53 protein-coding genes (1 of these 53 running past the window's edge) are annotated in these 56,351 nt (G+C 63.3%); 30 read left to right on the top strand and 23 right to left on the bottom strand.

Translation table 11 applies throughout. The features are described 5' to 3' along the window. The 7 genes from FHW58_RS26515 to FHW58_RS26485 all read left to right on the top strand — a co-directional run. Positions 1-831, top strand: partial view of a molybdopterin cofactor-binding domain-containing protein gene (locus FHW58_RS26515; RefSeq protein ID WP_179676186.1) — the 3' end only. The gene continues 1,347 nt to the left of window position 1, outside the view; only the last 831 of its 2,178 coding nucleotides appear in the window; its start codon lies beyond the left edge, outside the window; it ends in the stop codon at positions 829-831. 1 nt (position 832) lies between these two features. After that, a complete protein-coding gene (gene soxX / locus FHW58_RS26510) occupies positions 833-1,426 on the top strand; it encodes a sulfur oxidation c-type cytochrome SoxX (RefSeq protein WP_179676185.1) in 594 nt (197 codons plus the stop codon). Continuing rightward, entirely contained in the window at positions 1,423-1,872 is a 450-nt protein-coding gene (locus FHW58_RS26505; protein ID WP_179676184.1) for a SoxY-related AACIE arm protein, read from the top strand. Before soxX ends, FHW58_RS26505 begins: the two co-directional genes overlap by 4 nt. Further along, positions 1,872-2,198 carry a thiosulfate oxidation carrier complex protein SoxZ gene (soxZ, locus tag FHW58_RS26500; protein ID WP_179676183.1) on the top strand — a complete coding sequence of 109 codons (327 nt, stop codon included), beginning with the start codon at positions 1,872-1,874 and terminating at the stop codon, positions 2,196-2,198. Before FHW58_RS26505 ends, soxZ begins: the two co-directional genes overlap by 1 nt. Continuing rightward, entirely contained in the window at positions 2,195-2,926 is a 732-nt protein-coding gene (gene soxA / locus FHW58_RS26495) for a sulfur oxidation c-type cytochrome SoxA (RefSeq protein WP_179676182.1), read from the top strand. Before soxZ ends, soxA begins: the two co-directional genes overlap by 4 nt. Before the next feature lie 107 nt (positions 2,927-3,033). Continuing rightward, a complete protein-coding gene (locus tag FHW58_RS26490; RefSeq protein WP_179676181.1) occupies positions 3,034-3,342 on the top strand; it encodes a c-type cytochrome in 309 nt (102 codons plus the stop codon). After that, the gene (locus tag FHW58_RS26485) at positions 3,339-4,607 is read left to right on the top strand and encodes an NAD(P)/FAD-dependent oxidoreductase (RefSeq protein WP_179676180.1); all 1,269 of its coding nucleotides are present in this window, start codon (positions 3,339-3,341) and stop codon (positions 4,605-4,607) included. Before FHW58_RS26490 ends, FHW58_RS26485 begins: the two co-directional genes overlap by 4 nt. 1 nt (position 4,608) lies before the next feature. Here FHW58_RS26485 and FHW58_RS26480 read toward each other — a convergent pair whose 3' ends face one another. After that, a complete protein-coding gene (locus tag FHW58_RS26480) occupies positions 4,609-6,066 on the bottom strand; it encodes an efflux transporter outer membrane subunit (protein WP_179676179.1) in 1,458 nt (485 codons plus the stop codon). 98 nt (positions 6,067-6,164) lie between these two features. Between FHW58_RS26480 and FHW58_RS26475 the strand changes: the two genes are divergently transcribed. From FHW58_RS26475 to FHW58_RS26465, 3 genes are read left to right on the top strand one after another with little or no spacing between them, the layout of a single operon-like run. Then, the gene (locus tag FHW58_RS26475) at positions 6,165-6,698 is read left to right on the top strand and encodes a helix-turn-helix domain-containing protein (protein WP_179676178.1); all 534 of its coding nucleotides are present in this window, start codon (positions 6,165-6,167) and stop codon (positions 6,696-6,698) included. Further along, positions 6,695-7,750 (top strand): HlyD family secretion protein, encoded by a 1,056-nt coding sequence (locus tag FHW58_RS26470; protein WP_179676177.1) that lies wholly within the window; start codon positions 6,695-6,697, stop codon positions 7,748-7,750. Before FHW58_RS26475 ends, FHW58_RS26470 begins: the two co-directional genes overlap by 4 nt. Continuing rightward, positions 7,747-9,417 (top strand): DHA2 family efflux MFS transporter permease subunit, encoded by a 1,671-nt coding sequence (locus tag FHW58_RS26465; protein WP_373996739.1) that lies wholly within the window; start codon positions 7,747-7,749, stop codon positions 9,415-9,417. Before FHW58_RS26470 ends, FHW58_RS26465 begins: the two co-directional genes overlap by 4 nt. 4 nt (positions 9,418-9,421) lie before the next feature. Here FHW58_RS26465 and FHW58_RS26460 read toward each other — a convergent pair whose 3' ends face one another. Beyond that, complete coding sequence (locus tag FHW58_RS26460) at positions 9,422-10,150, bottom strand: ABC transporter substrate-binding protein (RefSeq protein ID WP_179676176.1); 729 nt, start codon at positions 10,148-10,150, stop codon at positions 9,422-9,424. 98 nt (positions 10,151-10,248) lie between these two features. On the opposite strand from FHW58_RS26460, the gene FHW58_RS26455 reads away from it, so the two are divergent. From FHW58_RS26455 to FHW58_RS26410, 10 genes are all read left to right on the top strand, one after another. Further along, positions 10,249-10,794, top strand: a complete 546-nt coding sequence (locus FHW58_RS26455) for a type 1 glutamine amidotransferase domain-containing protein (protein WP_179676175.1) — start codon at positions 10,249-10,251, stop codon at positions 10,792-10,794. A 111-nt stretch (positions 10,795-10,905) separates the two neighbouring features. After that, a complete protein-coding gene (locus tag FHW58_RS26450; RefSeq protein ID WP_179676174.1) occupies positions 10,906-11,817 on the top strand; it encodes a hypothetical protein in 912 nt (303 codons plus the stop codon). A gap of 71 nt (positions 11,818-11,888) precedes the next feature. After that, complete coding sequence (gene tssF, locus FHW58_RS26445; RefSeq protein WP_179676173.1) at positions 11,889-13,721, top strand: type VI secretion system baseplate subunit TssF; 1,833 nt, start codon at positions 11,889-11,891, stop codon at positions 13,719-13,721. After that, entirely contained in the window at positions 13,685-14,623 is a 939-nt protein-coding gene (gene tssG / locus FHW58_RS26440; protein ID WP_179676172.1) for a type VI secretion system baseplate subunit TssG, read from the top strand. Before tssF ends, tssG begins: the two co-directional genes overlap by 37 nt. Positions 14,624-15,138: 515 nt before the next feature. After that, positions 15,139-15,576 (top strand): hypothetical protein, encoded by a 438-nt coding sequence (locus FHW58_RS26435; RefSeq protein ID WP_179676171.1) that lies wholly within the window; start codon positions 15,139-15,141, stop codon positions 15,574-15,576. Between the two features lie 122 nt (positions 15,577-15,698). Then, positions 15,699-18,488 carry a type VI secretion system Vgr family protein gene (locus tag FHW58_RS26430; RefSeq protein WP_373996738.1) on the top strand — a complete coding sequence of 930 codons (2,790 nt, stop codon included), beginning with the start codon at positions 15,699-15,701 and terminating at the stop codon, positions 18,486-18,488. Between the two features lie 6 nt (positions 18,489-18,494). Further along, entirely contained in the window at positions 18,495-20,744 is a 2,250-nt protein-coding gene (locus FHW58_RS26425) for a DUF3274 domain-containing protein (RefSeq protein WP_179676170.1), read from the top strand. 17 nt (positions 20,745-20,761) lie between these two features. Continuing rightward, positions 20,762-22,381: a DUF2875 family protein gene (locus FHW58_RS26420; RefSeq protein WP_179676169.1), complete on the top strand. Its 1,620-nt coding sequence runs from the start codon at positions 20,762-20,764 to the stop codon at positions 22,379-22,381. Between the two features lie 10 nt (positions 22,382-22,391). Further along, on the top strand, positions 22,392-22,661 hold the full coding sequence (locus FHW58_RS26415) for a PAAR domain-containing protein (RefSeq protein WP_179676168.1): 270 nt from the start codon (positions 22,392-22,394) through the stop codon (positions 22,659-22,661). A gap of 89 nt (positions 22,662-22,750) precedes the next feature. After that, positions 22,751-23,671, top strand: a complete 921-nt coding sequence (locus FHW58_RS26410; RefSeq protein ID WP_179676167.1) for an Eco29kI family restriction endonuclease — start codon at positions 22,751-22,753, stop codon at positions 23,669-23,671. On the opposite strand, the gene FHW58_RS26405 is transcribed toward FHW58_RS26410, so the two are convergent. Beyond that, on the bottom strand, positions 23,661-24,878 hold the full coding sequence (locus tag FHW58_RS26405; protein ID WP_229265505.1) for a DNA cytosine methyltransferase: 1,218 nt from the start codon (positions 24,876-24,878) through the stop codon (positions 23,661-23,663). The two genes, FHW58_RS26410 and FHW58_RS26405, sit on opposite strands and share 11 nt — an antisense overlap. A 255-nt stretch (positions 24,879-25,133) precedes the next feature. On the opposite strand from FHW58_RS26405, the gene FHW58_RS26400 reads away from it, so the two are divergent. Beyond that, on the top strand, positions 25,134-25,580 hold the full coding sequence (locus FHW58_RS26400) for a very short patch repair endonuclease (protein ID WP_308937286.1): 447 nt from the start codon (positions 25,134-25,136) through the stop codon (positions 25,578-25,580). Between the two features lie 58 nt (positions 25,581-25,638). Here FHW58_RS26400 and FHW58_RS26395 read toward each other — a convergent pair whose 3' ends face one another. Continuing rightward, positions 25,639-26,130, bottom strand: coding sequence for a hypothetical protein (locus tag FHW58_RS26395; protein WP_179676165.1), 492 nt, complete (start codon positions 26,128-26,130; stop codon positions 25,639-25,641). Here FHW58_RS26395 and FHW58_RS26390 point away from each other — a divergent pair. Beyond that, positions 26,086-27,138, top strand: a complete 1,053-nt coding sequence (locus tag FHW58_RS26390) for a DNA cytosine methyltransferase (RefSeq protein WP_179676204.1) — start codon at positions 26,086-26,088, stop codon at positions 27,136-27,138. The two genes, FHW58_RS26395 and FHW58_RS26390, sit on opposite strands and share 45 nt — an antisense overlap. A 57-nt stretch (positions 27,139-27,195) precedes the next feature. On the opposite strand, the gene gyrB is transcribed toward FHW58_RS26390, so the two are convergent. From gyrB to dnaA, 3 genes are all read right to left on the bottom strand, one after another. Next, a complete protein-coding gene (gyrB, locus tag FHW58_RS26385; RefSeq protein WP_179676164.1) occupies positions 27,196-29,688 on the bottom strand; it encodes a DNA topoisomerase (ATP-hydrolyzing) subunit B in 2,493 nt (830 codons plus the stop codon). A gap of 117 nt (positions 29,689-29,805) precedes the next feature. Continuing rightward, on the bottom strand, positions 29,806-30,912 hold the full coding sequence (gene dnaN, locus FHW58_RS26380; RefSeq protein WP_179676163.1) for a DNA polymerase III subunit beta: 1,107 nt from the start codon (positions 30,910-30,912) through the stop codon (positions 29,806-29,808). A gap of 113 nt (positions 30,913-31,025) precedes the next feature. Beyond that, positions 31,026-32,432 carry a chromosomal replication initiator protein DnaA gene (dnaA, locus tag FHW58_RS26375; protein ID WP_179676162.1) on the bottom strand — a complete coding sequence of 469 codons (1,407 nt, stop codon included), beginning with the start codon at positions 32,430-32,432 and terminating at the stop codon, positions 31,026-31,028. A 389-nt stretch (positions 32,433-32,821) separates the two neighbouring features. Here dnaA and rpmH point away from each other — a divergent pair, with 389 nt between their 5' ends. The 5 genes from rpmH to mnmE all read left to right on the top strand — a co-directional run bounded on the left by rpmH (position 32,822) and on the right by mnmE (position 36,880). Continuing rightward, positions 32,822-32,956 (top strand): 50S ribosomal protein L34, encoded by a 135-nt coding sequence (rpmH, locus tag FHW58_RS26370; RefSeq protein ID WP_040378179.1) that lies wholly within the window; start codon positions 32,822-32,824, stop codon positions 32,954-32,956. Positions 32,957-32,992: 36 nt separating this feature from the next. Continuing rightward, entirely contained in the window at positions 32,993-33,409 is a 417-nt protein-coding gene (gene rnpA / locus FHW58_RS26365) for a ribonuclease P protein component (protein ID WP_179676203.1), read from the top strand. Continuing rightward, a complete protein-coding gene (yidD, locus tag FHW58_RS26360; RefSeq protein ID WP_179676161.1) occupies positions 33,406-33,669 on the top strand; it encodes a membrane protein insertion efficiency factor YidD in 264 nt (87 codons plus the stop codon). The genes rnpA and yidD overlap by 4 nt, the downstream gene beginning before the upstream one ends. Positions 33,670-33,678: 9 nt before the next feature. Beyond that, entirely contained in the window at positions 33,679-35,430 is a 1,752-nt protein-coding gene (gene yidC / locus FHW58_RS26355) for a membrane protein insertase YidC (protein ID WP_179676160.1), read from the top strand. 70 nt (positions 35,431-35,500) lie between these two features. Beyond that, positions 35,501-36,880 carry a tRNA uridine-5-carboxymethylaminomethyl(34) synthesis GTPase MnmE gene (mnmE, locus tag FHW58_RS26350; RefSeq protein WP_179676159.1) on the top strand — a complete coding sequence of 460 codons (1,380 nt, stop codon included), beginning with the start codon at positions 35,501-35,503 and terminating at the stop codon, positions 36,878-36,880. 98 nt (positions 36,881-36,978) lie between these two features. On the opposite strand, the gene FHW58_RS26345 is transcribed toward mnmE, so the two are convergent. From FHW58_RS26345 to FHW58_RS26330, 4 genes are all read right to left on the bottom strand, one after another. After that, a complete protein-coding gene (locus tag FHW58_RS26345; protein ID WP_179676158.1) occupies positions 36,979-37,917 on the bottom strand; it encodes an SMP-30/gluconolactonase/LRE family protein in 939 nt (312 codons plus the stop codon). After that, complete coding sequence (locus FHW58_RS26340) at positions 37,914-39,254, bottom strand: TonB C-terminal domain-containing protein (protein ID WP_179676157.1); 1,341 nt, start codon at positions 39,252-39,254, stop codon at positions 37,914-37,916. The genes FHW58_RS26345 and FHW58_RS26340 overlap by 4 nt, the downstream gene beginning before the upstream one ends. Before the next feature lie 5 nt (positions 39,255-39,259). Next, positions 39,260-40,975, bottom strand: a complete 1,716-nt coding sequence (locus FHW58_RS26335) for an Hsp70 family protein (RefSeq protein WP_179676156.1) — start codon at positions 40,973-40,975, stop codon at positions 39,260-39,262. A gap of 88 nt (positions 40,976-41,063) precedes the next feature. After that, entirely contained in the window at positions 41,064-42,029 is a 966-nt protein-coding gene (locus FHW58_RS26330; protein WP_179676155.1) for a sensor domain-containing diguanylate cyclase, read from the bottom strand. A 258-nt stretch (positions 42,030-42,287) separates the two neighbouring features. Here FHW58_RS26330 and FHW58_RS26325 point away from each other — a divergent pair, with 258 nt between their 5' ends. Next, positions 42,288-42,494 carry a hypothetical protein gene (locus FHW58_RS26325; RefSeq protein ID WP_179676154.1) on the top strand — a complete coding sequence of 69 codons (207 nt, stop codon included), beginning with the start codon at positions 42,288-42,290 and terminating at the stop codon, positions 42,492-42,494. Here the strand turns inward: FHW58_RS26325 and FHW58_RS26320 are convergent. Then, on the bottom strand, positions 42,491-43,114 hold the full coding sequence (locus tag FHW58_RS26320; protein WP_179676153.1) for an Hpt domain-containing protein: 624 nt from the start codon (positions 43,112-43,114) through the stop codon (positions 42,491-42,493). The two genes, FHW58_RS26325 and FHW58_RS26320, sit on opposite strands and share 4 nt — an antisense overlap. An 88-nt stretch (positions 43,115-43,202) precedes the next feature. Then, a complete protein-coding gene (locus FHW58_RS26315) occupies positions 43,203-44,159 on the bottom strand; it encodes a CAP domain-containing protein (RefSeq protein WP_179676152.1) in 957 nt (318 codons plus the stop codon). A 149-nt stretch (positions 44,160-44,308) separates the two neighbouring features. Here FHW58_RS26315 and pssA point away from each other — a divergent pair, with 149 nt between their 5' ends. Then, complete coding sequence (pssA, locus tag FHW58_RS26310) at positions 44,309-45,067, top strand: CDP-diacylglycerol--serine O-phosphatidyltransferase (RefSeq protein WP_179676202.1); 759 nt, start codon at positions 44,309-44,311, stop codon at positions 45,065-45,067. A gap of 72 nt (positions 45,068-45,139) precedes the next feature. Here the strand turns inward: pssA and FHW58_RS26305 are convergent, their stop codons facing one another. Continuing rightward, positions 45,140-46,051, bottom strand: coding sequence for an aldo/keto reductase family oxidoreductase (locus tag FHW58_RS26305; RefSeq protein ID WP_179676151.1), 912 nt, complete (start codon positions 46,049-46,051; stop codon positions 45,140-45,142). Positions 46,052-46,132: 81 nt separating this feature from the next. On the opposite strand from FHW58_RS26305, the gene FHW58_RS26300 reads away from it, so the two are divergent. Next, positions 46,133-47,425: an EAL and HDOD domain-containing protein gene (locus FHW58_RS26300; RefSeq protein ID WP_373996737.1), complete on the top strand. Its 1,293-nt coding sequence runs from the start codon at positions 46,133-46,135 to the stop codon at positions 47,423-47,425. Positions 47,426-47,505: 80 nt separating this feature from the next. Here the strand turns inward: FHW58_RS26300 and FHW58_RS26295 are convergent, their stop codons facing one another. From FHW58_RS26295 to FHW58_RS26255, 9 genes are all read right to left on the bottom strand, one after another. After that, positions 47,506-48,651, bottom strand: coding sequence for a D-alanyl-D-alanine carboxypeptidase family protein (locus FHW58_RS26295; protein WP_179676150.1), 1,146 nt, complete (start codon positions 48,649-48,651; stop codon positions 47,506-47,508). Between the two features lie 46 nt (positions 48,652-48,697). Continuing rightward, a complete protein-coding gene (locus FHW58_RS26290) occupies positions 48,698-49,366 on the bottom strand; it encodes an alpha/beta hydrolase (protein WP_179676149.1) in 669 nt (222 codons plus the stop codon). Positions 49,367-49,368: 2 nt separating this feature from the next. Then, positions 49,369-49,686: a ferredoxin gene (locus FHW58_RS26285; protein WP_179676148.1), complete on the bottom strand. Its 318-nt coding sequence runs from the start codon at positions 49,684-49,686 to the stop codon at positions 49,369-49,371. Between the two features lie 27 nt (positions 49,687-49,713). Then, complete coding sequence (locus FHW58_RS26280) at positions 49,714-50,991, bottom strand: VanZ family protein (protein WP_179676147.1); 1,278 nt, start codon at positions 50,989-50,991, stop codon at positions 49,714-49,716. Beyond that, positions 50,988-51,608, bottom strand: a complete 621-nt coding sequence (locus FHW58_RS26275; protein ID WP_179676200.1) for an ABC-type transport auxiliary lipoprotein family protein — start codon at positions 51,606-51,608, stop codon at positions 50,988-50,990. Before FHW58_RS26275 ends, FHW58_RS26280 begins: the two co-directional genes overlap by 4 nt. Before the next feature lie 14 nt (positions 51,609-51,622). After that, on the bottom strand, positions 51,623-52,561 hold the full coding sequence (locus tag FHW58_RS26270) for an MlaD family protein (protein ID WP_179676146.1): 939 nt from the start codon (positions 52,559-52,561) through the stop codon (positions 51,623-51,625). After that, entirely contained in the window at positions 52,561-53,403 is an 843-nt protein-coding gene (locus FHW58_RS26265; protein ID WP_179676145.1) for an ABC transporter ATP-binding protein, read from the bottom strand. The genes FHW58_RS26270 and FHW58_RS26265 overlap by 1 nt, the downstream gene beginning before the upstream one ends. Next, positions 53,403-54,515 (bottom strand): ABC transporter permease, encoded by a 1,113-nt coding sequence (locus FHW58_RS26260; protein ID WP_179676144.1) that lies wholly within the window; start codon positions 54,513-54,515, stop codon positions 53,403-53,405. Before FHW58_RS26260 ends, FHW58_RS26265 begins: the two co-directional genes overlap by 1 nt. 166 nt (positions 54,516-54,681) lie before the next feature. Beyond that, on the bottom strand, positions 54,682-56,154 hold the full coding sequence (locus tag FHW58_RS26255) for a B12-binding domain-containing radical SAM protein (protein ID WP_179676143.1): 1,473 nt from the start codon (positions 56,152-56,154) through the stop codon (positions 54,682-54,684). Between the last annotated feature and the right edge of the window lie 197 nt (positions 56,155-56,351).

Raw genomic sequence — 56,351 nt, 5'->3', positions numbered from 1 at the left:
GGCAACGTCACGGCGCTGCACATGCGCATCGCCGGCCAGTCGATCCTGGCGTCGCTGGGCTCCACGCTCAAGGACGGCAAGGACCCGGTGGTGTTCCAGGGCCTGAACGCGCCGGGACCGGAAGCGTCGATTGGCTACAGCTTCCCGCATCTGCTGGTGGACCACGCGATGCGCAATCCGCCGGTGCCGGCCGGCTTCTGGCGCGGCGTCAACCTGAACCAGAACACCATCTACCTCGAATGCTTCATGGACGAACTGGCCCACGCGACCAAACAGGACCCGCTGGCCTTCCGCCGCAAGCTGATGGCGGATCATCCCAAGCACCTGGCGGTGCTGAACGCGGTGGCCGAAAAGGCTGGCTGGGGCAATCCGGCGCCCAAGGGCGTGTATCGCGGCCTGGCGCAGACCATGGGCTTTGGCAGCTACGTCGCCGCCTGCGCCGAGGTCTCGGTGGACCGCAAGACGGGCAAGGTCAAGATCCATCGCATCGTCGCCGCCACCGATCCGGGATATGCGGTGAATCCGCAGCAGATCGAGGCGCAGGTGGAAGGCTCGTTCGTGTATGGCCTGTCCGCCGCGCTGTATGGCGAGTGCACGCTGAAGGACGGGCAGATGGAACAGTCCAACTTCGACACTTACCAGGTGATGAAGCTGGAGGAGATGCCGAAGGTGGAGTCCATCATCATGCCATCCGGCGGTTTCTGGGGCGGCGTGGGCGAGCCGACCATCGCGGTGGCCGCGCCGGCGGTGCTCAACGCCATCTTCGCCGCCACCGGCCAGCGCGTGCGCGACCTGCCGCTGAAGAACCATAGCCTGGTGAAGAAGGCCTAGCATGAAGACGCGCGGCGGCAGCAGGGTAGCGCGGGCGCTGGCCCGCGCCGCGCTGCTGCCATGCGCTGCTGCCATCACGCCGGCGCTTGCCGCCGTGGCTTCCGCGCCGGCGCTTGCCGCCGCCATCGCCCCCGCGCTTGCCGCCGGGGCTCCCGGGCCGGCGCAGGCGCCGGACGTTAGCGCCTCGCGCAGCACCGCCGCTCCATTGGCCACCGTCCAGGTGGTGGGCGACGGCATTCCCTCGCCGCTGCCTGGCGCGGCGGCGGGCGATGCGGCGCGCGGCCGCGCTATCGTCGCCAATCGCCAGGCGGGCCTGTGCCTGCTGTGCCACACCGGTCCCATTCCTGAAGAACGCTTTCAGGGCAACCTCGCCCCCGGCCTGCAAGGCGCCGGCCAGCGCTGGAGTGCCGCCCAACTGCGCCTGCGCATCGTCGACGCCAGCCAGTTCAACCCCGCCACCATCATGCCCGCGTACTACAAAACCGACGGCCTGACCCGCGTGGCCGCACACTACAAGGACAAGACCATCCTCACCGCGCAGCAGATTGAAGACGTGGTGGCGTGGCTGCAAACGCTGAAGGAGCCCGCGCCATGAAACGCCGCGACCTGCTGGCCGCCGGCGCCGGCCTGACGATGCTGGCGCTGGTCCGCCCCGCATCCGCCACCCCCGCCGACATGGCCGCTGCCATCAACACCTTCACCGGCGGTGCCAGACCGCAAGCGGGCAAGGTCACATTCGACATCGCCCAACTGATCGACAACGGCAACGCCGTCCCCGTCACCATCTCGGTGGACAGCCCGATGAGCGCGGAGAACCACGTGCGCGCCATTGCCATCTTCACCGAGCGCAATCCGCAAACGGAAGTAGCGGTATTCACACTCGGCCCGCGCGCGGGCAAGGCACAGATCTCCACCCGCATCCGCCTCGCCACCTCGCAACGGCTGATGGCCGTGGCGCGGCTGAGTGACGGCAGCTACTGGTCGCATGGCGTGGACGTCATCGTCGCGCTGGCGGCCTGCGTCGAAGGCGAGGCGCCCTGATGGCCCGCGCCCTGATCCACATGCCGGCCAGCGCCAGGCCCGGCCAAATCATCGAAATCCGCGCACTGATCGGCCATCCGATGGAGACCGGCTACCGCGTCGGCGCGGACGGCAAGCTGCTGGCGCGCGACATCGTCCGTAGCTTTGTGTGTCGTTACAATGGCGAGCAGGTTTTTGGCGCGGAGCTGCATCAGGCCATATCGGCCAATCCGTATATCGCTTTCTTCACCGTGGCGACGGAGAGCGGAACGCTGGACTTCACGTGGCAGGGCGATAACGGCTTCACGCACACGGAGAAGATGACCCTGACGGTGAACGCATCATGAAATGGCTGCTGGCATTGGCGATGGTGGCCGCCTCCGCGCTGGCGGCGGACGAGCGACGTTCCGGTGCGGACTTCATGAGCGCCGCAACGCAGGCCATGCAGGGCGACGACGCGCAGAACCCCGGCATGTTGTGGGTGGCGAGCGGGGAGACGGAGTGGAACAAGTCGTGCGTCAAGTGCCATGGCGACGCGCGCGGCAGCATGCGCGGCGTGGCGGCGCGCTTTCCCGCGCTGGACGCGGACAGCGGCAAGGTGGTCAACCTGAACCAGCGCATCAACCTGTGCCGCGAGCGTAAGCTGCATGCCGCGCCGCTGGCGGCGGAGAGCGAGACGCTGCTGGCGCTGGAGGCCTATGTGGCCATACAGTCGCGCGGCATGCCGGTGACGCCGGCGCAGGATAGCGCCACCCGCGCGGCCGCCGCGCGCGGGCAGCGCTTGTACCAGCAGCGCATCGGGCAGTTGAATTTGTCGTGCGCGCAGTGTCATGACCAGCAGTGGGGGAAGAAGCTGGCCGGCAGCACGATACCGCAGGCGCATGCGAGCGCGTATCCGATCTACCGGCTGGAGTGGCAGGGGATGGGATCATTGCAGCGCAGGCTGCGCAACTGCATGAGCGGGGTGCGCGCCGAAGTACCCCCTTTCGGCGCGAAAGAGCTGACGGAACTGGAAGCGTGGCTCGCGGTACGCGACGCGGGGATGACGGTGGAATCGCCGGGTGTGCGGCCATAGCGCGCCGCTAACCCGCACGGCGGCAAAAAGGGGTCTGACCCCGTACGGGGTCAGACCCCAGGGGCCGGGTTGCGGGTCCACGTCTCAATCTTAAGGAGCAGAAGGCCATGTTCAGAACGACGCTTATCGCAATGCTCATCGCCGCGCCGGGGTTGGCGCGGGCCGAACCCTCCATCGGCGCGCGCCTCGCCGCCACTTGCGCCGCCTGTCACGGCACCGCCGGCGATACCCGTGGCAGCACGCTGCCCCGTCTCGCCGGCCAGCCGCGGCAAACCCTGCTCGCCTCCCTCAAAGCCTTCAAAACCGGCCAGCGCGAAGCCACCATCATGACCCAAATCGCTAAGGGCTACACCGACGAACAGCTCGACCTGCTCGCCGCCTACTTCGCGGCCCAACCGCCGGGAGGCGCCAAATGAAACGCCGCCAATTCCTGCACGCCGCCGGCGCCAGCGCGTTCCTCGCCGGCTGCGCATCCATCAGCACCCACGCCAGGCCGCACGTGATCGTCATCGGCGGCGGCTATGGCGGCGCCACGGCTGCGCGTTACCTCCGCCTGTGGAGCGACAACAGCATCGACGTCACGCTGATCGAGCAGAACGCCCAATTCATCTCCTGCCCGCTCTCCAACCTCGTGCTGGGCGGCTCGCGGCAGATCGCGGACCTGACCATGTCCATCGATACGCTGGCCAGCAATCACGGCGTACGCATCGTCCGCGACCTCGTCACCAGCATCAACGCGGAAAAGCACACCGTAACGCTGGCCACTGGGCAGACCCTTAACTACGACCGCTTGATCGTCTCTCCCGGCGTCGGCTTCCTGTGGGAACAACTGCCCGGCATGCGCAAGCCCGGCGCGCAGGACACCATCCTGCACGCCTGGAAGGCTGGCCCGCAAACCACCGCGCTGCGCGCGCAACTGGAAGCCATGCCGGACGGGGGCGTCTACGCCATGACCATCCCACCGGCGCCATACCGCTGTCCGCCCGGCCCGTACGAACGCGCCTCGCAGATCGCCTTCTATTTCAGCCGCCACAAACCGAAATCCAAGGTGCTGATCCTGGACGCCAACGACGACGTGGTGTCCAAAGGCCCGCTCTTCAAAAAGGTGTGGAAAGAGCGCTACGGCGGCATCATCGACTACCGCCCGTCCTTCCGCACCGCCGACGTGGACGCCGCCGCCCGTACCGCCATCTCTGAACTGGGCGACAAGGTGCGCGCCGATGTCCTCAACGTGATCCCGCCACAGCGCGCCGGCAGCATCGCCGTGCAGAGCGGCCTGGCCAACGTCAACGCGCGCTGGTGCGGCGTCGATTTCCTCACCTTCGAGTCGACGCAGGTGAAGAACATCCACGTGCTCGGCGACGCCATCGCCGTGGCGCCGCTGATGCCCAAGTCCGCGCACATGGCCAACCAGCACGCCAAGGTGTGCGCGGCGGCCGTGGTGGACCTGCTCAGCGGCCGTGCGCCGTATGCGCATCCCATGCTGACCAACACCTGCTACAGCTTCGTCTCCGACCACGACGTGATCCACGTGGCCTCGGTCCACGCCTACAACGCCGAGAAGAAAACGCTGCTGGTGGTATCCGGCTCGGGCGGCGTGTCGGCCGGCCCGAGCGCGCTGGAAGGCGAGTACGCGCTGAACTGGGCGCGCAACATCTGGGCCGACACGCTGGGCGGCTGAATCACCAGCCGCCGCCCGCCGCGCGGAAGGTGGCGACGGCGGCGCGGGCGTTGTCGGCGTTGACCCGCGCCAGCTGGTCGCGGGAGGTCAGCAGCTGGCGCTGTTCGTCCAGCACTTCGTACAGGCTGACGGCGCCGCCCTTGTAGGCCAGCTCGGAGGCGTCGCGCGCGCGGGTGTGGGCGTCCACTTCCTGCGCCAGTTCGGTGTGCTGCGCTTCCAGTTGCGTGAGGGTGACGACGGCGTTTTCCACGTCCTCCGCCGCGCGCAGCACGGCCTTGCGGTAGGCGGCCAGCGCTTCGGCGTTGGCGCCCTTGGCGCGGGCGACGTCGGCGTCGATGCGGCCAAAGTCGAACAGGCGCCAGCGCAGGCCGGCCGCCGCTTGCGGTTGCAGCGAGGCGGCGGTGAGCAGGCCGTTGGTGCCCAGGCTGCTCAGGCCCAGCAGGGCGGACAGCGTCACCTTTGGATAGTATTCGGCCATTGCCGCGCCGATCTGCGCGTTGGACGCGGCCAGGCGGCGTTCCGCCGCGATCACGTCCGGCCGCCGGCGCAGCAGGTCCGCCGGGCCTTGCGACAGCGAGATGGCCGGCACCCGCATCTCCGGCGCCAGGCCAGCCGCCATCGCCGCCCCCGGCACCGCGAGTTCCGCCGCGTAGGTGCCCGGCGCCGCGCCCATCAACACATCCAGCCGGTTCAGCTGCACCTCCAGTTCGATGCGCAGCGGCGGTACGGTGGCGCGGGCCTGGGACACCAGCGCCTCGGCCTGTGCCACCTCGCGGCTGGACGCCAGTCCGTCCGCCAGCCGCAGGCGCACCAGTTCCAGCAAGCGTTCGTTGGTGGCAATCTGTTCCCGCGCCAGCGCGATGCGCCGCTGCGCGCCGCGCACGCGGAAGTAGGCGTCCGCCGCTTCCGCCGTCACCGACACCCGCACGCCGAGACGATCCGCCTCCGCCGCCTGCGCCTCCGCGCCGGCAGCTTGCGCGCCGTCCCGCAGGCCGCCCGCCACATCCAGTTCCCAGCTCGCGCCCAGCCCGGCGTCGTACAGGGACTGCTCGCGGTTATAGCCGGGGAAGCTGCTGGCGATCTTGCCGATCGGGCTATTCACGGATTGCCGTTGATGCGCGGCGCTGGCCGTCAGCGCGCCTTCCGGCAGCAGGCGTGCGTCCGCCATGCGCGCCGCCGCCCGCGCCTGATCCACGCGCGCCATGGCCGCCGCCAGATCCAGGTTCTGCGCCAGCACCCGCGCCACGATGCGCTGCAGGGCCGGATCGTCAAAGCCGGTCCACCACGAATCCAGCGCCGGCGCCGGCAGTGCCGCCGCGCGGCCGGCCAGCGCGTCGGCCGAATGATAGGCCGGCGCCAGCGGCGCATCCGGACGCTGGTACGCCGGCACCGTCGCGCAGCCGGCCAGCGCGGTCAGGGCCAGCAGCGCGGCCGACACCAGCCGTTTTGTCTTGTCCATTTGGCACTCCTCAAAAAAGTTAGTTGCAAGTTGATACGGACAAGTATATGCTTGTTTTCATGATGACTGCAATCTATAAATTCTGAAGGACCCAAATCATGCTTAAAACAGATCTCAGCGCCATGCCGTGCCCGATCGCGCGTAGCCTGGACCGGGTGGGCGAGTGGTGGAGCATCATGATCCTGCGCGAATGCTTCTACGGCGAGACGCGCTTCGATGGCTTCAAGAAAAGCCTGGGCATCGCCCCCAACATGCTGACCCGCCGCCTGAACGACCTGGTGGAATCCGGCCTGCTGGAGCGCCACCGCTATTCCGACAAGCCGCCGCGCGACGAGTACCGGCTGACCGAGGCCGGCCGCGACTTCCGCCCGGTGATGCTGGCCATGCTCGCCTGGGGCAACAAGCACTTCGCGCCCGAGGGCAAGAGCGTCATCCTGCGCGACAGCGTGACCGGCGCGGAAGCCGATCCGGTGCTGGTGGACGCCAATACCGGCGTGCCGATCACGCTGGCGCGCCATTTCGCCGCCGCCGGCCCGGCCGCCACCGAGTCCACCCACCAGCGCATGCGCCGCGCGGCCGAACGCCGCGCCGGCGCCACGGACACCGCCACCTCGACCGGAGAACCAGCATGAGCACCGTCACCAATCGCAAACGCCTGATAACGCGCGTCGTGCTGGCCGCTGTCGTCATCGGCGCGGCGGGCTTCGGCTATCGCTGGTGGACCGAGGGCCGCTACGTGGAAGACACCGACGACGCCTACATCGGCGGCGACGTCACCGTCATCGCGCCCAAGGTGGCCGGCTACATCGCCCGGCTGGAAGTGCGCGACAACCAGCAGGTCCGCGCCGGCGACGTCATCGCCCGCCTGGATGACCGCGACTACCGCGCCGCGCTGGCCAAGGCGGAAGGGGTGGTGGCCGCCGCCCAGGCCACGCTGGCCAATCTGGACGCCACGCGCCAGCTGCAGGACGCGAAGATCGGCGAGGCCCGCGCCGGCGTCACCGCCAGCAGCGCTGAAACGGCGCGCGCGCGGGATGATCAGACGCGCTACCAGAACCTGTCCGCCAAGGCCGCCGTCTCGCTGCAAAGTTCGCAGAAGGCCGACGCCGAATACAAACAGGCGCTGGCCGGCGACCAGAAGGCGCAAGCGCAACTGGCCGCGGCCCAGCGCGAGCTGGACGTGATCGGCACGCGCAAGCAGCAGGCGCAGGCCGCGCTGGAACAGGCAGTGGCGGAGCGCGACCTGGCCAAACTGAATCTGGACTACACCGTGCTGCGCGCGCCCATCGATGGCGTGATCGGCAACCGTCGCGCGCGCGAAGGGGCGTATGCCACCGTGGGCAGCCAGTTGCTGTCCATTGTGCCGTCGCGCGGGCTGTGGGTGGATGCCAACTTCAAGGAAGGGCAGCTGGCGCGCTTCAAGCCGGGCCAGCGCGCCACCATCGTCGCCGATGTGATGCCGGGGCATGTCTTCCACGGCACCGTGGCCAGCCTGGCGCCGGCCACCGGCGCGCAATTCAGCGTGCTGCCGCCGGAGAACGCCACCGGCAACTTCACCAAGATCGTCCAGCGGGTGCCGGTGCGTATCCAGCTCGATGAAGCGGATGGCCGTCTGGGCACGTTGCGTCCCGGCCTGTCGGTCAACGCCGAAATCGACGTGCGCGGCGCGGGCGGCCAGCCATGAGCGCGGCCACGCCGGCCGCCGGCGGCGCGGCGATGACGCCGGGCATACCGGCCACTTCGGCCGCGCTCGCCACGCCCGCCGCGCCACCCGCGTCTGCGCCGGCGCCGTGGGCACCGCCGCAGCTCACCATGGCCCAGAAGGTGGCCGCCTTCGCCACCATGTGCGTCGGCATGTTCATCGCGCTGCTGGACATCCAGATCGTCTCCGCCTCGCTGCGCGACATCGGCGGTGGCCTCTCGGCCGGCGCCGACGAAACGGTGTGGATACAAACCAGCTACCTGATCGCCGAAATCATCGTCATCCCCATGTCCGGCTGGCTGTCGCGGGTGTTCTCCACGCGCTGGCTGTTCGCCGGCTCGGCGGCCGGCTTCACCATCGCCAGCATGTTGTGCGGACTGGCGTGGGACATCAACAGCATGATCGCCTTCCGCGCGCTGCAGGGCTTCATCGGCGGCTCGATGATCCCGATGGTATTCACCACCGCCTTCTACTTCTTCGCCGGCAAACAGCGCGTGATCGCCGCCGCCACCGTCGGCGCGCTGGCCTCGCTGGCGCCCACGCTCGGCCCCACCGTGGGCGGCTGGATCACTGACCATTTCAGCTGGCACTGGCTGTTCTTCATCAACCTGGTGCCGGGCGTATTCGTGGCCGTGGTGGTGCCGATACTGGTCAAGATCGACCGGCCCAACCTCAACCTGATCAAGGACGCCGACTACGTCGGCATCGCGCTGATGTCGCTGTTCCTCGGCTGCCTGGAATACACGCTGGAGGAAGGCCCGCGCCTCGACTGGTTTGGCGACCAGGTCATCCTGACCACCGCCTGGATCTCCGGCCTGGCCGGCGTCGGCTTCATCTGGCGCACGCTCACCTACGCCCATCCCATCGTCGACCTGCGCGCGCTCAAGGACCGCAATTTCGCGCTGGGCTGCTTCTTCTCCTTCGTCACCGGCATCGGCATCTTCGCCACCATCTATCTGACGCCGCTGTTCCTCGGCCGCGTGCGCGGCTTCAGCGCGCTGGAAATCGGGCTGGCGGTGTTTTCCACCGGCGTGTTCCAGATCATGTCCATCCCGATTTATTCGTGGCTGGCCAACCGCGTCGACCTGCGCTGGCTGATGATGGTGGGGCTGGCCATGTTTGCCGTCTCGATGTGGAACTTCGCGCCGATCACGCACGACTGGGGCGCGCAGCAACTGATGCTGCCGCAGGCGCTGCGCGGCATGGGCCAGCAGTTCGCGGTGGCGCCCACCGTCACGCTGACGCTGGGCGGGCTGGCGCCGGAACGCCTCAAGCTGGCCTCCGGCCTGTTCAACCTGATGCGCAACCTGGGCGGCGCCATCGGCATCGCCGCCTGCGCCACCATCATCAACGACCGCACCAACCTGCACTTCCAGCGCCTGGCCGAGCACCTCAACGCCGGCAACGAGGCGATGGGGCAGATGCTGTCCGGCGCCGGGAGCAGCCTGCTGGCGTGGGGGCTGGACAGCGGCAGCGCGCAGGCCGGCGCGCTGCGCCAGCTATGGACGCTGACCATGCGTGAGGCGCAGACGCAAACCTTTGGTGATGTGTTCCTGTGCGTGATGGCCTGCTTCGTGCTGGCCTTTGCGATGGTGCCGCTGATGCGCAAGGTGGCGCCCCCCAAGGCGCCGTCGGCCGACGCCCACTGACAGGCTAACGGTAGCGGGCCAGTATCTGATCGATGCTGCCATCCTTGATGAGCGCATCGATGGCCCGCGACACCTCGCTGAACGGCACCTCCGACTTCGGGGAGAACGCGCACTGCGCCTTGTAGGCCGAGAACACCAGGTCGGCGCGCACCTGCATGCCGGGATGGAGGCGATGCTGGTAATTCAGCGTGGCCTCGCTGATCATCGTGTACGGCACCTTGCCGCTGACCATCTGCTGGATGTTGGCCTCCATATTGGCCGCGTCCACGCGCCGGAAACGGCTGCCCAGCACCTGCTCCACGCGGTGGTAGCGGTAGCCGGCCACCGTGCCCACTGGCTTGTCGCGCAGGTCCTTGAGGGAGCGCAGGTGTGGCATGTCGTGGCGGGCCGCCAGCATCTCGGCATCCGGGAACAGCGGCGGGCTCCAGTGATAATCGCCGTCGATCCAGAACGGCAGCACGTAGCACATGCCGTCCGCGCGGCCGCTGCTGAGCGCCGGCGTCACGTCCGGAATATCGGCGTTCAGGTAGACCGCGCGGCGCCCCAGGCGCTGGGCCAGCGCGTCGCCGAAATCCTTGACGATGCCGCCCGCCACCGCGCCATTCTGGAAGCGCGCGATCGGCATCGCCTGATCCACCGGCGCCAGCATCACCAGCTCGCCGGGGCCGGCCAGCGCAGCGCCGGCGCACAGCAGCCATGGGGCGGATGAGAGAAGGCGGAGTCGTAAAGGCATGGCTTATTATAGCGGCTGTATGTTGGACCCCGCACATGCAAGCCCGTGCGCCTGTGGCACCCTGTGACTCCTCAAACACAAGCATGGAGGCAACCATCATGGCCAACGAATTGCAAGACAAGCGCATTGCCGTACTAATGACCGACGGCGTGGAACAGGTGGAGTACACCCAGCCGCGCGAGTTCCTCGAACAGCAGGGCGCCAAGGTCACGCTGATCTCGCCCAAGGCAAAGGGCGAACAGGTGCAGGCCTTCAACCACCTCGACGCCGGTGACAAATTCACCGTGGAGCTGGACGTGCGCGATGCCCGTCCGGCCGAATTCGACGCGCTGGTGCTGCCGGGCGGCGTGGCCAACCCGGACATGTTGCGCCTGCACACCGAAGCCATCACCTTCATCCGTGAATTCGGCCGCGAGAACAAGCCGATCGCCGCCATCTGCCACGGCCCGTGGACGCTGATCGACGCCGACCTGGTCAAGGGCAAGCAGATGACCAGCTGGCCAACGCTACAACTGGACCTGCAGAACGCCGGCGCCGCCTGGCGCGACGCCGAAGTGGTGGCCGATGGCAAGCTGATTACCAGCCGCAAGCCGGACGACATCCCGGCCTTCAACCAGGCCATCAAGCAGGCGCTGGCCGCCTGACCCCAGCAGAATTTCCGCGCGGCAAACGGGCGCTCCGCCGCGCGCAACTACCGTAGAGTAAGGGCGAAAGTCGAGCTCATGCGTCCAAGTCTAAAACACAAGGAGATCATCATGAACCACACCCTGGCAGCCGTCTTTGAAACCCGCGCCGAGGCCAACCTGGCGCGCGACGAACTGGTCAGCAACGGCTATGACCTGAACCGCATCCAGATCCACGATTCTGGCAGCGTGGCCGGCACCGCGCGCATCAACGACGACGAGTCCATCCTCGGCCAGGTCAAGCAGATGTTCAGCGACCTGGTGGGCCGTGAACACGCCGACCGCCACGTCTACGCCGAAGCGCTGAACCGCGGCCACACCGTGCTGGCGCTGCACGCCGCCACGCTGGAGGAGGCCGAGCGCGCCGCCGACATCATCGAGGACTTCAACCCGATCGACATCGACGAACACGAAACCATGTGGCGCGCCAGCGGCTGGGGCGCGGCCGACGTGCTGCGCAGCGCCACCGGGCCGCTGCAGACCAACGTCGGCGCGCAGCAGGCCGCGCCCGAGCAGCACGGCATCCGCCCGCGCGAGGACGCGGTGGTGTTCGCCCGCTCGGAACAGGTGATCATCGCGCCGGGCTCGATGCAACGCGGCAGCGTGGCCAGCGGCACCATGCCACCGGCCGCCGAGGCGGTGGCCGACATCCAGAACACCGTGCAGCGCAGCGGCATGCGCATCTACCCGCGCGACCCGGCGGCGGCGCAGGCCAGCCTGGACATCCTGCGCGGCGACGACAGCGCCGACGACGACTACTTCCGCTCGCACTGGGAGCAGACCTACAAGGGCGGCACCTTCCAGGAGTTCGACCCGGCCTACCGCTTTGGCCAGTCGATGGCCGGCAACCCCGGCTACCGTGACAAGGAATGGAACGACGTCGAACCGGAACTGCGCGCCGGCTGGGAAAGCACGCAGCCGCAGTCGAGCTGGGACAAGTTCAAGGACGCGGTGAAGCACGGCTGGGAGCGCATCACCAAGTAGTTGTGTTAAGTCAATAATCTGTGCCGCCATCGTGACATCCTTGGGGACTTGCGCCCCGGAGGATGTCCGCGATGGAAAAACTGCTGCCCTATTACGAACGCGAATTAAGCATGCTGCGGCGCGCCGGCGCCGACTTTGCCGGGCGCTATCCCAAGCTGGCCGGCCAGTTGCAGCTGCGCGGCGAAAGCTGCGCCGACCCGCACGTCGAACGGCTGATCCAGGCCGCCGCCTTCCTCAATGCCCGCGTCGCCAAGCTGCTGGACGACGGCTACGCCCACTTCACCGACGCGTTGCTCGGCATGCTGTACCCGCATTACCTGCGGCCGATTCCGTCCTGCTCCATCGCCCGCGTCGACTACAGCGGCGCCAGGGGCAACGACATCAGCGGCGTCAGCGTGCTGCCGCGCGGCGCCGCGCTCAAATCGCTGGGGCAGGGCGCCACGCTGTGCCGCTTCCGCACCGTCTATGACGTGACAGTGGCGCCGTTGAGCGTCAGCGCCGTCGCGCTGGAGCCGTATCCCCACCTGCCGGCCAATCTGCCGCTGCCACCAGGCGTCGGCTGCGCCATCCGCATCGACATCGCCAGTACGGCCGCCGGGCGCGCGTTGGCTGCGCTGGACCTGGCCACGCTGCGCGTCTTCATCGACGGCGAGGCCTCGTTGCGAGCCGCCCTGCGCGACGCCCTCTTCATGCACGCCGCCTGCGCCGTGGTGGAAGCGGACGGCGTCTGGCGCCTGCTGCAACGTGTGCCGCTCACGCCCGCCGGCCTGTCCGCCGAAGAAGCGCTGCTGCCGGCCGCGCCATCCGAACATGCCGCCTATCGCCTGCTGAGCGAATACTTCGCCTTCCCCGACAAGTTCGACTTCGCCGACATCGACCTCGCCGCGCTCACCGCCGGCGCACCGGAAGGCTGTACGCAACTGACCCTGCGCCTGCTGCTGCGCGACGTGCGTCCCGACGCGCCGATGGCCCGCATCCTGCGCGCGTTGAGCGCCGACAACCTGCTGCCCGGCTGCACGCCCATCATCAACCTGTTTCCGCATGCCGCCACGCCCATCCGCGTCAACCATGCGCGCAGCAGCTATCCGCTGATGGCCGACGGCCTGCCGGGCAACGCCTGCGACATCTACAGCATCGACAGCGTGCAGATGGTACGCAAAACGGAAGAAGGTAGCGCGGTCACCGACTTCCTGCCTTACTACGCGCTGCGCCACGGCGAGGCGGAAAGCCGTAAAGGCCACTATTGGCTGGCACGGCGCGAAGAACTGATGGCGCCGGGCCACGAATATGCGCTCACGCTGGTCGACCGCGACTTCTCGCCGATCCACGCCGAAGACGGCACCGCCGCCGTGCGCCTTACTTGCACCAACCGCAATCTGCCGCATGGCCTGCCCCATGGCCGCGCCGGCGGCGACCTGACCACCGAAAACGCCATCGGCAACCATCCCATCCGCATGCTGCGCCGTCCCACGCTGTCCTGCCGCCTGGCCAAGGACGCGGGCCGCCAATGGGGACTGGTGGCCCACCTGGCGCTGAATCACCGCGCGCTGACGCAGGAAGGCCTGCCGGCACTGACCGCCATGCTACGGCTCTACGCACAGCAGGACAGCAGCGTCTCGCAACGCCTGATCGACGGCGTGACCGCGCTGTCCCACCGGCCCGCCACCGCGTGGATACGCCAGCCGCAGGGCAACGCGTGGCTGCGCGGGATCGACGTGCTGGTGTCGCTGGACGAAGAAGCCTATGCCGGCGTTGGCATCCATGCCTTCGCGCAGATACTCGACCAGTTGTTCGCACTGCACGTGCACCTGAACAGCTTTACGCGGCTGATCGTGCTGTCCCACCTGAGCGGAAAGGAACTGCTGCGATGCCCACCTCGCAACGGCACACTCGCGCTGGCGTGATCGACCAGTTGCTGGCCGCGCCGCAGCGCTACGAATTCTTCCAGGCGGTGCGGCTGGTGGAGCAATGGCGTCCACGCAGCGCGCGCTTCCGCAACCGGCTGGCGATGCGCTTCCCGCCGAGCGACATCGAAAACATCAGCGCCGATGATGATGCCGTGCGCCTCACACCGGCCTTCATCGGCATGCTGGGCAGCCAGGGCGTGCTGCCGTCGCACTACTCGGAACGCATCGGCCGGCACGAGAAAGACCACAACGACGGCGGCCCGCGCGCCTTCCTCGACCTGCTCTCGCACCGGCCGGTGGAGCTGCTGTACCAGGCCTGGACGCGGCGCCGGCCGGAATGCATGGAAGACGAATTTATCGGCATGCTCACCGCGCTGGCGGGCACGCCGGACAGCGACGGCATCATCGACCGCGAAACGCTCGCCTTCTACGCCATGCAGATTCGTAGCCGGACCGTATCCGCACCGCTGTTGGCGGGGATGTACAGCGAATACTTCGGCGTTCCGGTCAGGGTAGAACAGCTGGTGGGACGATGGACAGAACTCCCCGCCGCCGACCAGGCACAACTCGGCCGCGCCAACGTGCAACTGGACGACGGCGTCATGCTCGGCGGCCGCATCTACAGCTGCGATGCACGCATCCGCGTGTACATTGGCCCGTTGGACAAAGCCCGCTACGACCGCTTCCTTCCCGGCCACCCCAGCGCGCATCATCTGCAAGCCATGCTGCAACTGCATTGCGGCGTCGGCATGACGTGGGAAGTCCACCTGATCCAGCGCGCCGAAGACATGCAAGGCGTCCACCTCAACGCCGCCACCCACCTCGGCGTCAACGCCCGCCTGCTAAGCCAACCCTTGATGCGGGATCGTGGTGAGTTGATGTATCTATTACACACCTAGGATGAGCGCATGTTGATTCGATCAAGGCCTTGGAGCTTGTGATGCGATGCAGCGATGGGTATTGCGCGGTGTGTGCGATGAGCGTCCAAGCTGCAAAATTTGAGCGAAGCATTAACACGCATGAACTACATGGCGAAAGAGTTACAGTCTTCCGGAGCGAACGTCTATTGTGTGGAAGGCGATAAAGCAAAACATATCGATGCACTGATGCGTCAATAGGCAAAAAAATCCAGATACATGGCGTTGCCAGCATCTTTTGGATTATTTGCCCTGGCGCCGGCGGTCGAGCGGGCAATGTAGCTGGCTGCGGAAACGCAAGGCTTCTTCCTGGGGGATGGTAGTGCTTTCAACGCCTTTGGCCGTTTATGTGCTGGGCGAGACGGCGGTCGGATTCAAGCTATGGATTGTGGAGGTTCACGGACTTGAGCAGGCAAAGCGTGCAAAGCCCATATCCGTCCGCTCAAATTCAAGAAAGAAGAGGCAAGTCCAAAGCCGATGATGCCTGAGGGAGGGATATGAAAAGTACTTATGCTATCTGCGCGGTAATTGCAAGTTTGATAGTCTCCATCGCATGGCTATGCTTATGCGAGCAGGGATACATCCCAATAACGGAGAAACATGCATTCCGCCTGAATGAACCTCTTCTGATTGAGGGGAACAAACAAAACAGTTACTCACTTCTGCCTGAAGGTACGGTACTGTATTACGACAAAAGTTGGGATGAGGGGCACAGCACCTATCACGTCTATTTCCATCTCAAAGGTGAGTTCAAGTCGACAAAAGTGGACAATCCCGGAATCGATCCGATTTGGTTACGGACCATCCCGAACGATGAGTTGCCTAAGTTAGTCGCCGACTACCCTGTGAGCAGAGACCAGTTGGCCGCTCTGCTGAAAGCGCAACGCGTCAACAAGCAAGACCTTGCGCAGATCCTTCGTGACTGGAAGGATTAGCACTGGCAGCGTCGATAGTTGTGCAAGCTCAAGAAAAAGAAAATTCACGGTGACACCATATGAAGCTTGCGCGGCTTGACTACAAGCCGCTTTATCTGGCGCCTTGTAAGGAGCGAGCGACTGTGGAAAGCGACAGCGACTTTTTCGGCTTCATGGCCCTGGCCAAGGAACTGATCACCGACAACCGGCCATTGCGCCTGCGTCTCGACCTGCCCGGTGGCGTCAACGACGACATGCTGCTGCCGCAGCGCGTATTCGGTTCCGAAAGCATCTGCGGCGGCATCGAGTACCGCGTGCTCTGCGTCTCCGCCAACGCCCACCTGCCGCTGAAGAAAATGATCGCCGTGCCAGCCGCGCTGGAGTTCGTCACCGACCGTGGTGACCTGCGCACCGTCTGCGGCATTGTCACCGAAGCCAGCTCCGGCGACAGCGACGGCGGCCTGGCGAGCTACCAGTTGGTGTTGCGCGACGCCTTGGCCATCCTGGAAAAGCGCACCAACACCCGCGTGTTCCGCAACATGGACGAAGTTGACATCGTCCAGCGCATCCTCAACGAATGGCGGCAGAAAAGCTCAGTGCTCGGCACCTGCTTCAAACACGAGAAGGACGACGCCTTCGACCTGCGCACCTATCCCAAACGCGAATTCACCATGCAGCACAACGAGTCGGACGCCGCCTTCATCCGCCGCCTGCTGAAGCGACGCGGCATCGGCTGGTACATCCGGGCGGGGGAGATGAGCCACACGCTGGTGCTGTTCAACAGCGCCGACAGCCTGCGCCAGAACGCGGCCGGGACCATCCGCTACCACCGCGACGCCGCCACCGAGGAACGCGACACCATCACGTCGTGGAGCGCGGTGCGCAGCCTGCAGCCCGGCACCGTCACCCGACACAGCTGGGACTACATGAACCCCCAAGGACGCGACTTCATGCTGGTCTCCACCGGCGGCAGCGCCGACCAGGGCATCAACGGCAACGAACTGGCCGCCACGCTGGATGACTACCAAATCCTGCCGCCACATGCCGGCGACGACAACGAAGACCTGTTCGTCCTCGGCCAACTGCGCATGAAACGGCACGACTACGAATCCAAATGCTTCCACGGCGAAGGCAGCGCGCGCGACCTGTGCGCCGGCGAATACTTCACGCTGGCCGAACATCCGGAAGTGGACGAGCACCCGGACGAGGAGCGCGACTTCGTCGTCACCGACTTGCAGGTAACGGCGCAGAACAACCTGCCGAAAGCGCTGGCCGCGCGTGTGGAGCGCTTGTTCGCCCGCAGTCGCTGGATGCACGGTGCCGCCGACCTGCAACTACAGCGGGAGGTGACAGACAAGGTGGCTGAAGGACCGCTGCGCATGCACGTCCAGTTCACCGCCGTGCGTCGCGGCGTGGCCATCGTCCCCGCCTTTGATCCGCGTACGGACGTGCCGCAGGCACAAATGCAAAGCGCCATCGTCGTCGGCCCGCAAGGTGAGGAGGTCCACTGCGACCAACTCGGCCGAGTGAAAATCCGCTTCCCCGGCACGCGCCCGCAGGATCACGAAGAAGCCGCAGGCTCTGGCGCATCGGAAACCGAAACCGACTCCGCCTGGGTGCGCGTCGCTTCCAATTGGGCCGGTAACGGACCAGACGCTTTCCTGCAGTGCGGCACGGTCGGTTTGCCGCGTATCGGCACCGAAGTCCTGGTGACCTTCTTAGGAGGCGACCCTGACAAGCCAGTAATCATCGCTCAACTTTATAACCAAGATGCTGCTCCGGCTGCGCTAAGTAGCGCTGGCAAATTACCGGGCAACCGCTACCTCTCAGGTATCAAGAGCCGTGAAATCAATGGCGGCCGCGCGAATCAGTTACGGCTGGATGACACTGAAGGCGAAATCAGCGCGCAGTTAGCGAGTGATCATGGCAACACTGAACTTAATCTGGGCTTCCTCACTCAGCCTAAAACCGACGGCTATGGGGAGCCTCGTGGTGAGGGCGCCGAACTGAGTAGCGATGAGCAGATAGCATTGCGGGCGGCAAAAGGTATGCTGCTCTCCGCTTGGCGCCGCACAAAAGGGGAAGATAAGCAGATGGCGCGTAGCGAGTTTGTTGCGCTGATGGCAGATTGCACTGAGCTGATTAAATCACTTGGCGAGGCTGCTGCTAACCACCAAGCAAAAGCGGTCGACATGAGTGAGCAGGAGACGCTGCTCGCTGGATTTAGTGCGTGGGAAACGGGAAGTAATACGCAGTCCAGAGGTGGAAATGGTGGGAAGCCGCTCATTGGACTCAGCGCACCAGACGGAATTAGCTTTGCTACGGCAAAAGCCTTGGTGAGTTATGCCGGTACTAGTCTCAATACGGTAGCTATGCACAACTTGCAAATGACGGCAGGCCAACAAGCGACGCTAAACGCTGGGCGAGGTATATCGCTTTTTTCGCATAGCGATGGAATCGATCTAATCGCACGTCAAGGCAAGCTGCTTATGCAGAGCCAGCGTGACGAAATCGAGCTTAATGCTGCCAAGGATGTGAAGCTCACGGCGAGTGAGGGAAAGATTTTTGGTATGGCCCAAGAGATTGTGCTGATAGCTGACGATGGGTCTTTTATTAAGATCGGCGGTGGTATCACCCTCGGCACAAATGGAGTGATTACACATCATGGAGCCAGCTTTCCCTTCAAGGGTGGCTCGACGATGTCAGCCGCCTTACCCCAATTCGAAAGCGAAAAGGGTGATTTGAAATTTCAGGCGCGGTACTACGCGGATATGGACGGTGGCATACCAGCACCCGATTTAGTTGTTGTTACCAAGGTCAGTGATGGCAGTACCCAAGAGCAACGCAGCGACTCCGAAGGAAAAACACAGCTAATTGAACGAAACGACATGCATACCGTTGCTGCGCAGGCTATTAAGGATCCGAAGGAGTGAGGAAGCATGAGCGAGCAGAAGAGTGTCTATCCCAGGAAGCCATATCCGGTTGGATCTGCGAGCGGTGTGACGATGACCAATCGTAGAAGGGATAAAATTTTGCCTGTACGGCACAACACTCCTGGGAACATCATTTTGGTTCACGGTGTGAACGACACGGGCAGTTCGTACGCTGTGGTGGAACGTGGTCTCTGTGAAGGCCTGACGACGCGACTAAGCGGCGCGCTTAGCCCTGCCAGTTATAGACTGCCAACTGATGAAGATAGAAAGCGACTGTTTGACGATCCTGATGCAGTCTTTTTTAAGCGAACGATCACGGAAGAAACTTTAAGTCCCGTTATCCCGTTTTATTGGGGCTTTCGTGAGGAAACCGCTCGGGTTCAATTAAACGCCGAGCTCTGTCGTGGCCAGGTCTTAGACCGCAATGGCAACAGGTTAGATGGTGACTTCAGCAAAGGTGGCGGGCCTTTCGCGAATGCCACTAGTTCAATACCAGATATGTGGAACAAAGGGAAATGGGGTGTAGCCCGAATACTCGACAGAGCTCAAGGGGACGCAACACATCCTGTCCTCAATAATCCTGGCAGAATGTACATGATACTGGCAGCCCAGCGTTTGGCTGCTTTAATCTGCATGATCCGCGACTATGACAATGATGAGACAGTCTCCGTCGTTGCCCACAGTCAGGGATGTTTGATTAGCCTTCTCGCACAGGCCTTTCTCCTTGATCCGACGATCAAAGCCAATCAGCCCAACGCCCGCCCAGCAGACACTCTAATTTTGACGCACCCTCCATACAGTTTGATTGATGACATAGCTACCTCAGTAAAAGTAATTGATCGCTATAGCGACGAAGACGCCGAGATGGCTGGCCGTTACGGGATGATAAATGGGATACAGACGGTCAATGCCAGGTTGAGGACACTTGCCAACATTGTGCGCGGCATATGGGACCGAAAGCATCTTACTCCGCCGTTGCCGGAACTATCGGATGCCAAAAAACATTACGGGGCGGTTGGCAAACTGTGGAACGCGCAAGTGGATCGAGATAACCGTGGCAAGGTCTACCTGTACTTCTGTCCCGAGGACATGACGGTGGCGCTAGAGAATGTACGAGGCATCGGCTGGCAGGGGGTGCCAACATATCAGCGGGTTGCCGCAAGCAATAAGCGTCCTGAAACACTATACAAGCCACTTTCCGAGTTAGGGGATGGTTTTCGTCAAAGGGTATTTACTGCAAAAAAGCGGCCTGATCCAAAATTCGGCGCCCCTGTCATGGTAGGTCCGAAGGAAAGCCCTTTCTATTTCGTTCTTCGTCAACCGGGCGAAAAGGATTATGCGCACACTGAAGTGAGCGATACTCGGATTAGCACGACCTTTGTACGAGGGAGGCTTGATGCTCCGAGGGTACCGAAAATAGGTGAGGATGAAGAGGCAGCTCGCTTCGAAGGGATTCGCAGCATAACTGGAGAAGCGCTGAAAGTGCCAGTTGAAGCCAGCATGTATGAGGGCTCGCTATCGGATGCCAAAGGTCGACCAGGTGCAAGCGAACGCGTCGATCCCATTGATGCTTCCATTGCGGTCACCAGTAATTACGGACTCATAAACGTTTGGGAATGCATCGAATACCAGGTCGATCCATTAATAACCCGGGACAAGGGAACGATGGCAAGCCCCTTCATTAATGTGTATAGCGGCGTCGTTGTGCTTGTGGATGCGATTAGGCTACAGGTTCAATCTTTTATGAACAAAGACAAGGGACCGGAGGCGCGCTGTGCAGTGTTGGAAGTGTATGCCTGCTCTGCTCCGCTTTATACCTTTAGCCCTACCTCACCGCAAAGAATTCTCATAAAGCGTACCGAAACATGGGATGAAGCACGGTTACGCTGGCAACAGCAAGTCGTTCCCCGTTCGTTTCACGGTGCCATTTTCGGAGGACAGGCGAATCATCGAAACGTAACTGCCTATGACGTTGCCATCGGCTGTGGTAAAGCGTCTAGCGACCGTGCTTTTTACGAATATCTATGCCAAGTAGCTGACTGGCGTCTCCAGGACGATAGTGTCAAGGAGCGCAAAGGCATCGCAAGGTGGAGTAAGTTTTTGGAAAACCACGGGCTCTATTTCGATTGCGAAAAAGATTGGAGAAAGAAGCTAATTGAAGGGAATTGCAATTACTACTCGACAGGTGTTCTACCTGGTTTACCTATTCTTCCTGAAGGGCTGCCAGCAAGCGTCCTTTGCGAACTGAAAAGTTAATTGGAAAAGAGGTCTTTATGTGGACTAAATTCTTGGTGGCTGCAGCAATTATCGCTGGAATGATGGTACTGCTGGTCGCTTCGTATGCCTATGCACTGAAGCCTACGAAGGCAACTAAAATAGCCGAGCCGGCTCTTTCAAAGGCTATCTTGCCCCAAGATGATATTCATAGCAAAGAGTACGTGCTAGAGGTTATTGGATTAGGGGTAACCTTGGACAAATATCGCCAAGGAGCACTATGGGAAGCACTCGCGCATGGGAAACCGTACTTATCCATAAGAGACCCAAACCCCAAGCATTATCCCTGGACTGCTGACGACAAGATGGGTCAATCCGACGGTCGCGAGGGCGACAGTCTTGAGAACGCCATACTCGACTTACCTCGCTATTGGGGGATCCCGGCGTTTAATGCGGAGCCGCGGTTTGTGGGCGAGGATTCTGAGGATAGGCCAGATCGACCGCAAAATGGAATCGTCAGCGCTGCGGGAGGTATGCATATTCTCGTCCTGGCTCACAGAGAATTGTCCGAGCAACCCGATCGCATTATCGAGAAAATATTCACGTTCTTTGATCAGAATCCGAGCGTCCCATTTGTTGTCTTGGGATCTGCGGATAGTACCTACACCAGAACGAATACCGTGTTACCCAGGCCGCGTATAACTGCGGGCTATTATATCCCCGAGATGCCCGATGCATCCGCAGTTTTAGTGATTGCGAGGCGGGAGCGCGTAGATGCTATCCGCCCCTTTGTGTTCAAAGATCTGGAGGAGCCACAACCCGATGTGGAGGTCCTAAATCGTGACGGAATCGCCAGACGCGTTTGGCTTAACTATTTGACGCTGCAGCAGAGGGTGCCAACGCCACCAGAAAGAAATTCGTACTCATATCACATGGGACGCCAGCCTACCGGAGAAGAATGGCTGGCCGACCTTGAGATCTTCGCAAAACAGTTCGACGCGTCGCAGCCAAGCACCGTTGGCGCCAAGTTCACGGACATGATGGCTAACAAACCGAGACTCTCCCGTCATTGGAAACCTAAGCCCTGGCTACCAGTTCCCTGGAACACCGAGCAACTGAAGCAATTCGACAGATTGCCGACACTCGGCTTTCTTCATCGGCCTGTATTCGTCAAGATGACAGATGACAATGGGGCCCTCCTCAAACATGCGGCCGACCGCGAGGCCGCGCTGCTGGAAGGATGGCACTTGGCCTTGCAGACTCTCCCCGAAGCAGAGCAGGCCATCGGACCTGCTCGCGTCATTGTGGCAACCGGGAAGAAGGCATCGCAACTGATCGAATTTCATGGCTTGCTGAGAAAAGTAGCTGACGAGGCGGGGCCGAAATTCGATCCCGACCAACCCACCAAATTCATCAACGTTGATCACCGTCTAGGCAATACCGGCGCCGCAACTTTCTTCATGCAGACCGCAATAGGTATTTTGGGAAGCTATCGCGAAGGTGGTGTGAGCGCTGCGTTCAACCTACGCGATCCAGGCCAGGCCAGCATCATCTTCGTCAGCCCTCCGCCGGAGGAAAAGCGTAAGACGCAGCAGCACCCGATTGGAGGAGACGTATTTCAAAATGCCACGGTACCTGTAGTTGATCCTAAGAACTATGAGGAACCGGTGTATCGATAAGGAGCCGGTTATGCGAAAAATGATCCTCGTGGGCGATCTCACCACGCACGGTGGCAAGGTTATCGGCAGCGGCGCCCCCCACTTTACGGTAGATGGAAAAGCTGTCGCGTGCATTGGGGATAAGTGCACATGTCCCGTCGTAGGCCACGGTGGTGTTTGCACGATTGTCGAAGGCGATAGCAAGCATACGATTGACGGTCGTCCAGTTGCCTACGAAGGGCACAAGACCAGCTGCGGCGCCACCCTGTTGGCTACGAATGGCCGGCTATATCAATCATGAACTTCGGAGAAAGCCGGTAACGAAGATAACTTCATATAGTAAAATCGCAACGGTTCCCATAAGGCGACTAGGAGCATAAAAGGAATTCGATGGCGAAAAGTAAGAAGACTGAATCTCAATTGGCCTCGTTACTGTCGGAGTTGCGCACTCTCACAGAACGGATCTCCGTCGCGGAAGCGGGTGATGATGCCCGCGCCATCAACAAAGCTCGAGTCGGGCTCGAACAGGTGACTTCCCAACTGCGGAACGTGACCACCAAGCTCGATCCAATCCTGCGTCCCGAATCCATCTTCGATCCCAGCGATCCGAACACATCGGGCCGCGTCGTGGCGCTGACATTGGTGGCTCAAACCAAGCACCCCTTGGCGAAAATTCCGCAGTTCTACGGCGCTGGCGTGTACGCCATCTATTACAAAGGTGACTTCGCGCCCTACGCACAGCTGAAGGGCCGCGACCATCCAATCTACGTAGGCAAGGCCGACCCAGACAACCAGTCGGCCAAGGAGGCGGTCAGTCAAGGAACCAAGCTTTCCGCCCGCCTGAATGAACACGCACGCAGCATTAGAAAAGCAGTGACCACCCTTGATATCAATGACTTTGAATGTCGCTTCTTGATCGTTCAGACGGGCTTTCAGAAATCAGCCGAAGACTACCTGATCAACTTCTTCAAGCCGATCTGGAATTCGGAAACCAAAATCTGTTTTGGCTTGGGCAAGCACGGTGATAGCTCCGAAACGCGCGTCAACAAGCGCTCACCATGGGACACGATGCATCCGGGCAGGGAGTGGGCTGATGCGACGGCGGAAAATCAGAAATCTCCGGAGACGATCGTCGAGCAAATCGGCGCTCATCTGACAATGTACCGGCCATACACCGACATTCACGAAATCTTCGAACGCTTCACCGAAGACATGCACCAGCTTGACTCGGATCGTTTCTATACGCCGGCACACGGCGTTGTTGAGTTAGAGGTGGCGGACGCAGCCCCAGCCTCCAAGACTACGCCCTGAGCTGGTCACACACACTCTTTGCGATTACGGAGGCCAAGTGAACGGGAACGGCATTGCCGAGCTGGCGCATGACCTCTCCCCAAGTGCCTTCAAACAAGAAGGTATCTGGGAAGGTTTGAATGCGAGCTGACTCTCGCACGGTGAAATAGCGAACCGATCCATCCACACGTCGCAGCATATTTTCACCGCCCGGCACGCCATGGTCGCCAGCCTTCAACGCCTTCGCCGGCTCGTCCAGCGGACTGCCGGTGTGGCCGGGATAGGTGCGCGCACCAGGCTGAAAACGATGCGCCTGCACCTTGCCTGGGAAGCGCTCCGGGTCGGGGAGATCACAAATAGCATCTCGAACGGTGCGCCAGGCGAGCAGGTTACTTCCGTAATCCGTATCGATCAGCGCGCTGATTTTCTTTTCCACGCCAGCCGGCCTTGCAGGACGCTGTCGAGTCGCCACCTTATGCCGGTCCCAATACTCGCTGGAGCCCCACTGCGAAAGCAGCAGCGCATCGCTGCTATGCGTTTCCGCAGGAGCTTGCCATATCTTGTCCTCATCCGCACGGAAGCCAACAAAAAAAACGCGCATGCGCTTCTGAGGAACGCCGTAGTTCGCCGCATTCACCAGTTTGAATGTGACACGATACTCGCTGTTGCTACTCGGTTTCTGCTTCCATTTCCGCAGGCGAGCCAGATGATCACCCCATTGCTCCTTCGGCTTCGCGATCAGCGAAGGAAATTCGAGTTGTAGCAGGATGTAGTCGAAATAATCGGCGAAAGCCGCGCGCGTCAAGCCTTGCACATTCTCGAAGACGAACGCTCGCGGACGCGCTTCGCGCACAGCGCGTATCGCTTGAGGGAACATATCCCGCTCGTCCAGAAAGCCGGCATGTTTGCCGCCCGTAGAGAAAGGCTGGCAAGGTGGGCCGCCCGTGATCAGGTCGACTCCTTCGAAGGCGCCGTACTTGAAATTCTTGACGTCCCCTTCTATCACATCCGGCCAGTGGCTTATTGGATCGACCTTGTGCAGCTTGTTGTGACGAATGGTGTTGCACGCATGAGTGTTCCACTCGACTACCGCACGATGCTGCACGTGATTTTCTGAGAATCCTAAAGCCAGACCTCCCGCGCCGGCGAAAAGTTCGATCGACTCCAACGTGCGGCGCGCCAACACGAGGTTTTCTTCAAGGGCGGAGGTGAGGGGTTGCTTATACATGATGTGTTTAACGATCGGACTGAGTCTGTGGCTCCAACCAGACGTCAACACCTGCCAGGGCAATGTTGTTCTATCAGAATATGCCGGTTAGGACTGCGTAAGTATAAAGCAACGCACCGCCCCAACCAATGAGGCTGAGATTTTGTTATTGATTTTACTGTGTTTTTATACAGCTTTCAATGAAAAACTGTTTGATCATTGTCAAAATGCTCTTGAATAAATTGTGGCAGATCCAAACTCGAGTTTACAAAGGGAATGGGAGGCGAGATGGTCGATTCCATAGACCAAGCCACGCGCAGCATGGTTATGTCACGTGTTCGGAACAAGGACACGCGCCCAGAGATGGTGGTGCGGAAGCTTGTCTTCGCCGCAGGCTATCGTTACCGTCTGCATGTCAAGTCACTGCCAGGTTCTCCCGACTTGGTATTCAGCGGACGCAAGAAAGTGATTTTTGTGCATGGTTGTTTTTGGCATCTACATGATAACTGCGGTTTAGCCCGCATGCCAAAATCGCGAATCGAGTATTGGAGTGAGAAGCTCAACGGTAACAAATGCAGAGATCAACGTTCGTTTGAAGCTCTAACTAGAGCGGGATGGAAGGTACTTGTCATTTGGGAGTGCGAGCTTAGGAACTCGGGGGACTTGGCACAAAAAATCCGATCATTCTTGGGACCTCCGGTGCACTCGCGTGGCGACCTTTAGCAAATTGCCCAAGAGGGGAGCTGAATAGCTGAGCTGTTCAGCTCAGCTATTACCGTTTTTATTTTGAGTTTAGATTTGCAAAGACACACGGCTTGGCGTTAGTCGGAGTCGATAGCATGGGCCACCAAAACGGTGTATCGCCTGACCATCCTTTACCTTTGGAGCCTTTCTGTCCGAGGACGATTAGGGTAGGTGCTGATCGAGGCTGCTTCCTGAATATCTCGCGTAAAGTTACGCCTAGCAAAGATGGACCTGATTTGTCTTCAGAGCTAGCTTTACCTAAATCACGATTAGTCTCTACAACTAACAATACCTCGTCAATATTGTTTTCTTTGCAGTAATAGGTGAGCAGCCCTGAAAAAGCTTTCCAATCAAAGTTGGAGTCATCATCTATATCAATAGTACGTTTTATTTTCTCTATTATATCTAAGGCTAGATTTAAGCTAATCTTAGAGAAATTTCCAGTGTCTGGAGAGTAATCATCTAAAGTTTTCTTGATGTTTTCATAAGCTTCTTTGGAAGCTTTTCCTTTCTTCGTATCAAATTCCAACGGGTTTTAAGGTATTTAGACGTCGCTGAAGCTATTCGTCCGAAGATTCTTTTAATAGAAAATGTTCCCCAAATGCTTAACCATGGTTTTGACGGCCGATTGGGAAAGCTGTCAGAAACAGTTATTGACATGTTGGAAAAAGACTTGGGATATAACGTTAAAGTGGCGATTGTCAACTGTGCCGATTATGGTGTGCCCCAATTAAGAGAGCGAGCAGTATTTATCGCGACTTCAGTTGGCACAGCTTCTCTTCCTATGCCCACTCATGCTGATCCATTGGATGTTAACGCCCTTGGCACCGGTAGGATGCCTTGGGTTACGGTTGAGGAGGCGATACGTGACTTACCTACGCCGCCGCTTTTGAATGATAGTTTAGGTGGAACTGATCTAAAAAATTATAACGAGATGGATCAGACTGATTTTATGCGGGTGATGCGTACGTCAAACACCTTTCCTTATAATCATATCACCCGCTCGTATAGGGAGTCGGTGCTAAACATAATTAGAGAAATGCGGCCAGGCTTAACATGGGTGGCAGAAAGTGCTCGCATGCGCGAGGCATACGCAACAACAATCGAACTATTTGCTCGTGAGCTTAAAATAAGCGGTGCTATTGCCAAAAAAAGGTTGGAGCAAAGCGGAGCTATCAACCCTGTATTTTATAAAAACTATTACTGGAGTGCCTATTCCAGACTTGCTTGGGATAAGCCTGCTTTGACCATAACGGCAAACGCAAACTTTTTAGGTTCGGGACAATTTACTCACCCCACTCAAGACCGCGGAATAACTATGAGAGAAGCTGCGCAATTACAGTCATTTGATGATGATTTTAGATTCATCACTTCAGATAATGATAAATGCGACACCAAGAGAATAGGTATCGGGATGGATATGATTGGGGAAGCAGTTCCTCCACTATTAGCTGGGGCTCTGGCAAATCATTTAGCAGATCAGCTAGACCAAAGGGGCAGGCCGGTCATTTCAAAAGCAACCGCCCAAGCAATTTGACTAGCACGTTGCCTGCCGCATTATTTAGATGCGGCAGGCAAGTAATGCTAACTTCGATTAAACGTCGATATTCCCCGCACGCAGCGCATTCGTCTCAATGAAAGCCCGGCGCGGCTCCACATCATCCCCCATCAGCGTCGTAAAGATCTGGTCGGCCGCAATCGCGTCCTCGATCTGCACCTTCAGCAGGCGGCGGACCGTCGGGTCCATGGTGGTTTCCCACAGTTGGTCCGGGTTCATCTCGCCCAGACCTTTGTAGCGCTGCTTGGAGACCACGCGCTCGGCTTCGTCGCGCAGCCATTGCATGGCCTGGTGGAAGTCGGTCACGGCCGATTCCTTCACGCGCTCGCCTTCGCCGCGGCGGATGATGGCGCCTTCGCCGATCAGGCCGGTGAAGGTGGAGGCGGCGTCGGTCAGTACGCGGTAGTCGGTGCTTTGCACGAAGTCGGCGTCGATCGAGCTGACCTTGACGTTACCGTGGTGCATGCGCTCGATCCACAGCAGGTGCTTCTCGCTCAGTTCGTCCGAGCGCACCGTGACCTTGACGCTGATGTCGTTGATGTTGGCGGCCAGCGCGCGCGCCGAGGCTTCGGCCGCTTCCTGCGTGCTCAGGTCGAGCTGCACGCCGGTCATGATGGCGGTCAGCGCGGCGCGGTCGATCACGCGCGTCAGGCGCGTCATGATGGCGTTGGCCAGGTTGTACTTGCTTACCAGCGCGGACAGCGCCTCGCCCTGGATCACGTCGGCGCCGTCGCGTGGCGTCAGCACGGCGCTGTTGAGCGCCACGTTCATCATGTAGCCGGCTTCCTCGGCGTCGTCCTTCAGGTAGCGCTCGTCGCGGCCGGCCTTGACCTTGTACAGCGGCGGCTGGGCGATGTAGACGTGGCCGCGCTCCACCAGTTCCGGCATCTGGCGGTAGAACAGCGTCAGCAGCAGGGTGCGGATGTGGGCGCCGTCGACGTCGGCGTCGGTCATGATGATGATGCGGTGGTAGCGCAGCTTTTCCACGTTGAATTCGTCCGGGCCGATCGAGGTGCCCAGCGTGGCGATCAGCGTGGTGATCTGTTCGGACGACAGCATTTTTTCAAAGCGCGCCTTTTCCACGTTCAGCACCTTGCCGCGCAGCGGCAGGATGGCCTGGAACTTGCGGTCGCGGCCTTGCTTGGCCGAGCCGCCTGCGGAGTCACCCTCGACGATGTACAGTTCGCACAGCGCCGGGTCGCGTTCCTGGCAGTCGGCCAGCTTGGACGACAGGCCCAGGCCGTCCATCACGCCCTTGCGGCGGGTCAGGTCGCGCGCCTTGCGGGCCGCTTCGCGCGCGCGCGCGGCTTCGACGATCTTGCCGCAGATGATCTTGGCGTCGTTCGGTTTTTCCTGCAGGAAGTCGGTGAGCGTCTTGGCGACGATTTCCTCGACCGGGCCGCGCACTTCGGACGACACCAGCTTGTCCTTGGTCTGCGACGAGAACTTCGGCTCCGGCACCTTGACCGACAGCACGCAGGTCAGGCCTTCGCGCATGTCGTCGCCGGAGACTTCGACCTTGGCTTTCTTGGCGAAGTCGTTCTCTTCGATGTATTTGTTGATGACGCGGGTCATCGCCGCGCGCAGGCCGGTCAGGTGGGTGCCGCCGTCGCGCTGCGGGATGTTGTTGGTAAAGCACAGCACGGTTTCGTTGTAGGCGTCGTTCCACTGCATCGACACGTCCACCGAGATGGCGGTGCCCTGGTCCGACTGGCGCTCGCCGGTGGCCTGGAACACGGTCGGGTGCAGCACGGTCTTGGCCTTGTTGATGTACTCGACGAAGCCGCGGGTGCCGCCTTCGAACGCGAACAGTTCTTCCTTGCCGGTGCGCTGGTCGGACAGCTTGATGTTGACGCCGTTATTCAGGAACGACAGTTCGCGGATGCGCTTGGCCAGGATCTCGTAGTGGAATTCGACGTGGGTGAAGATTTCTTCGTCGGCCCAGAAGTGCACGTCGGTGCCGCGCTTGTCGGTTTCGCCGATGACCTTGATCGGCGAGACGGCCACGCCGTCGCGCATTTCGATTTCGCGGTTCTGCGGCACGCCGCGCACGAAGTCCATCTGGTGCACCTTGCCGTCGCGGCGGATGGTCACGCGCAGCAGCTTGGACAGGGCGTTGACGCACGATACGCCGACGCCGTGCAGGCCGCCCGACACCTTGTACGAGTTCTGGTCGAACTTGCCGCCGGCGTGCAGCTCGGTCAGCACGATCTCGGCCGCCGAGCGCTTCGGCTCGTGCTTGTCGTCCATCTTCAGGCCGACCGGGATGCCGCGGCCGTTGTCGGTGATGGAGATCGAGTTGTCGGAGTGGATGGTGACGTGGATCTCGGAGCAGTAGCCGGCCAGCGCTTCGTCAATCGAGTTGTCCAGCACTTCAAACACCAGGTGGTGCAGGCCGGTGCCGTCCGAGGTGTCGCCGATGTACATGCCGGGACGTTTGCGGACTGCCTCCAGACCTTCCAGGATCTGGATCGAGGAGGCGCCGTATTCTTCGTTCTTTGGGACTGGTGCTGCGTTCTCTTCGGACATGTGCTGCTTTCTCAATCAATGTAACTGTATTACTGGGGACGTCATTCCGGCGCACGCCGGAATCCATGCTGAGCATGCGTTCTATGGGCTCCGGCGTACGCCGGAGCGACGGTGGCGTCAAATGCGCATCGGCATGACGACGTACTTGAAGTCGGCGTTGTCCGGGATCGAGATCAGCGCCGACGAGTTGGAATCGCCGAGCGCGACGTTGACCTGGTCGCATTTCAGGTTGTTCAGCACGTCCAGCAGGTAGGTGACGTTGAAGCCGATGTCGACGCTGTCGCCGCCGTAGTCGATTTCCAGTTCTTCCACCGCTTCTTCCTGGTCGGCGTTGGTGGAGCTGATCTTCATGCTGCCCGGCGTGATGATGCAGCGCACGCCCTTGAATTTATCGCTGGTCATGATGGCCGCGCGCTGCAGCGAGCGCAGCAGTTCATCGCGGCCGATGGTGAATTCGTTCTTGTAGCCCTTGGGGATCACGCGCGTGTAGTCGGGGAACTTGCCTTCCACCAGCTTGGAGATCAGCTCGATGTCGGCAAAGGTCAGCTTGACCTGGTTGGCGGCGATGTCCAGTTGCACCGGCTCGTCGTTTTCTTCCAGCAGGCGCTGCAGTTCGATGATGGTCTTGCGCGGGATGATGACTTCCTGGCGCGCGAACGACTGCTCGGTCTCGACCTGGCAGAAGGCCAGGCGGTGGCCGTCGGTGGCCACGGCGATGACGTTGTTGCCGTCCAGGACCAGCAGCAGGCCGTTCAGGTAGTAGCGGATGTCCTGCTGGGCCATCGAGAAGTGCACCATGTTGAACAGGTGCTTCAGGGTTTTCTGCGGCAGCGTGACCGAGGCGCTGAAGCTGTCAGCCTGCTGCACGGTCGGGAATTCCTCGGCGGCCAGGGTCTGCAGCGCGAAGCGCGATTTGCCGGACTGCACCGCCAGGCGCTTGTTTTGCAGCGTGATCGAGACGTCGCCCGATTCCGGCAGCGCGCGCAGGATGTCCAGCAGCTTGCGCGCGGCCACCGTGGTGCCGGTCACTTCCGGGCCGGCGCCGATCTCGGCGATCGTGGTGATCTGCACTTCGGTGTCGGTCGACAGGAAGGATACGCTCTCGCCCTCTTTGCGGATGAGGATATTGGCCAGAATCGGCATGGTGTGCCGACGCTCGACAATACCGCTCACGATCTGCAGTGGCCGGAGTAGCGTATCACGGGTGGTTTTGACCAATTGCATAGATTATCCTCAGTAAAAATTTAACGATGTTTTAATACTTTTTGCCTTGTGAGCGGACGGACAGGTTTGACTAAATGATAAAGCCAAACCCGCCCCGCCGCTAGCGGCGGGGGTTAGCCCTTCAAGGTTTGTTCCAATACGTGCAGCTCGTGGTTGCATTCCGGGTTCTTGGTGCGGTCGAGGGCGATCTTGCGCACCGCGTGCAGCACCGTGGTGTGGTCGCGGCCGCCGAACAGCTCGCCGATTTCCGGCAGCGACTTCTGGGTCAGCTCCTTGGCCAGGTACATGGCGATCTGGCGCGGGCGGGCGATGTTGGCTGGCCGCCGCTTCGAGTACATGTCCGCCACCTTGATGTTGAAGAAGTCGGCCACCGTCTTCTGGATGTTTTCCACCGAAATCTGGCGGTTCTGCACCGACAGCAAATCCTTCAGCGCTTCCTTGACGATGTCGATCGTGATGTCCTTGCCGTGGAAGCGCGAGTACGCCAGGATCTTGCGCAGCGCGCCTTCCAGCTCGCGCACGTTGGAGCGCAGGTGCTTGGCCACGAAGAAGGCGACGTCGTCGGAGAAGGTCACGCCCTCCTGCTTGGCCTTCTTGAGCAGAATCGCCACCCGCATTTCCAGCTCGGGCGGCTCGATGGCCACCGTCAGGCCGGAGTCGAAGCGCGAGATCAGGCGGTCGTCCATGCCGGTGATTTCCTTCGGATAGGTATCCGAGGTGATGATGATCTGCTTCTTGGCGGCGATCAGCGCTTCAAACGCGTAGAAGAATTCCTCCTGCGTGCGGCTCTTGCCGCCGAAGAATTGGATATCGTCGATCAGCAGCATGTCCAGCGAGTGGTAGTAATGCTTGAAGTCGTCGAAGCCCTTGCGCTGGTAGGCGGTCACCACGTCGCGCACGTACTGCTCGGCGTGGATGTAGCGGATGCGCGCGCCCGGCTGGTCGGCCATCACCTGGTTGCCGATGGCGTGGATCAGGTGGGTCTTGCCGAGGCCGACGCCGCCGTAGAAGAACAGCGGGTTGTACGACACGCCCGGGTTGTTGGCCACCTGGATGGCGGCGGCGCGCGCCAGCTGGTTGGCTTTACCGGTGACGAAGCTGTCGAAGGTCAGGTCGGTGTTGATGCGGCTCTGCTCGCGGCGCGGCTGCGCCGAGGCCGGCATCTCCGGCACCGACGGCGTCGGGTCGGCCGAGGCCATGCGGGCGTTGTTGCTGGGCGCGCCGCCGTTCGGGTCCGGCACCGGCGTGGTGGTCGCGGCCGGCTTCTTCGGCGCGCTCAGGCGCGGGTCCAGCACGAACTGCACCTCGGTCGGCTGCTCCCAGTACTGGCAGGCCAGCGCCGTGATGCGGCTGGCGAACTGGGTCTTGACCCAGTCCAGCTTGAAGCGGTTGGGTGCGGCCACGCGCAGCTTGCCCGCCTCGTAATCGAGCGGCACGAGCGGCTTAATCCAGGCGCTGAATTGTTGCGGCGTCAGCTCCAGCTCCAGCTGGGCGGAGCAGGTCTGCCAGAAATTTTCCATGAATCGACTATCTGTGTTCTTACTGTATAAGGGTGTGGGCAACTTGGGAGTTTTTCACACGTAACGCGCTATTCTACTCTCGCTCGCCTAAGTTATCCACAGGCGCGACAGGATTTTTTCGCGCCCGGCGCGGCGCCGGGGCGGCGGGCGCGACCAGTCTGTTGTTGACAAGCAGGGCCGAAATGCTGATAATTCAGGGTTCCCCGCCCGTATTCCTTGTTTCTTCACATGGATACCGATATGGAGTAGCGAGGATTTAGCGGGCGATGAGATGGACCCAGCTTGTGCCGGATAGCGTTGGCATAGGTGCGCGAAGTGTCATTGGCACCAAAAACTGACGGGCCGTCTGACCCGATTTTGCATTTTTTTCTGCTTTAAGCGAGACCAACATGAAACGTACTTACCAACCTTCCGTTGTACGCCGTAAGCGTACCCACGGCTTCCGCGCACGTATGGCTACCCGTGGTGGCCGCCAGGTGCTGAACGCACGCCGCGCCAAAGGCCGCAAGCGTCTGGCTGTATAAGCTAGTCACTTGTTAGCTGATCGCGTGGACAGCTGCATCCCCAGCGGCTCGACAGGCGAAGGTTCACACGACTTCGCGCGCGCTCGGCGTATCGTTAAAACGGATGAATTTTCATCCGTTTTTCGTTTGCGCCCCAGCCAAAAAAGCGCGCACTTCGTGCTGTACACCCGTCTGAACCACCTGCCGCATGCGCGGCTGGGCGTCGTGGTGGCCAAGCGCTTCGCGCCGCGCGCCGTCACCCGCAACACGATCAAGCGCGTTACCCGCGAACTGTTCCGCGTGACCGGCCTGCCCGCCATCGATTGCGTGGTGCGCCTGGCCAAGCCGGTCAACAGCAAGGATGGACCCGCCACCACCGCCAAGCTGAAGGCAGCCTTGCGGGTGGAATTGACGCGTCTGTTCGCCGCGCAGGCCAAACTGGCGGCCTCGCCGCCGCCCCACAGGTCGCCATGAAAACCGTGCTCCGCTTCCTGCTGCGCTTTTATCAACTGGCCATCAGTCCGATGATGCGGCCGAGCTGCCGGTTTTACCCGAGCTGCTCGAACTATGCGCTGGAAGCGCTGCAAGTGCACGGCGCCGCGCGCGGCAGCTGGCTGGCCGTCAAGCGCGTGTGCCGCTGCCATCCCTGGCACGAGGGCGGCCTCGACCCGGTGCCGCCGGCCGACGGCAAACCGAATTCTTCAACGACCGCTTGCGGTTGCAACCACTCCTGAAAATACCTAATGGATATCAATAAACGTACCATTTTGTGGATCGTGTTCGCGGTGTCGCTGGTTGTTCTGTGGAACAACTGGCAAGTCTCGAACGGCCATCCATCGATGTTTGCACCGCCGCCGCCGGCCGCCAAGACGGCGCCGGCCAAGCCGGCCGCCGCGCCGGCCGCCGTTGCCGCCGTGCCGGGAGCGGCCGCCGCCGGCGCCAGCGCCGCCACCGACGCGCCGCCGTTCAAGGCCGAGCGCATCACCATCACCACCGACGTGGTGCGCGCCGACATCGACACCCAGGGCGGCGTCATCAAGCGCCTGGAACTGTTGAAGTACAAGGAAAACAGCCATCCGGGCTGGTTCAACGGCTGCTTCGGCCTGTTCAAGTGGTGCGAACCGGGCGACAACAGCAAGAACGTGGTGCTGTTCGACGTCGACGCCGGCATCGGCAAGACCTACCTGGCGCAGACCGGCCTGTACGGCCCGTCGGGCGTGATGCCTAACCACACCAGCCCGTTCGTGGCCAAGCCCGGCCCGCGCATGCTGAACGACGGCAACCAGGTGCAACTGGTGCTGGAATCGGAAGAGGGCGGCGTCAAGCTGACCAAGACCTTCACCTTCAAGCGAGGCGACTACGTCATCGACGTGCGCCACGACGTGACCAACGTCGGCGCCGCGCCGATCACGCCAACGCTGTACCTGCGCCTGGCGCACGACGGCAACAAGCCGGCCGGCGACTCGTTCTTCAACAGCAGCTACACCGGCCCGACGCTGTACACCGAGGAAAAGCACTACGAGAAGCTGAAGTTCGACACGCTGGAAAAAGAGGCGCAGGAAGCGGCCAAGACCGGCAAGCCGATGGTGCAGGACCACGCCACCAAGGCCGACAACGGCTGGATCGCGATTTCGCAGCACTTCTTCGTCTCGGCCTTCATTCCGCAGCAGAAGCTGACGCATGAGATCGAAACGTCGAAGATCGACACCAATGTCTACGGCATCGCCATCAAGCAGCCGCTGGGCACCATCGCGCCGGGCGCCACCGTCAGCAACAACGCCAGGCTGTTCTCCGGCCCGCAGGAAGCCAAGCTGCTGGACGCCACCGCGCCCGGCCTGATCCTGGTGCGCGACTACGGCTTCCTGGCCATGATCGCCAAGCCGATGTTCGCCGTGATCAACTACATCCACTCGCTGCTGGGCAACTGGGGCTGGACCATCATCGTCTTCACCATCCTGATCAAGCTGCTGTTCTTCCCGCTGTCGGCGGCCGGCTACCGCAGCATGGCCAAGGTCAAGCTGGTGACGCCGAAGATGCAAGCCATCCGCGAGCGCTACAAGGGCGACCCGGCCAAGATGAACCAGGCCACGATGGAGCTGTACAAGCAGGAGAAGATCAACCCGCTGGGCGGCTGCCTGCCGATCCTGGTGCAGATGCCGGTGTTCATCGCGCTGTACTACGTGCTGCAGTCGGCGGTGGAAATCCGCGGCGCGCCATGGGTCGGCTGGATCACCGACCTGGCCCAGCACGATCCGTACGCGATCCTGCCGGTGCTGTACGCGATTTCGATGTTCATCACCACCAAGCTGAACCCGGCGCCGGCCGACCCGATGCAGGCCAAGATGATGCTGTTCATGCCGCTGGCGTTCTCGGTGATGTTCTTCTTCTTCCCGTCCGGCCTGGTGCTGTACTGGGTGGTCAACAACGTGCTGTCGATTGGCCAGCAGTACGTGATCTCGAAGAAATTCGGCACGCCCGCCGCCGCCAACACCTAAGCGGCGCGCCAGGCTGTTGCATAAAAGCCCGCGTTGAACGCGGGCTTTTTTTATACTTTACAATTCCCGTATGAACATCGACTCCTCCCCCATTGCCGCCATCGCCACCGCACCGGGACGCGGCGGCATCGGCGTGGTGCGCGCCTCCGGCAAGCATCTGCAGGCGCTGATCGCCGCGCTGTTCGGCGCCGACGCGCTCAAGCCGCGCCATGCCACCTACATTCCGTTCAAGCAGGCCGACGGCGCCATCATCGACCAGGGCATCGCCATCTGGTTCAAGGGCCCGCATTCGTATACCGGCGAGGACGTGCTGGAACTGCAGGGCCACGGCGGCCCGATCGTGCTGCAGATGCTGCTGCAGCGCGTGCTGGAGGCGGGCGAGGCGCTCGGACTGCGGCTGGCCGAGCCGGGCGAATTCACCCGCCGCGCCTATCTGAATGACAAGCTGGACCTGGCGCAGGCCGAGGCGGTGGCCGACCTGATCGATGCTTCGACGGAAGCGGCGGCCAAATCGGCGTCGCAATCGCTGTCGGGCGCGTTCTCGAAAACGGTCAACACGCTGGTGGCCAGCGTGACCAACCTGCGCATGCTGGTGGAAGCCACGCTGGACTTCCCGGAAGAAGAAATTGACTTCCTGGAAAAATCCGACGCGCGCGGCCAGCTGAAGGGCATCGTCGACGCGCTGGAGCAGGTGTTCCGGCAGGCGGCGCAGGGCGCGCTGCTGCGCGAGGGGCTGAACGTGGTGCTGGTGGGCCAGCCCAACGTTGGCAAATCGTCGCTGCTGAACGCGCTGGCGGGCAACGACGTGGCCATCGTCACGCCGATCGCCGGCACCACGCGCGACAAGGTCACCGAGACCATCCAGATCGAAGGCATCCCGCTCAACATCATCGACACCGCCGGCATCCGCGCGCCGGAGGAGGCGGTGGACGTGGTTGAGCGCATCGGCATCGAGCGCACCTGGGGCGAGGTCGGCAAGGCCGACGTCATCCTGCACCTGCTGGACGCCGACCACGGCCCGTCGCGCGCCGACGAAAACATCACCGCCGCCTTCCCGGCTGGCGTGCCGGTGCTGCGCATCTGGAACAAGATCGATTTATCGGGCCACAAGCCGGCGGTGGACGTGATGGAAGACGCCACCCACATCTACCTGTCGGCGCACGACCATGTCGGGATTGATTTGCTGCGGCGGGAACTGCTGCGCATCGCCGGCTGGCAGCAGACCGGCGAATCGCTATACCTGGCGCGCGAGCGGCACCTGATCGCGCTGAAGAACGCCGGCGCCCACCTGGCGCGCGCCGGCGAACACGCGGCGCAGAACGACCAGTCGCTCGACCTGTTCGCCGAAGAACTGCGGCTGGCGCAAGTGCAGCTGTCCAGCATCACCGGCGCCTTCTCCTCCGACGACCTGCTCGGCGTCATCTTCAGCCGCTTCTGCATCGGCAAATAAACTCCGGGGTCAGGTCCTCCATTTCTACACGAGCTTAGCAGTAGGCGCGCCTACTGCTAAGCTCGTGTAGAAATGGAGGACCTGACCCCGGAATGGGGTTAGTAGGGCGAGCCGGTGACGTCCAGCTTGAGTTGCCACAGCGCGCCGGCGCCGGTGATGTAGAGCGTCTTGCCGTCGGCGCCGCCGAAGGCGGCGTTGGTGACGTTGGCGTCCACCTTGATCGTGGCGATCTGCTTGCCGGCCGGCGTGAACACGCGCAGCCGCTTGTCGGTGTGCTCGGTCACGTAGATGTTGCCGTAGCAGTCGACCGCCATGCCGTCCGGAATGCCCAGCTTGTCCACCAGGTCCTTGCCTTGCTGCGGCTGGCCGTTGACGATCGGGTAGGCGCGCAGTACGCCGTGCTCGCCCACCATGCCGTTGACGTACAGGACGTCGCCCTTGGGCGACAGCGACACGCCGTTCGGATTCTGCAGCGTGTCGTCCACCACCGTGATCTTGCCGTCGTTGCCGACGCGGTACACGCGCGTCTTGTCCTGCCCGCCCGGCGCGGCCGTGCGCTGGAAGTCGGGGTCGCTGAAGTACAGCGTGTCGTCGTCCGCCAGCGCCATGTCGTTCGGCGAGTTGAAGACGTTGCCGTCAAATTTGCTGACCAGGTCGCTGCGCTTGCCGTCCAGCGTGTAGATCGACACCGATTTCCACTTGTGGGTGGCGGCGATGATGTTGCCGTGGCCGTCGGTGGCCAGGCCGTTGCTGCCGCTGTCCTCGATCGCCACGCTGACCTTGCCGTTGGCGTCCAGCTTCATGATGCGCGACGGGAAGCCGGGGCCGAAGGTGAAGTCGGAGAAGTACAGCGCGTCCTTGATCCATACCGGGCCTTCGTACAGGCCCGGCTCGCCGCGCGTGGAATTGGCGGCGGCGATGCGCGTGGCGGTCAGCTCGCCGGACGGCGCCTTGCCGCTGCAGGCCGCCGGCGCGGACAGGGCGTAGGGAGCGGCCAGCGCGGCGAGCAGGCTGAGGAAGAGACGGCGTATTTTCATGGTGTCGGTGGCGTAAAGGTGACCTGGAATTTGCGCGGTGTTTCCGGCGGGTATGGCTGGTAGTCGCGCAGCGCTTTGCTTACGGCCTCATCATAACTGATGCTGCCGGAACTGCCATACAACATTAGCTGGTAGACCTTGCCCTGTTCGTCCAGCGTGATCGTCAGTTCGGCCCGGTGTTGGCCCGGTCCCAGTTGCAAGGGCAGCGTCGGGATGCGGGCGGCGATGTCCTGGCGGATGTGTTCCGGCAGCGGCTGGTAGCCGGGCACGCCGGCCGGTGATGGCGCCGACGGCAGGTAGGACGATGGCCCGGGGGTGTGCGGCGCCTTGTCTTCGCTGTCGTGCCAGCACATGCGCAGCAGGTTGAACAGGAGGATGGCCAGCACCCAGCCGACGCGCGGCGAGATGTCGAAACGCAGCTTGGGCCACCAGGATTTTTTCGGCGCCGGCAGGGCGTTGAAGCGCGCGCGCCATTGTTCCACCACCGCCACGTCGACCACCATCGGCATCCACGCCGGGAAGTGCTGCATCAGGAAGTCGACGTAGGGCAGGTCGCCGCGCAGTTGGTAGTCGGTCGGTTCGCCGCCGCGGCGCAGCAGGGCGAGGGCGGCGCGGTGCAGCATCAGGTCGGACTCCGGCAGGCGCTCGAACATGGCCTGTTCGGTCACCGCCTGGTCGATGTGGGCGCCGACCTGGCCCAGCTGGCGCAGGCGCCGCCGGTCTTCGCCCCAGTGGAATACCTTGCTGGCGGCCTGGAACAGCACGTCATGCCCCGGCCGCCAGCCGCCGGTCAGCAGGTGGGCGATGTGGGCTTCGAAGTAGATGCGGGCGTCGATGTTGAGCAGGCGGTCGTCGTTCAGGCTCTGCTGCAACAGCCGCTGCCATTCGGCGGTGTTGTGCGTGTGGCGTTGTTGCGCCAGTTGCGTCATGGCGTGGTGGAATTCCGCGAAGACGGCGGCGGCCGATGCTTGCGGTGGCTCCAGTGTCAGCGTCTGCTCTGACCCCGCTTCCAGCGCCGGCATCGGCGTTGGCGCGGCGTCGGTTGTTGTCGCTGGCGTCGTTGCGAGCGTGACCGGTGTGCGCGCCATGCTGTAGTCGGGCACCTCGGAATCGGATGGCGGCGCCGGTGCCGGCTCGGGCTGGGCGGCGGCCTGCTGGTCGCGCCAGGCGGCCCATTGCAGCGCCGTGTCGTAGGCTTCGCGCAGTTCCTGGAAGCCGGCGCTGTCGCGTTCCTGGTCGATCAGCTTGAGCTCGCGCGCGTAGGCGCGGCGGATGGCGCGGGCGTCGGTGCCCTCGTCCAGCCCCAGGCGCTGCAGAAATGGCAGGGTATCGCGCATCGTGCTCAGTTCGTGTAGTCAGGCAGGAAGCTCTGGTGCTCCAGCTCGTCCAGCAACTGGCTGAAGCCCTCAGCGGCCGGGCCGAACTGCTTGCGGTCCTGGGTTTCCAGCGCCTGCTCAAAGCGGATGATCTGCCGGCCCAGGTGTTCGCGCAGATCGCCGCGCAACTGCTGGTACAGGCGTTCGGCGCGCGCCAGCAGCGTGCGGTTTTCCATCTGGTCGCGCGGGTGGATCTTCAGCGCCGACAGCGCGGTGAAGCGCTGGGCGATTTCCTGCTCGCTCAGCATGCCGGGATTGCCTTCGATCAGCAGCGTGGTGGTCTGCTGGGTCTTGACGATGGTGGCCTCCACCTGCAGCAGGCCGTTGACGTCGTAGGTGAAGCGCACGTCGACGCCGGCATCGTCGACCGGGCCGTTGGGCAGGCTCAGTTGCAACTGGCCCAGCTTGACGTTGTCGGACGCCATGCGCGCCTCGCCCTGGAACACGTTGAGCACCACCTGGCGCTGGCCGGCCTGCAGCGGGAAGTAGCGCTTGACGCGGCTGACCGGCACCACGCTGTTGCGCTCGATGATGGGGTCGAAGTGGCCGTGCGAATAGCTGTCCGGCCCCAGCCGCACCGAGGTGTCCACGCCCAGCGAGTAGGGCGCCACGTCGGTCATCACCACCTCGTCCAGCGCGGCGTCGCGCGCCTTCAGGCCGGCTTGCACCGCAGCGCCCAGCGCCACCACCTCGTCCGGGTTGATGTCGCACGATGGGAAGCGGCCGAACATGCGCGCCACCAGCCGCCGCACCATCGGCATGCGCGAGGCGCCGCCGGCCAGGACGATGTTGTCCAGCTCGCTGCTGGGCAACTGGGCGTCGCGCAGCGCGCGGTCGACCGGGTCGCGCAGCCGCGCCAGCAGCGGCGCCGCGTATTTCTCGAACGCCGCCTCGTCCAGTTCCATGCTGTACTCGGCGTCGTTGTCGTGCAGGCGGATGGTGGTGCTGGGCGTGTCGCTGAGCGCGCGCTTGGCCAGTTCCACCTGCGCCTGCAGGCGCTGCATGAACACGGCGTTGTTCTTGTAGGCCGTGGACAGCTTGTTGTGCTCGAAGAAGCGCTCGATCACGCAGGCCACGAAGTCCTCGCCGCCGAGGAAGTTGTCGCCGGCCGAGGCGCGCACCTCCATCACGTTGTCGAACAGGTCCAGCACCGAGACGTCGAAGGTACCGCCGCCCAGGTCGAACACCAGGAACTTGGTTTCGCTGTCGCGCAGGTGGATGCCGTAGGCCAGCGCGGCGGCGGTCGGTTCGTTCAGCAGGCGCTCGACCTTGAGCCCGGCCAGCTGGCCGGCGGCGCGCGTGGCCTTGCGCTGGGCGTCGGAGAAATAGGCCGGCACGGTGATGATGGCCTCGGTCACCGGCTGGCCCAGCGCGGCCTCGGCGTCTTCCTTCAGCGAGCGCAGGATCAGCGCCGACAATTCCTCGGGACGGAAGTGGCGCGTGCCAAGCTGGATCTGGCGGTCGCTGCCCATGTGGCGCTTGAAGGCGGCGGCGCTGAGCAGCGGGTGGGTCTGCAGCCGTTCGCGCGCGGCGCGGCCGACCAGGATGCTGCCGTCGTCGTCGATGCTGACGCACGATGGCGTCAGCACCTCCCCCAGGCTGTTGGGGATCAGGCGCGCCGCGCCGTTTTCCCACACGGCGATCAGGCTGTTGGTGGTGCCGAGGTCGATGCCAACGATCATGCGTAGTCCTATGCAGAATATTTCACTTCTGCATCATACCGCAGAACCGCGCGATAGTTGGTAAATTGATAGTTTTAATTGCCTGCTATCAGGCGGCGTCGGCCTGCGGGCGGTGCACGATCACGCAGTCGCGGCCGGCCTTCTTGGCGGCGTACAGGCAGCTGTCGGCGGCCGCCAGCATGGCGGCGGCGTCGGCCAGCGTGTCCTTGTCGAAGGTGGCCACGCCGATGCTCATGGTCACGTGCGGGCGCGCCGCCGCCGGCGCGTGGGTGATGGCCAGCGCGGCGATTTTGGCGCGGATGCTTTCCGCCACCAGCGCCGCCTGCTCGGCGCTGGTGTCCGGCAGCACGGCGCCGAATTCCTCGCCGCCGTAGCGCGCCGCCAGGTCGGCCGGGCGCTGCAGCGTGGCGGCGAACGCTTCCGCCACCAGCGTCAGGCAGGCGTCGCCCTGCTGGTGGCCGAAGTGGTCGTTGTAGGCCTTGAACGAGTCGATGTCCATCAGCAGCAGCGACAGCTGGCCGTCGTGGCGGCTGGCGCGCCGCAGTTCGCGGTCGAGCGCGACGTCGAAGTGGCGGCGGTTGGCGATGCCGGTCAGGCCGTCCACGTAGGACTGCGCGCGCAGCTGTTCGGCCTGGCTGCGCAGCTGGCGCTCGCGGTTGACGATGGTGCTGATGTCGCTGACCTCGATCAGGCAGTAGCGCTCCTTGCCTTCGCTGAACGGCGTCACCGACACCGCCTGCTCGACCCGCTCGCCGCCCCAGCTGCCGGCCGGGTACAGCGGGAACGGCGACGGGTTGAGCGCCGGCGACAGCTGCTGCGGCAGGTTGCTCTGCATGGCGCTGTGCACCGCCTGCTCCAGCCGCTGGCCACGCAGCTCGCCGTACAGGTCGAACAGGTCCTGGCCCAGCACGCGGTGCGCCGAGCGGCCCGAGCGGCTGGCCATCCACTGGTTCCACATGACGATGTGGTGGTTGGCGTCGAGGACGATCAATCCAAGCTGGGCCAGTCCGAGCACGCGGGCGGACAGCAGCGGGCTAAGCGAAGAATCTGACATGCGTACTTTCCTGAGGGGAATAACAATCGTGCCACGATTATACGGTCAGGCGTGCGCCTTGCAGCACTATCGCTTCGTGCTTTTTCATTGAAAATATTGGCGCGGGAGGTAGATGTGGCCGTCGCGTTTATCCTGCTATTATTGATCGTCGCAAACGGCTCTGTGGTGGCATGCAACCGTTGAGAAATCTCATGCCCGCGGCAATTCCGCTGAAGTAACCTTGCAACTTACCTGAGCTTGGCCTGGAAGGAGGGGATCGTGGAACCGATACAAGAAAGCGTCCCGGACGACAGTGGCGGCATGCCGCCGCCCGCCGCCTCGCCGGCGGCGCCGGTGCGCTCGCGCCAGATGCTGCCACCCAAGGGTTCCTGCTGGTATTGCGAGAAGCCGCTGGACAATGTGCGTCGTTTTTGCGACAAGGAATGCGCCGACGCCTTCGACGAGGAAAAGGAATATACCCGCTAGTCCCTGATCGCCGCCTGCAAGGTGGCCAGCGCCGCTTCAAAGTCGAACTGGTGCGCTGCCTCCGTCACTTCCTGAAACACCTCCACCCCCAGGCTTGCCGCCAGCACCGTGGCCGACTGCTCCAGCACGTCGATGGCCGCGCCGTCGCCCTCGTCCAGCAGACGGGCCAGATGCTGCAGCAGCATGCGTGTCTCCGGCACCACAGGCACGGCGCGCGCGTCGCCGGCCAGCAGTTGCCCGGGATCGCCGGCCAGCACCTCGCCGATCACCGCCGTCAGCGCGCGCAGCGCCTGCTCCAGCTGCGCCAGCGGCGCCGACCACGCGTGGTCCGGCCCGGCGCACAGCGTTTCCAGCTGCGCCGCCAGCAGGTACACCTGTTGTGCGCCGATCATGCCGGCCGCGCCCTTGAGCGTGTGGATGATGCGCTGGGCGTGGCCCGGTTCGTTGTCGTTGAGCGCCTTGCGGGCGTCGCAGCCGCTGCCCGGATAGCGCTGCAGGAAGCGGCGCAGGATCTGCAGATAGAGGTCGCGGTCGCCCATCAGCTGCTGCAGGCCGGTTTCCACTTGCAGGATATGGCCGCCGGCGGCGGTCGGCGACAGGGGCGGACTGGTTGAGGTCATCGTGCGCGGCTCTGCTGAAGGATTACCCGCTACGATAGCAGACCCAGCCGATTACACAGTTAAAAAGCTGCAACATTCCTTGCTTTCTTTATTGGGTGGTGAACGCCCAGCTGTAATCGACCGCGCGGCCGGCCACGGTGCCGGTGAAGTTGACGTCGTAGGTGGTGGCGCTTTTCAGCCGCGCCAGCGGCACGATGGCCACGGCGGTGACGGCGCCGTTGGTGCCGCCGTTGTAGCTGAGTGAGCGCGTACTCAGCGCGGCGCCCCCGCGCGGCGCCACGGTGAAGCTTTGCACTGTCACCGTGCCGGGGGCGCTGCCATAGCTGTCCGCGTGCAGGCTGATCGGGTAGCCGACCTCGTTCTGGTTGGGCACCGGGTCGGGCGACTCGCTGTCGCTGAAGAAATTGACCGGCACGTTGGCCTGCCGGTCGCGCGGGTAGGTGACGTAGCGGCCCAGGCCGAGGCCGCTGAAGCTGTCCAGCACGGCGAAGTCGGCGGTGAAATAGGTGGTGCCGCTGGCGGCCGTGGCGGCGCCGGTGCCCAGCTCGCGGAACACCGGCTCGAAGATGACGAAGCGGTGGTAGATGGCGGTGATCAGCTGCTCGGCCTGGTAAAAGCCGGACGGGTCGCTGGTGGCCGAGATCACCTCGCCGATGGCGTAGGCGCGCCGGTTCAGCGTGTAGCCGGCGGCGCTCAGGCGGTCATACAGGCTGACGCCGGTAAAGCCGGGCTGGCCGGCGGTCTGCTCGTGGGTGATGGTGTTGTTCAGGCGCTGGTAGTCGGAGTGGCCCTGGGCCGCCGCGCTGATCTGGCTGTTGCGCGCCAGCACCGACAGGCCCAGCTGGGCGCGCCGGTAGTTGATCCAGTTGAAGCCGTCGGTGGCGGTGTTGCCGGTCATGGCCGGCGCGCCCGGCTCCTGGGTCAGCGGCGGGGGGCTGGTGGCGGGACCGGTGAGGCCGCCGTTATCACCGCCGCCACCGCCGCCGCACGCGGCCAGCAGCAGCGCGCCCAGCCATGCGGCCAGCCGCAGACGCCATTGTTTCATGATGCCCTCCTATGCCATGAGGACAATTTTATGCCGGATTTGAAAAGCGCCGCACCCGTTAGGCCGGGTTCGGAAAGCCGGGCCAAAAATGGTAAGCTTGGCGTTTCTTTCGGATCCAGCCTGTTGTGAAGCCTTTACACCACCCGCGCATGCAGCGCGCCAAATTCGCCCTGCCCAGCATGGTCACGCTGATGTCGATCGCCTGCGGTTTCGGCAGCATCGTCATCTCGGTCGACAATGCCTTCATCGGCGACCCCGGCGACTATCGGCTGGCCGCCGTGCTGCTGGTGCTGGCCGGCGTGTTCGACGCGCTGGACGGCCTGGTGGCGCGCGCCACCAACACCCAGTCCGACTTTGGCATGCAGCTCGATTCGATCGCCGACGTGATGAACTTCGGCTGCGCGCCGGGGCTGCTGCTGTACTGCTACGGCTTCCAGGCGCTGGGCGCCGACCATCCGACGCTGCTGCGGCTGGGCGGCATCGCCAGCTTCTTCTTCGTCGCCTGCGGCGCGCTGCGGTTGGCGCGCTTTAATGTGAATGTCGGCCGCACCGATCCGCGCTACTTCGTCGGCATGCCGATCACGGCCGGCGCGGCCTGCGTGGCGTCGGTGGTGGTGGCCTGGCCGGAGCCGGCCTCGTCGGTGCTGCATGGCGCGCTGGTGGTGCTGCTGCTGTTCGTGGTGGGCAGCCTGATGGTGTCCACCGTGCGCTTCCCGAGCTCCAAGCAGAAGAAGAGCTGGGGCGCGCTGGTGCTGCTGCTGATTAACCTCGGCCTGCTGGCCTGGCTGCGGGCGTCTTACTTTGTGCTGTTCTTCGCGGTCTACATCGTTGCCACGCTGGCGCTCAACGCCGCCTGGCGGACCGGCTGGCGCGGCGTGGCGCCGCCGGTGGTGTACCAGGACGAATAAGCCTGCCGCATCGCGCGCCGGTGGATGCGGGCTGAACATGGGTTCCGGCTTGCGCCGGAACCACGGGCGCGGTCAGGCGACTTCGTGGCCGCGGGCGGCGCGCAGGATCTCGAACCACTGGCTGCGGCTCAGGCTGAAGTGCGTGGCCTCCACCGCCTCGCGCACCGCCGCCAGGCGGCCCGAGCCGGTCAGCGGCACCGGGCGGCTCGGCAATTGCATGATCCACGCGAAGACTACGCTGCCGAACGGCCGCTGCAGTTCGTCGGCCACTTTCTGGATCGCCGCGCGCACGCGCACGCCGGCGGCGTCATCGCTGCTGAACAGGCGGCCGCCGCCCAGCGGCGACCAGATCATCGGCGCCACGCCCAGATCCTGCAGGCCGTCGAAGGTTTCATCGAACATCGGCGCCACGTGCAGCGGCGAGAATTCCACCTGGTTGGTGGCCAGCGCGATGCGGCGGTTCAGGCTTTCAAACTGGTGGCGGCTGAAGTTGGACACGCCGAAATGCTTGACCTTGCCATCCTGGCGCAGGCGTTCGAAGGCGCCGGCGATCTCGTCGAAATGCATCAGCGGATCGGGGCGGTGGATCAGCAGCAGGTCGACGTGGTCGGTGCGCAGCTGGCGCAGCGAGTTTTCGGCCGAGGCGATGATGTGGCTGGCGCTGGTGTCATAGTGCTGGATGGTGTGCTCCGGGTGCGCGGCGGACAGCAGCTTGATGCCGCACTTGGTGACGATCTGCATCTGGTCGCGCAGCGACGGGCGCAGCGCCAGCGCCTCGCCGAAGGTGGCCTCGACGCCGTAGCCGCCGTAGATGTCGGCGTGGTCGAAGCTGGTCACGCCCATGGCCAGCGCCTGCTCGATCCACTCGACGCGCTGCTGCGGCGTCAGGTTCCATTCGTTCATGCGCCACATGCCGGCGACGATGCGCGACAGCGTCAGGCCGCCTTGGTAGGTGACGAGGGAAGGGCAGGACAAATCGGTCATGGGAAGCTTTCCAAGGTTAAATGAGAGGCAAGAATTATAGTATGATCGGCAGGCAAGCCAGACCGAACCGGAGAGATCACCGTGGGATTTTTATCGTTTCTGAAGTCGAAGCCCGAGCCCGCCGCCAGCCCGGCGCCGGCCGCCGACGCCACTGCCGCCACGCCCGCCGATGACGCCGACGCCAGCGCCGCGCCGCCGGCGGAAGCCGTCCTCATCAGCCGCACCGAAATCGTCGACAAACGCCAGCGCCTGAGCGGCTACCGCTTCGGCGCCGACGCGCCCGAGCCGGCCATGCTGGCGGCGCTGGCCGCCGCCGACCTGCCGGCGTTTGCCCAGGAGCGCATGGCGCTGGTGCCGGTCAGCGCCGAGGCCGTGGCCGCCGGCCTGCACCTGCCGCTGATGGCGCCGCACACGGTGTTCCTGCTGGACCACGCGGCCGCTGACGCGGTGGCCGCCTTGCGCGCCGCCGGCAGCCAGGTCGCGCTGCGCGGCATTTCATTGAAAGAAGAGGACGGCACGCTGCTGTCGCAGGCCGAGCTGGCGCTGGTGTCCTTGCACGAGCACCCCCTGGCGGAATTCCAGACGCTGTGCAAGCAGCTGCACCTGCGCCATCCCAACCTGAAGCTGCTGGTGGACGGCGTCGACAGCTGGGAAGAGCAGCGCATGTGCCTGTCGTGGGGCGCCAGCTACTTCACGGGCCAGTTCCTGACCACCGCCGACCACGTCGACCCCGACGCGCGCATCGACCAGAGCCGCATGACCTCGATCGAACTGCTGAATTTGCTGCGCACGGATGCCGAGCTGCCGGCCATGATCGACGTCGCCAAGCGCGATCCGGGCATGACGTACCAGGTGCTGCAGTGGGCCAACGCGCCGGTCAACGGCCAGGCGACCAAGGTCACCAGTTTGCAGCAGGCGTTCATGGTGCTGGGGCGGAATCAGCTGTATCGCGGGCTGACGGTGTCGATGTTCCGGCTCGGTGGCGGCGCCAACAAGGAGCGCGACGAGTCGCTGCTGGAAGTGGCGCTGACGCGCGCGCGTTTCCTGGAGACGTGCAGCAAGCTGCCGCAGGCCAAGCGGGATGAGTTGTTCCTGGTGGGCTTGCTGTCGCTGTTTGACGTGCTGCTGGGCGTGTCGATGGACAAGCTGGTCGACAAGATGCACCTGTCGGACGATATCCGCGACGTGCTGCTGGGAAGGGAGGGCGTGTACAGTCCGTATCTGACCATGGTGCTGCTGCTGCAGCGGGACAAGGTGGAGCAGGCGCTGGCGATCGCGGGGCAGCTGGATCTGGACCTCGACAGCCTGCCGGGTGTGGCGCAGGCGGCGTTCCAGTGGGCGCAGCAGTCGATGCGGCATACCAGCGCCGACTGAAACCCGCACGGCGTGAGGCATCGGGGTCTGACCCCGTACGGGGTCAGACCCCTCGGCGGGGGCAGGGTTTTTACGTTACTTTATTTCAGCCAGAGGCGGATCGAGTCCCAGGCGCGGCCGAAGATCGACGCTTGTTCCACCGTCTCCAGCGCCACCACCGGCAGCTCCAGCATCGGCTTGCCATCGACCACCATCTTCAGCGTGCCGACGCGGCTGTTCTCGGCCAACGGCGCCACCAGCGGGTCCTTGCGCTCCAGCGCCGGCTTCATCTTGCCTGCCACGCCCTTCGGCACCGTCACCAGCACATCCTGGGCGAAGCCGATCTTGACGTTGCTCTTGGAACCCTTCCAGATTTCCGGCGTCGCGATCGGCTGGCCCTTCGAGTACAGCTTGACCGTGTCAAAGTTTTGGAAGCCCCAGTTCAGCAGCTTTTGGCTCTCCTGCGTGCGCACCTGGTCGGACGAGGTGCCCAGCACCACCGAAATCAGGCGGCGCTCGCCGGCGCCGTTCGGGCGGTGGGCCGACGCGATCATGCAATAGCCGGCCGCCTCAGTGTGACCGGTCTTCATGCCGTCCACGGTCGGATCCAGCCACAGCAGGCGGTTACGGTTCTGCTGGGTGATCTTGTTGTAGGTGAAGCTCTTCACCGAGTCGATCTTGTAGAACTCGGGGAAGTCCAGGATCACGCGCTTGGCCAGCACCGACAGGTCTTGCGCGGTGGAATAGTTTTCCGGCGACGGCAGGCCGTGCGGGTTGGCGAAGTGGGTCGAGGTCAGGCCCATGCGCTGGGCTTCCTTGTTCATCATCACCACGAAGGCCGACTCGTCGCCGGCCACGGCTTCCGCCAGCGCCACGGCGGCGTCGTTACCCGACTGCACCATCAGGCCGTACAGCAGGTCGTTGATGCTGACCGGCGTGGCCGGGTCGATGAACATCTTGGACGAGCTGGTATCCACCTTCCACGCCTTGGTGGAGACGTTGACCATCTGGTTCAGCGTGATCTTCTTGTCGCGCAGCGCGGTGAAGGTCACGTAGGCGGTCATGATCTTGGTCAGCGAGGCTGGCTCGATGCGCTGATTGGGGTCTTGCGAGGCGATGATCTGGCCGCTGGTGGCGTCCAGCAGCAGCCAGGACTTGGCGGCGATGGTCGGGGCCGGCAGCGTCTGCGCCACGGCCGAGGTCATCAACATCACACTGGTGGCCAGTGCCGCGATAATTTTCTTCATGTGATCGTGTTCGGTGGTAAGTTAAAAGCGCAATAATTATAGAGGCTTAATCGGCGCTTGCGGTGTCCGTTTCAGCCCCGGTTAAGCCGGCGCCGCCCCACAGCCGCGTGACCCAGCTCTTGATATGGCCCAGCTTGCGGTGGAAGAAGTGGTCGGCGCCGGGGATGACGATGACCGGAATGTCCTGCGGACGCAGCCAGTCGAGCACGTCGGCCAGCGGGATGGTGTCGTCCTGCTCGCCGTGGATCAGGATGGTATCGGCCGGGATGTCGGCCATCGCCCATTTTTTGGCGGCGGCGCCCACCAGCACCAGGCGCTCGGCCGGGGTGCCGGCGGCGGCCAGGCGCTGCGCCAGCTGCGACTGCACATAGGTGCCGAACGAGAAGCCCGACAGCGTCACCGGCAGGCCCGGGAATTTTTCCGTCATCCACTGGTGCAGGATGGCCATGTCGTCGGTTTCGCCCTGGCCATGGTCGTGCACGCCCGCCGACTGGCCGACGCCGCGGAAGTTGATGCGCGCCACCACGTAGCCGAGGCCGACGAAGGTGCGCATCAGCGTCACCGCCACCTTGTTGTCCATGGTGCCGCCGTACAGCGGATGCGGGTGCGCCACCAGCGCCACGCCGCGCGGCGCGACGTCGTCCGCCGGGTAATCGAGGACGCCTTCCATCTGGCCGGCACCGCCGGCCAGGGTAAATTTTTCGCTCTTGTTCATGTTCAGATTTTCAGACGTTCGACCACTTTGCCGTTGACCAGGTGGCTGTCGATGATTTCATCGATGTCGCTGGTGTCCACGTAGGTGTACCAGGTGCCTTCCGGGTAGACCACCATCACCGGGCCCTCCTCGCAGCGGTCCAGGCAGCCGGCCTGGTTGATGCGGACCTTGCCGTGGCCGTTGATGTCGAGTTGCTTGCAGCGCTTCTTGGCGTGCTTTTGCGCCGCTTCCGCGCCGTGGTCGCCGCAACTGTTGCGGCCGTCATCACGCTTGTTCATGCAGAAGAAGACGTGGTGTTTGAAGTAGGGGGTATCGCTCATGGCATCACCTTCAGGAAATCGTAGCCGCTATGATACCTTGGCGGCGTTCAGCTTGTGGGACGGCAGCCACAGGAACCAGACCGCGAAGAACGGCCACAGCAGTGACAGGAACTGGGCGGCGCCGTTGAAGTTCAGGAACTTGCCCTGCACCCATGTTTGCAAAGTGGCCACAAAATACGGGTTGGCCGGCGTGGTGTTGATGATCGCCAGGCCCAGCAGCAGGGTGGTGACCGCCAGCCGCCGCTGGGCCACGTGCGGCGCGTAGCTGAGGCCGGCCAGCATGATGGCGCCGATCAGGAAGCCGCCCTCGGCGCCCGGGGTGACCCAGACGAAGGCGTTTTCCGGCGAGAACAGCAGCGCCGTCGCCAGGCCCTTGACCAGCACCGAGGCGGCGATCATGGCCGACACCAGCAGCCCGCGCGGGGCCGGCTTGCGCAGCAGGCACAGCAGCGTGAGGCCGGCGCCGACCATGCCGCAGGCGGTGATGATGGTTTCCGACAGCCAGTACTGCTCGACGGTCAGGTCGACGTCGGGGCGGATCAGGCTGACGAGGTCGACCTCCATGTCGAGCAGCTGCGACAGCCAGTCGGACAGGATGGGCAGGATCTGGCCCAGGCCGTACAGGAAGTTCTGCGGGTAGATCTGCGCCAGCGGCCACAGCGCCAGCAGCACCAGGCCCTGGCTGGCGTGCGGCGCGAACCAGGCCTGGCGCAGGCGCTGCAGTTCGCTCTGGTCGAGCAGGCGGCGCACGGTCAGCATGCCGATCACGCCGCCCAGCGCGCAGCCGATGGCGTTGGTGTAGAAGTCCAGGTTGGAGGACACGCGGGTCGGCAGGTAGGTCTGCACCGCCTCCATCGTGCCCGACACCAGCGCGCCGCCGAGGGCGGCGATCAGCAGCGCCCAGAGGCCCTTGACGCGCGGGTACAGCGCGTAGACGATCAGCGTGCCGAGCGGGATGTAGCCGATGACGTTGGTGACGGCGTCGAACATGGTCCACCAGCGCGGCATCTTCAGCGTCTGCAGGAACAGGAACGGCGACAGGCCCTGGTTGTGCCAGCCGGTGAACGGGAACCAGCTGGCGTAGATGATCAGGAACAGATAGGCCAGCAGCGCCGCGCGCGTGATCGGCGAGGAGCGCGTGGCCGGCGCCAGCGGCGGCCGTCCTGGCGCGCCGCCGGCCGCCGTCGCCGCGGCATCGCCGGCGCCGTCCGATACGGCGCCTGCCCCGCCCGATACGGCTCCGGCCTCACCGATCGCGGCCGGAGGCGGCGGCGGCGTGGGCGCGGCTGGCGCGTCGTCCGTCATTCCCTCGACGGCGGCAGCGCCGCCAGCCAGCTGAGCATGTCGGCCGCGACGGCGTCGCTGGCGTCGGCCAGGGCGCGCGCGCCGCCGGCCGCGTCGGCGCTCGGCGCCGGCGCGCTGCGGTCAAACGTCTTCTGGTCCACCAGCTTGTGATTGCGGAACACCGACGCCCGCAGGCGCAGCACACCCTGGCTGCTGGTGGCCGTATCGAAATTCTGCGCGAAATCCTCGACCTCCATGCGCAACACGGTCGCGCTGGCGGCGGCGTCGGTGGTGGCCAGCACCTTGACGCCGGCCTGCGCCAGGCGCGCCTTGATGCGCTGGGTCAGCAGCTGCGCCGGCGTGCTGGTCCACTGGTTGTAGGCGTAGGGACGCGACTGCCGCGCGTCCGAATACAGCAGCCGGTAGTGCATGCGCTCGGTGTCCAGCGCCGCCGGCCCGGTCACGTCGGCCACGATGATGGCGCCGATGCCGCTGGCGTTGGACGGCGCCGCCGCCGATGATGGCGCCGGCAGCGGCCCGAAATCGAATTGCGAGGTCGGCACGCCCTTGGTGGCGCAGGCGCCCAGCAGCAGCGCGGCCGCGCCCAGCGCGAGACAGTTGCGGATGGCGGAGTTCATCATCTCGTAATCCCTTATTTGGTCGGTGCGGCAAAGCCATCTTCCCCCGGACCCGGCGGGGTGCCGGGCGCGCCGAAGATCAGGCTTTGCGGACGATCGTTAATCTTGTTCATGGTCTTGCGCAGCGCCCGCATCGAGGCGCGCGTGTCGTCCGACAGCGAATTGACCTGCGGCAGCGTGTCAAGTTCAATGCCGCCGGCCACCGCGTCGACCGAACCGCCGATGCGCTCGACCTGGGTGGTGATGCGGTCAATCGGCCCGCCCTTGGCCTGCAGGCTGGTGGTCAGCTGGTTGACGTCGTTGGCCAGCGCGGTCACCGAATGCAGCGTCTTCTGCGTCTGGTCGGCCAGCGCCGGCAGCTTGTCGATGGTTGGCTGCAGCTTTTCCGGCAGCTCGCGGTACTTCTGCGCCGTCGTGCTGACATCGGCAAACGCGCCCAGGATGGTTTGCTGGTGCTCGGGACTAAGCAGCTCGTTCAGGCGCCGCGTCACCTCCTCGGTCTGCGACAGGATCTCCTTGCCGCGCTTCTCCAGTTGGTCGAAGAAGCCCTGGCGCAGCGGAATGCGGGCCGGATGGTCGGCGCTGGACGGCAGGCGCGGCGAGCCGACCTTGTCGTCATCGAGCGAAATGAAGGCGATGCCGGTCACGCCCTGGTAGCCCAGCGAGGCGAAGGTGGTGGTGGTGATTGGCGCGTCGGTGTTGATGTTCAGCGTCACCAGGATCTGGCCGGCCACCTGCGGATCGAAGGCGATGCCGCCGACGCGGCCCACCTCCAGCCCGCGGTAGCGGATTGGCGCCTGCGGATTGAGACCGGGAATCGCCTGCGCGGTGGCAATCACGTACGGCGTGCGCTGCACGCGGTCGCGGTTGAACCACAGGCCGTACAGGATGGCCGCGATCAGCAGCGTGATCGTGAAAAAGCCGGTGGTCAGGGCATGGGATCGATTTTCCATCAGTGCTCCGTTTGGTTTTTGTCGTCCAGCGCTTCCAGCGCGCGGCGGCCGCGGTCGCCGAGGAAGAACTCTTTGATGAACGGATGGTCTACTTTCAGCAGATCGCGCAGCGGGCCGAGCGCGATCACGTGTTTTTCCGCCAGCACGGCGATGCGGGTGGACAGTGCGAACAGCGTGTCGAGGTCGTGGGTCACCATCACCACCGTCAGGCCCAGCTCGCGGTGCAGCGATTTAATCAGCGTCACAAACGCCTCCGACAGGTCGGGATCGAGGCCGGCGGTCGGCTCGTCCAGGAACAGCAGCTTCGGCTCCAGCGCCAGCGCGCGCGCCAGCGCCACCCGCTTGACCATGCCGCCGGACAGGTCGGACGGCATCTTGTTGGCCTGCTCGGGACCGAGGCCGACCATGTTCATCTTCAGCAGCACGGCGTCGTGGATCAGGTCCTCCGGCAGCACGTGCAGCTCGCGCATCGGCTGGGCGATGTTGTCGAACACCGTCAGCGCCGAGTACAGCGCGCCCTGCTGGAACAGCATGCCCCAGTGGTTGCGCAGCTGCTGCAGCTGGGCCGAGTCGATCTCGCTGATGTCCTCGCCGAACACGCGCACGCAGCCGCGCGCCGGCCGCTCCAGCCCCAGCATCTGGCGCACCAGCGTGGTCTTGCCGGTGCCCGAGCCGCCGACGATGGACAGGATCTCGCCCTGTTCGATTTCCAGGTTCAGGTCCTGGTGCACCACGGTGCGGCCGTACTTGGTCCACAGGCCGGTGATCTCGACCACCGGCACGCTGCCGTCCAGCGTCAGCTCGCCGGTGCCCGGACCGCAGGTGCTGTCGTGTTCGCTCATCAGAACCCCACGCCGCTGAAGACGATGGCAAACACCGCGTCGGCCAGGATCACGGCGGTAATCGCCGTCACCACCGAGGTGGTGGTGCCGCGCCCCAGGCTTTCGGTGTTCGGCTTGATGCGCAGGCCGAAGTGGCAGGACACCAGCGCGATCAGCATGCCGAACACGGTGCCCTTGCCGATGCCGATCATGTAGTTGGCCAGCGGCACGGCTTCCGGCAGTTTCAGCAGGAAGTACTGCGGCGACAGGTTCAGCTCCAGCCGCGCCGACAGCATGCCGCCCAGCAGCGCGATGGTATCGGTCCAGATCACCAGCAGCGGCATGGCGATGGCCAGTGCCAGCACCTTGGGCAGGATCAGGCGGAAGCCGTGCGAAATGCCCATCACCAGCATGGCGTCCAGCTCCTCGGTCACGCGCATCACGCCCAGTTGCGCGGTGATGGACGAGCCGGAGCGGCCGGCCACCAGAATCGCCGCCAGCAGCGGGCCCAGTTCGCGGATGATGCTCATGCCGAGCAGATTGACCAGGAAGACGTCGCCGCCGAAGTTGCGCAACTGCTGCGCCGACAGGTAAGAGAACACCACGCCGATCAGAAAGCCGACCAGCGCCGTGATGCCCAGCGCCTGAAAGCCGGCGTGGTAGATATTGGCCGAGATCTCCTTCCATGGACCGCGCAGCGGATTGCGCAGGAAGCGGCCCATGTCCAGCACCACCTGGCCGATCAGGCGCACCAGGCCGGCCAGATGCTCGAAGAACAACAGCATGGCAAAACCCAGCTTCATCACCAGCGTCAGGCGATGCTGGCGGCTGCGCGGCAGTTCCAGCGGGCCGGTGGCTTCGAGGCGCTTGAAGAACTCCTCCAGCTCCGGCGCCAGCTGCAGGTGGGCCGGACGCGTCTTGCCCCAGGCGTTCCAGAGGAGCTGGGCGCCGATGTGGTCCATGCTGTCGACAGCGGTGAGGTCCCACTTCAGGTGGTCGCCCTTGAGCGACTTGAGGAACGCGGAGATGGTGGCCATGGCCTTGCCCTGGGCCAGCGCGTGAACCTGCCAAGTGCCGGTCGCGGCGACGGCGCCGGCATTCAGGGTCAGGGTAGGCTCATGGGCAGTAGGCATGGTGCAAGTTTAAGGGAGATTGGCCCGGGCCGCCACCAGCGCGTCGGTCCGGGGTGCGCTGCCTCGCTCTAAAGGTGGGGCCATCAAGTCGCGAAACCCTTTAAAGCCGTGGGGTCTGACCCCGTACGGGGTCAGACCCCTGCTTGCGGTGTGCGGGGTAGAAGCCTCACGCGGCCAGTCTGCGGGCCTGGCGCTTGGGGGCCGGGGTCTCGGCGGGTTTGGGTTTGGCCGCGGAATAATCGCTGCCCAACAAAGCCTCGGCCGCCCCCTGGTCCATCCCCAACGTCTGCAGATAACGCGCCACCAAGCCCACCAGCCGTTCCAGCGCAATCCGATGGGTCGCATCCGTATTAGCGTACAGCCAATCCGAAAACGCCATAAACCGCTGGAACGGCGCATCGCCCAGCAGCACCGGCAGCGTATGCGCGAAGCGTCCCGAGTTCGCCACCAGATCCCAATAACGCGCAAAGCGCACCAGCCGCTGCATGGTTGCAAAGTCGATATCGCGGTTGGCCAGGATGGTATAAGGCGCATACGGGTCATACACCATGCCGAATTCCTGCGTATGCCGGATGATCGGCGTGCCGCGCAACCGCTTCAGAATCCCGAACTGAATCTCGTGCGGCTGCAATGCCCACAACTTGTTAAAGCCCTCCGCGAAACTCTCCACCGTCTCGCCCGGCAAACCGGCGATCAGATCCACGTGCATGTGCGCGTGCGACTGCGTGGTCAGCCAGCGGATGTTATCGGCCGCCTTCTGGTTATCCTGCTTGCGGCTCACCAGCGTCTGCACCGCCGGATTAAAGCTCTGGATGCCGATCTCGAACTGCAACGCCCCTGGCGGGAACTTGCTGATGCCCTCTTTCAGTGCATCCGGCAGATGGTCCGGCACCAGCTCGAAGTGGGCGTAGACCGGGTCGTCCGGATGCGCCTCCAGCTTATCGAGGAAGAACTGCATGATCTTCAGGCTGGTCTTGATATTCAGATTAAACGTGCGGTCGACAAACTTGAACAGCCGCGCGCCGCGCTGGTACAGCGACTCCATCTCCGCCAGGAAGGTCTCCAGCGCGAACGGCCAGGCTGTCTTGTCCAGCGCCGACAGGCAGAACTCGCACTTGAACGGGCAGCCGCGCGAGGCCTCCACATACAAGGTGCGGTTCTTGATATCGTCGTCGGTGTAGAGCGAATAGGGCAGCTTGATCTCGTTTATCGGCGGCTGCACGCCGGCATGCACCTTCATCAGCGGCTTGGGGCCGTGCAGGATCTCGCCGCACAGCTTGGGGAAGGTCACGTCGCCCCAGCCGGTGATCACGTAATCGGCCAGCCGGACGATTTCCTGCTCATTGGTCTCGTGCGACACCTCCGGCCCGCCCAGCACCACCGTCACCTGCGGCGCCACGCGCTTGAGCATGGCCACCACCTTGGCGGTCTCCTCCACGTTCCATATATAGATGCCGAAACCGACGATGCGCGGCGCATGTGCCAGGATGCGCTCGACGATCTCGGTGGTCTTGGCGCCGATGACGAATTCCTGCAAGCGCGTCTGCGGCTGCAGTTCGCCCATGTTCGCCAGCAGGTAGCGCAGGCCCAGCGAAGCGTGGGTGTAACGGGCGTTGAGGGTGGTAAGTAAAATAGACATGCGAGTATTTTACTTGAGGGGTTGACGGCTGGCACAGCATCCCCCATAATCTCGTTCCTCTGCTGCTGAACACAACGCTTCGCAGCGATAGAAAAGAGAAGATCTTTAAAAAATTACAGTCGATAAATGTGGGCGTTTGATGCTGCAACAAAAAGCATTAAATGCTCAACAAGAAATACTGTCAGTATTTTGAGTGA

Source organism: Duganella sp. 1224, from assembly GCF_013408245.1.
GTDB lineage: Bacteria > Pseudomonadota > Gammaproteobacteria > Burkholderiales > Burkholderiaceae_D > Rugamonas.
The sequence above is the reverse complement of the archived record's forward strand: the minus strand, read 5'-3'. Positions and strand labels throughout refer to the sequence as shown.

Excerpts from the sequence above, each read along its gene's own strand:
- gyrB (WP_179676164.1), bottom strand. The coding sequence starts at position 29,688 with ATGTCCGAAGAGAACGCAGCACCAGTCCCAAAGAACGAAGAATACGGC.
- yidC (WP_179676160.1), top strand. The coding sequence starts at position 33,679 with ATGGATATCAATAAACGTACCATTTTGTGGATCGTGTTCGCGGTGTCG.
- FHW58_RS26275 (WP_179676200.1), bottom strand. The coding sequence starts at position 51,608 with ATGAACTCCGCCATCCGCAACTGTCTCGCGCTGGGCGCGGCCGCGCTG.
- FHW58_RS26470 (WP_179676177.1), top strand. The coding sequence starts at position 6,695 with ATGAGCACCGTCACCAATCGCAAACGCCTGATAACGCGCGTCGTGCTG.
- dnaA (WP_179676162.1), bottom strand. The coding sequence starts at position 32,432 with ATGGAAAATTTCTGGCAGACCTGCTCCGCCCAGCTGGAGCTGGAGCTG.
- FHW58_RS26285 (WP_179676148.1), bottom strand. The coding sequence starts at position 49,686 with ATGAGCGATACCCCCTACTTCAAACACCACGTCTTCTTCTGCATGAAC.
- FHW58_RS26480 (WP_179676179.1), bottom strand. The coding sequence starts at position 6,066 with ATGGACAAGACAAAACGGCTGGTGTCGGCCGCGCTGCTGGCCCTGACC.
- FHW58_RS26270 (WP_179676146.1), bottom strand. The coding sequence starts at position 52,561 with ATGGAAAATCGATCCCATGCCCTGACCACCGGCTTTTTCACGATCACG.
- FHW58_RS26290 (WP_179676149.1), bottom strand. The coding sequence starts at position 49,366 with ATGAACAAGAGCGAAAAATTTACCCTGGCCGGCGGTGCCGGCCAGATG.
- FHW58_RS26340 (WP_179676157.1), bottom strand. The coding sequence starts at position 39,254 with ATGCGCGATACCCTGCCATTTCTGCAGCGCCTGGGGCTGGACGAGGGC.
- pssA (WP_179676202.1), top strand. The coding sequence starts at position 44,309 with ATGCAGCGCGCCAAATTCGCCCTGCCCAGCATGGTCACGCTGATGTCG.
- FHW58_RS26475 (WP_179676178.1), top strand. The coding sequence starts at position 6,165 with ATGCTTAAAACAGATCTCAGCGCCATGCCGTGCCCGATCGCGCGTAGC.
- FHW58_RS26315 (WP_179676152.1), bottom strand. The coding sequence starts at position 44,159 with ATGAAACAATGGCGTCTGCGGCTGGCCGCATGGCTGGGCGCGCTGCTG.
- FHW58_RS26255 (WP_179676143.1), bottom strand. The coding sequence starts at position 56,154 with ATGTCTATTTTACTTACCACCCTCAACGCCCGTTACACCCACGCTTCG.
- FHW58_RS26345 (WP_179676158.1), bottom strand. The coding sequence starts at position 37,917 with ATGAAAATACGCCGTCTCTTCCTCAGCCTGCTCGCCGCGCTGGCCGCT.
- yidD (WP_179676161.1), top strand. The coding sequence starts at position 33,406 with ATGAAAACCGTGCTCCGCTTCCTGCTGCGCTTTTATCAACTGGCCATC.
- tssF (WP_179676173.1), top strand. The coding sequence starts at position 11,889 with ATGGAAAAACTGCTGCCCTATTACGAACGCGAATTAAGCATGCTGCGG.
- FHW58_RS26460 (WP_179676176.1), bottom strand. The coding sequence starts at position 10,150 with ATGCCTTTACGACTCCGCCTTCTCTCATCCGCCCCATGGCTGCTGTGC.
- FHW58_RS26490 (WP_179676181.1), top strand. The coding sequence starts at position 3,034 with ATGTTCAGAACGACGCTTATCGCAATGCTCATCGCCGCGCCGGGGTTG.
- FHW58_RS26505 (WP_179676184.1), top strand. The coding sequence starts at position 1,423 with ATGAAACGCCGCGACCTGCTGGCCGCCGGCGCCGGCCTGACGATGCTG.
- soxA (WP_179676182.1), top strand. The coding sequence starts at position 2,195 with ATGAAATGGCTGCTGGCATTGGCGATGGTGGCCGCCTCCGCGCTGGCG.
- FHW58_RS26425 (WP_179676170.1), top strand. The coding sequence starts at position 18,495 with ATGAGCGAGCAGAAGAGTGTCTATCCCAGGAAGCCATATCCGGTTGGA.
- FHW58_RS26330 (WP_179676155.1), bottom strand. The coding sequence starts at position 42,029 with ATGTCAGATTCTTCGCTTAGCCCGCTGCTGTCCGCCCGCGTGCTCGGA.
- FHW58_RS26415 (WP_179676168.1), top strand. The coding sequence starts at position 22,392 with ATGCGAAAAATGATCCTCGTGGGCGATCTCACCACGCACGGTGGCAAG.
- tssG (WP_179676172.1), top strand. The coding sequence starts at position 13,685 with ATGCCCACCTCGCAACGGCACACTCGCGCTGGCGTGATCGACCAGTTG.
- FHW58_RS26260 (WP_179676144.1), bottom strand. The coding sequence starts at position 54,515 with ATGCCTACTGCCCATGAGCCTACCCTGACCCTGAATGCCGGCGCCGTC.
- FHW58_RS26455 (WP_179676175.1), top strand. The coding sequence starts at position 10,249 with ATGGCCAACGAATTGCAAGACAAGCGCATTGCCGTACTAATGACCGAC.
- FHW58_RS26420 (WP_179676169.1), top strand. The coding sequence starts at position 20,762 with ATGTGGACTAAATTCTTGGTGGCTGCAGCAATTATCGCTGGAATGATG.
- soxX (WP_179676185.1), top strand. The coding sequence starts at position 833 with ATGAAGACGCGCGGCGGCAGCAGGGTAGCGCGGGCGCTGGCCCGCGCC.
- FHW58_RS26265 (WP_179676145.1), bottom strand. The coding sequence starts at position 53,403 with ATGAGCGAACACGACAGCACCTGCGGTCCGGGCACCGGCGAGCTGACG.
- dnaN (WP_179676163.1), bottom strand. The coding sequence starts at position 30,912 with ATGCAATTGGTCAAAACCACCCGTGATACGCTACTCCGGCCACTGCAG.
- soxZ (WP_179676183.1), top strand. The coding sequence starts at position 1,872 with ATGGCCCGCGCCCTGATCCACATGCCGGCCAGCGCCAGGCCCGGCCAA.
- FHW58_RS26305 (WP_179676151.1), bottom strand. The coding sequence starts at position 46,051 with ATGACCGATTTGTCCTGCCCTTCCCTCGTCACCTACCAAGGCGGCCTG.
- FHW58_RS26410 (WP_179676167.1), top strand. The coding sequence starts at position 22,751 with ATGGCGAAAAGTAAGAAGACTGAATCTCAATTGGCCTCGTTACTGTCG.
- FHW58_RS26400 (WP_308937286.1), top strand. The coding sequence starts at position 25,134 with ATGGGAGGCGAGATGGTCGATTCCATAGACCAAGCCACGCGCAGCATG.
- FHW58_RS26435 (WP_179676171.1), top strand. The coding sequence starts at position 15,139 with ATGAAAAGTACTTATGCTATCTGCGCGGTAATTGCAAGTTTGATAGTC.
- rpmH (WP_040378179.1), top strand. The coding sequence starts at position 32,822 with ATGAAACGTACTTACCAACCTTCCGTTGTACGCCGTAAGCGTACCCAC.
- FHW58_RS26465 (WP_373996739.1), top strand. The coding sequence starts at position 7,747 with ATGAGCGCGGCCACGCCGGCCGCCGGCGGCGCGGCGATGACGCCGGGC.
- FHW58_RS26335 (WP_179676156.1), bottom strand. The coding sequence starts at position 40,975 with ATGATCGTTGGCATCGACCTCGGCACCACCAACAGCCTGATCGCCGTG.
- mnmE (WP_179676159.1), top strand. The coding sequence starts at position 35,501 with ATGAACATCGACTCCTCCCCCATTGCCGCCATCGCCACCGCACCGGGA.
- FHW58_RS26405 (WP_229265505.1), bottom strand. The coding sequence starts at position 24,878 with ATGTATAAGCAACCCCTCACCTCCGCCCTTGAAGAAAACCTCGTGTTG.
- FHW58_RS26280 (WP_179676147.1), bottom strand. The coding sequence starts at position 50,991 with ATGACGGACGACGCGCCAGCCGCGCCCACGCCGCCGCCGCCTCCGGCC.
- FHW58_RS26485 (WP_179676180.1), top strand. The coding sequence starts at position 3,339 with ATGAAACGCCGCCAATTCCTGCACGCCGCCGGCGCCAGCGCGTTCCTC.
- FHW58_RS26295 (WP_179676150.1), bottom strand. The coding sequence starts at position 48,651 with ATGAAGAAAATTATCGCGGCACTGGCCACCAGTGTGATGTTGATGACC.
- FHW58_RS26450 (WP_179676174.1), top strand. The coding sequence starts at position 10,906 with ATGAACCACACCCTGGCAGCCGTCTTTGAAACCCGCGCCGAGGCCAAC.
- FHW58_RS26320 (WP_179676153.1), bottom strand. The coding sequence starts at position 43,114 with ATGACCTCAACCAGTCCGCCCCTGTCGCCGACCGCCGCCGGCGGCCAT.